The sequence below is a fragment of the Pseudomonas sp. 21615526 genome, assembly GCF_013386245.1.
GTDB lineage: Bacteria > Pseudomonadota > Gammaproteobacteria > Pseudomonadales > Pseudomonadaceae > Aquipseudomonas.
Genome location: NZ_JACAOM010000069.1, coordinates 1 through 57671, shown reverse-complemented (window position 1 = coordinate 57671; position 57671 = coordinate 1). Strand labels below are relative to the sequence as shown.

The window sequence follows — 57671 nt, the reverse complement described above, 5'->3', positions numbered from 1 at the left end:
AGGCCTGGATGTCCTTCTCATGGCAGTACGCCAGTGGGCGTATCACCACGTTGCGCCCGTCATCGGCCCGCAGCTTGGGCGGCATGGCCTTGAGGCTGCCGTTGAAGAACATGTTGAGGAAGAAGGTTTCGACGATGTCATCGCGGTGATGACCGAGGGCCATCTTGGTCGCGCCGATTTCGTCGGCAAACGTATAGAGCGTGCCACGGCGCAGGCGCGAGCACAGCGAGCAGGTGGTCTTGCCTTCCGGGACCAGCTCCTTGACCACCGAATAGGTGTCTTTCTCGACGATGTGGTACTCGATCCCCAATTCCTTGAGGTAGGCCGGCAGCACATGCTCGGGAAAACCCGGCTGCTTCTGGTCCATGTTCACGGCAACGATGTCGAACTTGATCGGCGCGACCTTTTGCAGGTGCATCAGCACGTCGAGCATGGTGTAGCTGTCCTTGCCGCCGGACAGGCAGACCATGACCTTGTCGCCCTCTTCGATCATATTGAAATCGGCGACTGCCTCGCCGACCAGGCGACGCAGGCGTTTTTGCAGTTTGTTCTGGTTGACCGTAAGAGTGCCCATGGCGCTTGGATCCGCGAAAGGTGTGTGACGAAAAGCCGGGTATTTTACCGGGATGGACGACCGAGTTCCAATGTGGGAGCGGGCTTGCTCGCGAACGCGAAGTGTCATTCGCCAGGTATTTAGCTGACCCACCGCATTCGCGAGCAAGCCCGCTCCCACAGTTGACCGCATTCCAATCAACAGACCCCGCCGCGATTAAGCCCAATGTTTACAGCGCAATTTGCTCTAAAGCCCCACACTTTTTCCGGTCATCACTTCCTATACTGCGACATAAGGTCGCACATATATCCAGACCTTTCAGGCCAATTGGCCCGTGGGCGCTCCGCTGGGGGGCGATGGTAATAACGACAGGAGTGACTGGCATGATCCATCACGTCGTGGGACTTTTCACCCACCCCGATCAGGAATGGCGGGAAATTCGTGGCGATAAAGAAGAAAGCATCGGCCACATGTACCTCACCCACACGCTGATTCTCGCGGCCATCCCCGCTGTCTCAGCCTTTATCGGTACCACTCAGGTGGGTTGGGTTATCGGCAGCCGCGCCCCGGTGATGCTGACGGTGGAAAGCGCGTTGTGGATGACCCTCATGTCCTACGCGGCGATGCTCGGCGGCGTGGCGGTGATGGGCGCGTTCATTCACTGGATGGCCCGCACCTATGACGCCAACCCCAGCATGGCGCGCTGCGTGGCGTTTGCCACCTACACCGCGACACCGCTGTTTATCGGCGGGCTGGCGGCGCTGTACCCGCATATGTGGCTGGGCATGGTGGTGGGCACGGCGGCCATTTGCTACACGGTGTATCTGCTGTACGTGGGGCTGCCGACCTTCATGAACATCCACCCGGACGAGGGCTTCCTGTTTTCCAGCTCGGTACTGGCGGTAGGCCTGGTGGTGCTGGTGGCGATCATGGCCTTTACCGTGATCGTCTGGGGGCTGGGCGTAGGCCCGATCTACACCAACTGACGCGGTTTACCCGCAGGAAAAGCCACCGCAAGGTGGCTTTGTGCGTTATGCATGACCATTCGGCGCCTGACAGATTCGGATACACCCTTGTTTGCGGCATACTGGACATCTCTGGAGATATGTACAGCATGCCCGAGCAACTCAATACCCGCGTCGAAGATTGTTTCCTGCAAGCCGAATCCTTTTTCAAACGAAGCTTCAAACGCCCCCAGGTCAGCCTCAAGCTGCGGGGCCAGAAGGCCGGTGTCGCGCATTTGCACGAGAACCTGCTGCGCTTCAACCCGCAGCTGTACCGTGAAAACAGCCAACACTTCCTTAAACAGACAGTCGCCCATGAAGTGGCGCACCTGATTGCCCACCAATTGTTCGGCGAGCGCATCCAGCCCCATGGCGAGGAATGGCAGTTGATCATGCGTGGGGTTTACGAACTGCCGCCGGACCGCTGCCACACCTATGAAATCCAGCGGCGGCGCGTCACGCGGTATATCTACCGCTGTCCGTGTGCCGACAGTGACTTCCCGTTTTCGCCCCAGCGTCACGGGTTGGTGGGCCAGGGGCGGCGGTATTTGTGCCGCAGGTGCCGGCAGACTTTGGTGTTTACCGGGGAAACCCGCGTCGAGTGAGGTTTGTGGTGCTTGTAAGGCCCTCTTCGCGAGCAAGCCCGCTCCCACATTTGATCGCATTCCAACGATGGAACTCGGTTGAATGTGGGAGCGGGCTTGCTCGCGAAGGGGCCGGCCCAGGCGCTACTGAATCACCTTGGCACGCCGCAAATCATCTATCTGCTGAGCACTGAAGCCCAACTCCGCCAACACCTCATCGCTGTGAGCGCCCACCGCCGCGCCTATGTGCCTGGCCGCCGGCAAGCCCTCGGAAAACTTCAGCGGGCAGGCCATTTGCGCCTGGCTGGAACCATCGCCCCGCGGCACCTGGCTGACCAGCTCCCGGGCTTTCAACTGCGGGTGTTCAACGGCCTCGCTCAGATTCAGCACCGGCTCGACACACGCATCAATCCCGGCAAACAGCTCACACAGCTCATCAAAGCTGCGTTTCTCGAACTCGACCTGCAGCGCCAGCTTGAGGGCTTTCTGCTGCTCGGGTTTGGGCGATAGGCCCATTGCCGCCAATTCAGGGCGGCCAAGGGCCGTACACAACTGCTGCATAAACGCCGGCTCCAGACTGCCCACCGACAACCAGCGTCCTTCCCGCGATCGGTAATAGTCATAGAAACTGCCGCCATTGAGCACTTGGTTCTCCCACGCCGGCTCCACGCCGCACGCCAGGTAACCGGCGCCGGCCATGGCATTCAGGCTGAAGGCGCAGTCGGTCATGCTCACGTCCAGGTATTGCCCCACCCCACTGTGCTGCCGGGCAATCACCGCCGCCAGCAAACCGATCACCGCGTGCAACGAGCCGCCCCCCACATCCGCCAACTGCACACCCAAGGGCAACGGCCCGCTGTCCTGGCGCCCGGTGTAGCTGGCAATGCCTGCCAGGGCCAGATAATTGATGTCATGGCCGGCGCGATCCTTGTAGGGGCCGGTCTGGCCGTAGCCGGTGATGGAGACGTAGATCAGCTTTGGGTTGATCGCCTTCAACGCCTCGTAACCCAGGCCCAGGCGCTCCATGACCCCGGGACGGAATTGCTCGAGGACGATGTCGTAGTCCGCCACCAGTTGCCGCACGATCGCCACCGCCTCGGCCTGTTTGAGGTCCAGGGCCAGGCTGCGTTTGTTGCGGTTCAGATAGGCATGGCTGGCCGACACGCCCTGGTCATGGGGCGGCAGTACTCGCAGCAGGTCCATGCGCGTGGGGGATTCGATGCGCAACACCTCGGCGCCCATGTCGGCCAGCAGCAACGAGGCGAACGGCCCCGGCAGCAAGGTGGAGAAATCCAGTACTTTGAGGGATGCCAAGGGACCTGACATGCGGACTCCGATTCCGATTCGATTGGCCACAGAGTAGGCAAACCCGGCGGTCGGCGGCAATCACATAAACCATCATCCGAAGTGACTGATGCTTCCCGAAGGCATAAAAAAACCCATCCGAAGATGGGTTTTTCACAAACGCTGCAGCCTTACTTGACGGCGGTTGGAGCCGGGCCTTCGGCCACGCCCAGGTCGTCTTCTTCACGGGTGTCGGAGATACCGCGACCACCGGAAGCCAGTTCGACTTTCAGCTTGTCTTCGTCCAGTTCCTTGACCCACTTGGCCACAACCAGGGTTGCAACAGCGTTGCCAACCAGGTTGGTCAGTGCGCGGGCTTCGGACATGAAGCGGTCGATACCCAGGATCAGCGCCAGGCCGGCAACCGGCAGGTGGCCAACAGCCGACAGGGTAGCGGCCAGTACGATGAAACCACTACCGGTCACGCCAGCAGCGCCCTTGGACGACAGCAGCAGTACCAGCAACAGGGTGATCTGGTGGGTGATGTCCATGTGGGTGTCAGTCGCCTGGGCGATGAACACGGCAGCCATGGTCAGGTAGATCGAAGTACCGTCCAGGTTGAAGGAGTAGCCAGTCGGGATAACCAGGCCGACTACCGACTTCTTGGCGCCCAGGCGTTCCATCTTGATCAGCATGCGTGGCAGTGCGGATTCGGACGAGGAAGTACCCAGTACGATCAGCAGTTCTTCACGGATGTAGCGGATCAGTTTCAGGACGCTGAAGCCGTGTGCGCGGCAGATGGCGCCCAATACCAGCACCACGAACAGGATGCAGGTGATGTAGAAGCAGATCATCAGCTGACCGAGCTGCACCAGCGAACCTACGCCGTAGGCACCGATGGTGAACGCCATGGCGCCCAGGGCACCGAGTGGCGCGAGCTTCATGATCATGTTGATGATGTTGAACATCACGTGGGCGAAACGATCGATGAAGTCCAGCACCGGCTTGCCGTAGGCACCCAGGCGGTGCAGGGCGAAACCGAAGATCACCGAGAACATCAGCACTTGCAGGATGTCACCGGTAGCGAACGCGCCAACGATAGTGTTCGGGATCACGTTCAGCAGGAAGCCAACGATGCTCTGGTCGGCACCGGCAGTCACGTAGGCCGCGACTTTGGAGGCGTCCAGGGTAGCCACGTCGATATGCATGCCGGCGCCCGGTTGCACGACGTTGACCACGACCAGGCCGATCAGCAGGGCGATGGTGGAGACGATTTCGAAGTACAGCAGCGCGTAGCCGCCGGTCTTGCCGACCGATTTCATGCTTTGCATGCCAGCGATGCCGCTGACAACGGTGCAGAAGATGATCGGGGCGATGACCATTTTGATCAGCTTGATAAAGCCGTCACCCAGTGGCTTGAGGGCCACGCCGGTCTGCGGGTAGAAGTGACCGAGCAAAATACCGATAACGATTGCAACGATCACCTGGAAATACAGGGATTTGTACAGTGGCTGACGAGTCGTCATTGCAAAGTTCCTCAATCGTCCCGTGTGGCAAATATCCGCCATTGCCCACGACACTTGAATTGCGAACCCTCCTGCACTGGAGGGATTTGTTGTTTGAGAGCCTGCTCGAGGCGGTCTCCCTGCGCTCTGTATCGCAAGCGTCGTGCCACTTCTGCTGAAACTCCCTGAAGGCCTTTAGACATCAGCGCTCGGGCGATTTCCAGCTTAAGGTTATGCCTACAGACAGTGGCGGATTTCCGCCTGCTCGCCTGATCTCGTCCTACAATTTGGCGGATATCCGCCTTGTTGCACCCGCCCGGGGTGGCTAACATCCGCCACTCAATGGACGAGGCCCCTCATGCGTGAACGAACCATCGCCAGTCACTACGCCCGAGCCGCCCTCGGCGGTGCCCGCCGGGCCGGCTACGATTATTCGGGCCTGCTGCAGCAGGTCGGCATCACTGCGGAACTGCTGAGCGAGCCCCGCGCCCGCATCGCCCCCGAGCAATTCACCCGGTTGTTGCAAATGCTGTGGCTGGCGCTGGATGACGAATACCTGGGCTTCGCCGAAGGCCCGAGCAAGCGCGGCACTTTCGCCATGATGTGCCACGCGCTGATTCACTGCCGCACCCTGGAGAAGGCTCTGGAACGCGGCTTATTATTTTATAGCCTATTCCCGCAGGGTCCGCGCTGGCGTCTGACACGTGAAGGAGAAATGGCCCGCCTGAGCCTGGACGATTCGCAGCTCTGGGACCCGGATCACTTCCTCAGCGAATGCCTGCTGGTGATCTGGCACCGCCTCGGCAGTTGGCTGATTGGCCAGCGCATCCGCCTGCACCAGGCCACCTTCAGCTACCCGACGCCGCCCCATGCCGGTGAGTACGACTTGCTGTTCCCCTGCCCGCAGGTATTCGCGGCACCCACCAGCAGCCTGGTGTTCCCCAGCCGCTACCTGAGCCTGCCGTTGTTGCAGGACGAGCGCACCCTCAAGCATTTCCTCGAACGCTCCCCGGCCGACCTGCTGTCGCGGCCGGATGAAGGCGACAGCCTGAGCAGCCAGTTGCGCCGCTTATTGAGCCGCGACCGCACGCCCTGGCCCGACCTCGAAGCCGTCGCCCAGCACCTGCATATCAGCCCGCAGACCCTGCGTCGGCATTTGCGGGAGGAAGGCACCAGCTTTCAGGCGCTCAAGGATGAGTTGCGCCGGGACATTGCGATCTATCATTTGGGGCGGGCGGATTTGTCGCTGCAGGAGATCGCCGAGCAGCTGGGGTTTTCCGAACCGTCGGCGTTTCATCGGGCGTTCAAGAAGTGGACCGGGCTGACGCCGGGGGCCTATAGAGCACAAGAAACCTAGGTGTGTATTGATGCGACTGGCCTCTTCGCGAGCAAGCCCGCTCCCACATTTGACCGAGTTCCACCTTGGGAATGCCATCGAATGTGGGAGCGGGCTTGCTCGCGAAGAGGCCGGCACAGCCAATAAAGATCAAACAGCCGGGAAGTGGATCTTGAACGCAGCCCCACCCAGCGGTGAATCCCCAAGGGTCAGCCGGGCGCCATAGCTTTCAATGATGTCCTTGACCACCGCCAGGCCAATCCCCTGCCCCGGATGCTGGCGGTCGAGCCGCTCGCCCCGCTGCAGGATGCGCGCACGCTGGTCCGGCGGCACGCCGGGGCCATCGTCTTCGATGCACAACTCGGTGCCCTCCAGGCTTTCCTGCAAGGTGATGCGCACTTCGCTCAGGCACAGGCGATAGGCGTTCTCCAGCAGGTTGCCGAGCAGTTCCAGCAAGGCGCCCTTCTCGATCGGCACGTCGCATTCGTCCGGCAATTCAAAGGCGACCTTCACGCCCTTATCGCGATAAACCTTGTCCAGCGTGTCACACAGGCTTTGCAGCACCGGCTCCAGCCGCACCTGGTGGCGCACCAGGCCGCTTTTACGCAGGCTGGCGCGCTGCAATTGGTAGCTGATCTGCTGGCTCATGCGTTCGATCTGCGATTGCAGTACCCAGGCCTGGTCCCGATCTTCGGGGCGCTGGGCCATGTCTTCACTCACGCCTTGCAACACCGCCAACGGGGTTTTCAGGCTGTGGGCCAGGTCATCCAGGGAATCGCGGTAACGGGTGCGTTGCTCCCGCTCGCTGTGGAGCAACCGGTTCAGGGAGCCGGTCAGGCGCAGCAACTCGCGCGGGTGTTGCTCGCTGAGGCTTTCCCGGGTGCCGCCTTCGATTTCATCCAGTTCCTGGCTCAGCCGGCGCAGCGCCTGCAGGCCCCAGGTCAGGCCCAGCCACAACAGGGTCAGCAGCACCAGCAAGGCGGCGCCGAAGCCCAGGTAGAGGTTTTCCCGCAGGCCTTCGAGGGTCAGTTGGTATTCACGCACCGGTTGCAGGGCGACGATACTGAACGCCGCGCTCTTGCCGCCCAGCAGCTTGACCTCGACGTCATAGACAAAAAATTCCTGGCCGTTGGCCTCGCGGATCCGCGCAAACTCGTTGCCGCGCCCGTCATAGCGCGGCTTGTAGTTGATGTTTTCTTCCTGTGTGGCGCGCGACCGCCAGACCAGATGGCCTTCGCGGTCATAGATGTAGCCCAGCAGGCGGCTGTCGGTGAGGTTGAAACGCTCGTCCGGCAGCTGCGCGGGCATCAGCAGGCGATTGTTTTCAACCCGGGCAGCCGAAATCAGCGTCGTGACATCCGACGCCAGGCGCTGCTCGATGGAGTCCTGCAGGGCCAGGCTGAAGGCGCCCTGCATGGCCGGCAACAAGGCCAGCATAAACAGCACGGCCAGGATGGTGGCCGCGAGCATCAAACGTACACGTAGCGAGCGAATCAACGGCAGCGCTCATTGAACAGGTAGCCCAGGCCACGCACCGTGTCGATCGGTTTGAAACCCGCCGGGCCTTCCAGCTTGCGGCGCAGGCGGCCCACCAGCACTTCGATCACGTTCGGATCACGCTCGTCGTCATCGGGGTAGAGCTGTTCCATCAGGCGGTCCTTGGCGACCACTTGCTGGTGATGCCGCATCAGGTATTCGAGGATGCGGTATTCGTAGGCGGTCAGCGCCAGTGGCTGTTCGTCGAGGGACGCCTGCTTGCGATTGAGGTCCAGCAGCAACGGCCCGGCGACGATGGTGGATTGGGTGAAACCGCTGGAGCGGCGCAACAGTGCGTTCATCCGCGCTTCCAGCTCTTCGAACTGGAACGGCTTGACCACGTAGTCGTCGGCACCTGCTGCCAGGCCTTCAACCTTGTCCTGCCAGTTGCCACGGGCGGTCAGGATCAGGATCGGGAACGTCTTGGCCTGGGCGCGCAATTGGCGGATCAGGTCCAGGCCGCCCATGCCGGGCAGGCCCAAATCGATGATCGCCAGGTCGTGGTTGAATTGCCCGGTCTGGTACAGCGCCTCTTCGGCATTGGCGACGGCCTCGACCACGTGACCGCTGTCGGTAAGGCGGGTCAACAGGTGATGGCGCAGCAACGCCTCATCTTCGACAACCAGCAATTTCATAAAGCTCTCCAAGGCAAATCAACTTTCCAACTGGGGTATATCATAGCGGCCCTGCAGGTCTTGCTGGCGCAATTTACTGCCGTTGAAGTGACCTGACAGGTTTTCGTTGCCCACGCGATAGTCTGACTGCGGGGTGTGCTGGCCCAGGGACTGGCCCCATGGAGCCGCCTGTTCACCGGCATCCTCGAAGCTCACCCGCTGGAGAAGGCTGTAGGGCTTTTTGCTCTTCTCCTTGGAGAAACCCGCGAAACTCGAATCAGAGGCCTGGACGCCAGCGGTGGCGCTGAGCATGGTTAAGGCCAACATCAGCTTCTTGATCGCAGTCATGGTGCTACCTCATACGCTTGGGCTTTGGGTACGGGGCCAGACTACGCAGACGCCCCTGAACTCCCCCTGAACACTCTCTGAACCTGGGCTGAACCGAGGCAGGCTACTGTGTAAAGAGTTATTTACGTATCCCCGGCTGCAGGCTATCCAGCGGCCCTGCAACTCGGCAAAATACCCGGCATGAATTCCCTACCCGCCTGCTGCACCCCACTTGACGCCCATTGGCCGTTGCCCGATGCCTTGCCCGGCACGGTCTTGCTGAGCACCCGTTTTGACCCGGCCCTGCTGGCCATCGGCGATTTCCAGCGCAGCGCCGTGCCGCCGCCCGCGAGCATCCAGCGTTCGGTGGCCAAGCGGCAGACGGAGTTCCTGGCCGGTCGCCTGTGCGCCCGCGCGGCCCTGCAACAGCTGGACGGGCTGGATTGCGTGCCGGCGATCGGCGAGGACCGCGCGCCGGTCTGGCCCGCGCACATCAGCGGTTCGATCACCCACAGCACCGGCCATGCAGCGGCCATCGTCGCCCACAAGTCACAGTGGCGCGGGCTGGGGATGGACCTGGAGAACCTGCTGACCCTGGAGCGGGCGGAACGCCTGGCCGGGGAAATTCTCACACCGGATGAATTGCTGCGCATGGCCGCCGGGCCGCGGGAGCAGGTTGCGCAAGTGGTGACGCTGACGTTTTCGGCGAAAGAGAGCCTGTTCAAGGCGCTCTACCCGATCGTGCAGAAGCGCTTTTATTTTGAGCATGCCGAGTTGCTGGAGTGGTCGGATACCGGCCATGCGCGGCTGCGGTTGCTGACGGACTTGTCCGCAGAGTGGTGCCATGGCAAGGAACTGGAGGCGCAGTTTGCGGTGGATGAGGGGCAGTTGTTGAGCCTGGTGGCCGTCCAGGCCTAGACCTTCTCCTGATCCCGTGGCCAACTCAGGCTGAAACATGCGCCACCCAAATTGTTGCTCTTGCTGATCAACGCCCGGCCGCCGTGCCAATAGATGATCCGCCGCACAATGGATAACCCCAGGCCGTGCCCACCCGACGCGCGGGTCCGGCTGTCATCCAGGCGCAGGAACGGCGTGAAAATCCGCTCCCAGGCACTTTCCGGTACGCCCGGCCCGTCGTCTTCCACGTCGATGCGGCAACGCACCTGGCCCACCTGGTAACTGATCAGCACCTGCCCCTGGGCGTGGCGCATGGCGTTGCTCACCAGGTTTTGCAGGGCACGGTGCAGGTAACGCGGCTCGGCCTCCACCCATGCATCGTCCCAATGTGCCGAGGACAGGCAGATGCCCCGCGCCACGTTGATTTCCGGGCGCAGCGGTGACAGTTCATCAATCACCTGATCCAGCAACGCATTGAGGTCGACCCGCTGGAAATTCAGTGCCGGCGCCCCCTGTTCCAGCCGCGCGTAGGTGAGCATTTCGTCCACCAGGCCATCGAGGTCCTGGATGTCGCTGTCCATGCCCTCCATATACTTGCGCCGCGCTTCAGGCGTGGCCGCGTCGCCGATCATCTCCAGGCCGAACCGCAGGCGCGCCACCGGGGTGCGCAATTCGTGGGACACCGCCCGCACCAGTTCGCGCTGAATTGCCAACAGGCGTTGCAGGTGCTCGGCCATGCCATTGAACGCTGCCGCCAGGCGCCCCACCGAATCGGCGCCGCGGGCCGGCACCCGCACTTCAAGGCTGCCTTTGGCGATGCGCGTGGCGGCGGCTTCCAGGCCACTCAGACGCCGCTCCAGCTGGCGCACCAATAGATAGACGATCAAACCGATCAAGGTCAGGCTGATCAGCGCAATCAGGATCAGCCATTGCGCCGGGTACGGATTCATCTGATACAGCGGGCCGATTTCCAGGACCCACGGCGTGCCGACCATGCCGGCAAATACCCGGATCGAATCCCCGCCCTTGCCCAGAGCCATCACGGTATCGCCTTCGGACACGCGGCGGCGCTGGTCTTCGTCCATATCAGCCTGATTGAGCATCAACAGGTGCATCTCAAAACCAAAGCCCTTGGCTTCCTTCAGGTCTGCGAGTTTCTGCGGTTGCTCCGCCACCGGGAAACGCACCAGCTCATCGGCCAGCAGGTAAATCGTCGCGCGCGCCAGTTGTTCGCTGATTTGCTGCACTTCACCGGTCAGCAACAGTTGCTCCTGGTCACTGACCAAGCGCAGCACCCTGGCCGCGTGAGGCCCGGTTTGCTCCACCAACACCTGGCCGCGTTGCAGACGGGTACGCTGGGTCAGGTCCAGGTGCGCCTCGGCCACGGTCTGCAATTGCAGCGGGATACCCAGCAAGCGCTCCCACACTGCCAGGGCGCGGCGGCGCTCGATGGCACTCATGGGTTGCAGGTTGTCGCCCATCAGCGCGAAGGTGCCGTGGGCCAGGCGTTCGCGGTACTGGCCGCTGCGCACTTCATTGAGCAGGTGCAAGGCCAGTACGCCAAGCAACGCCACCAGAATCAGCGCCGCGCACATGCCGCCGTAGATGCGCAGGAAGATTGAGTTCACGGCGTCAGGTCAGCCGCGGCTTCGGGGACGAACAGATAGCCTTTGCTGCGAATGGTCTTGATCAGGCGTGGGTGGATCGGGTCGTCGCCGATTTTCGGGCGGATGCGCGAGATGCGCACGTCGATGGAGCGGTCCTGGCCGTCATAGCCAATGCCGCGCAAGGCGGTGAAGATTTCTTCCCGGGACAGGATCCGCCCGGCATTCGCCACCAGCAGCCACAGCAGGTCGAATTCGGCGCTGGTCAGTTCGATGCCGCCCTCATGCAGCCAGGCTTCACGCAGGGCGTTGTCCACCACCAGCGGGCCGAATTGCAGGCGCCGCTGTTTTTCGGGGAGTGCCGGTTCGACGCTTTCGCTGCGCCGCAGCAGGGCCTGGATGCGTGCCAGCAACAGGCGTGGACGCACGGGTTTGCACACGTAATCGTCGGCACCCATGTCCAGGCCCAGCACCTGGTCCATGTCGTCGGTGCGCGCGGTCAGCATCAGGATCACCCCGTCGTAGTGCTCGCGCACCTTGCGGCAAATGCTCAGGCCGTCTTCGCCGGGCAACATCAGGTCGAGGATCACCAGGTCCGGCTGCTCGGCGATGATCCGCGCCGCCGCGAGGGCGCCATTGCCTTCCACCGACACCCGCAAGCCGTTGCTCTCCAGGTAGTCACGGGTCAACTCGGCCAGTCGCTCGTCGTCCTCGACAATCAATACCTGCCAGGCTTCTTGCTCCATGCGTTACCTCGGTTCTAATTATTGTAGGGGCGGGTTTGCCCGAGAAAACTCGAGGGCGCCGCGTTTTATTCAGGTTTCCAGCGTCATCGTTGACGTCCTTCGCGGGCAAGCCCGCTCCTACAGTTGTCATGTAGGCGAGGCATAAACTGTATGGATAACCGCCGATTGTAGCAACGGGCCGGCCCTCTGCCACAAGCGCGCAAATGCGTTCGGACATCGTGTTTTTTTGTGATAGGGTTCGCGCCCGCAAAAATCCAACCGGTTGTTTTTACCTCGGAATATTCGGTGACAAACGGCGCAATGCAGCAGTACTGCGGCCTACACGGCCATTCCACGTTTCATACACATTTTACCCACAGCGTTATCCACAGGTAGTCCGTTGCTAAGCCCCCCAAAACGCATTATCTTGTAGGTCGTCGCCAAAAAAACCCTACATGTAGGGTTTTCAGCGAAAAGACCAAACACAAATCAGACAAGAAACTCAAGCTCTTTCTTGCTCCTGTTTGGTGAACTTAAGCCTTTTTCAGAAGACCAAACCGCGCACGCGGATGGCAGCCGCTTTCTGCCCCGATCAGGCGAAAACGGTACGGGTGTTGCAGTACGAAACTGTCACCCACCAGGAATACGGTAAAGAGCCCCAAGGCTTGTAACCGAAGACTTCGGCATGGAAGCGGCGCGAACAGCTCCCTTCCTCCTGTCCCGAAGTTGTTATGCCAGGCCCCTGGCCTGTTGTAAGTGCTTCAGGACGGAACGGTGGGCACCGTGATGGTGCCCAAATAAATATAGAATGTGGAGACAACCCCCCATGCAAACCGACACAACTCGCGAGAACCCGCAGGGCTCCGTGCCGCAGGCCGCTGATTCGAACCTGGATCTGTCCGCCACCGCGCCCGGCCAATTGCGCGTGATCAAGCGTAACGGCACTGTCGTTCCTTACACCGATGACAAAATCACCGTCGCGATCACCAAAGCGTTTCTTGCAGTTGAAGGCGGCACCGCTGCTGCCTCGTCGCGCATCCACGACACCGTTGCCCGCCTGACCGAACAGGTCACCGCAACCTTCAAGCGTCGCATGCCATCGGGCGGCACCATTCACATCGAAGAAATCCAGGACCAGGTCGAACTGGCCCTGATGCGTGCCGGCGAGCAGAAAGTCGCCCGCGACTACGTGATCTACCGTGACTCGCGCGCCAAGGAACGTGCCGTACGTTCCCCGGCCGAAGAAGCTGCCGTACAAGCTCACCCGTCGATCCGCATCACCCTGGCCGACGGTACGTTTGCACCGCTGGACCTGGGCCGCCTGAACACCATCATCACCGAGGCCTGCGAAGGCCTGGAAGAAGTCGATGGCGACCTGATCCAGCGCGAAACCCTGAAAAACCTGTACGACGGCGTGGCCCTGACCGACGTCAACACCGCACTGGTGATGACCGCCCGTACCCTGGTCGAGCGTGAGCCGAACTACTCGTTCGTCACCGCGCGCCTGCTGATGGACACCCTGCGTGCCGAAGGCCTGGGCTTCCTGAAAGTCGCCGACAGCGCCACCCACCACGAGATGGCCGACCTGTACGCCAAGGCCCTGCCGGCCTACATCGCCAAGGGTATCGAATTCGAATTGCTGAACCCGATCCTGGCCACCTTCGACCTGGAAAAACTCGGCAAGGCGATCAACCACGAGCGCGACCAGCAGTTCACTTACCTGGGCCTGCAAACCCTGTACGACCGTTACTTCATCCACAAGGACGGGATCCGCTTCGAACTGCCGCAAGTGTTCTTCATGCGCGTGGCCATGGGCCTGGCGATCGAAGAGAAGCAGAAAGAAGACCGTGCCATCGAGTTCTACAACCTGTTGTCGTCCTTCGACTACATGTCGTCGACCCCGACCCTGTTCAACGCCGGTACCCTGCGTCCACAACTGTCCAGCTGCTACCTGACCACCGTGCCGGATGACCTGTCGGGCATCTACCACGCGATCCACGACAACGCCATGCTGTCCAAATTCGCCGGCGGCCTGGGTAACGACTGGACCCCGGTGCGTGCACTGGGTTCGTACATCAAGGGCACCAACGGCAAGTCCCAGGGCGTTGTACCGTTCCTCAAAGTAGTGAACGACACCGCCGTAGCCGTGAACCAGGGTGGCAAGCGCAAGGGCGCTGTATGTGCCTACCTGGAAACCTGGCACATGGACATCGAAGAGTTCATCGAGCTGCGCAAGAACACCGGTGATGACCGTCGTCGTACCCACGACATGAACACCGCCAACTGGATCCCTGACCTGTTCATGAAGCGCGTCTTCGATGACGGCAAGTGGACCCTGTTCTCGCCATCCGAAGTACCGGACCTGCACGACCTGACCGGCAAGGCTTTCGAAGAGCGCTACGAGTACTACGAAGCCCTCACCGAATACCCGGGCAAGGTCAAGCTGTTCAAGACCATCCAGGCCAAAGACCTGTGGCGCAAAATGCTCTCCATGCTGTTTGAAACCGGCCACCCATGGCTGACCTTCAAAGACCCGTGCAACCTGCGCAGCCCGCAGCAGCACGTGGGCGTGGTCCACAGCTCGAACCTGTGCACCGAGATCACCTTGAACACCAACAAGGACGAGATCGCCGTTTGCAACCTGGGCTCGATCAACCTGCCGAACCACATCGTCAACGGCAAGCTGGACACCGCCAAGCTGGAACGCACCGTGAACACCGCCGTTCGCATGCTCGATAACGTTATCGACATCAACTACTACTCGGTACCCCAGGCGCAGAACTCCAACTTCAAGCACCGTCCGGTCGGCCTGGGCATCATGGGCTTCCAGGACGCGCTGTACCTGCAGCACATTCCTTACGGTTCGGACGCTGCAGTCGAGTTCGCCGACAAGTCCATGGAAGCGGTCAGCTACTACGCGATCCAGGCTTCCTGCGACCTGGCCGACGAGCGTGGCGCCTACGAGACGTTCCAGGGTTCGCTGTGGTCCAAAGGCATCCTGCCGCTGGATTCGCAACAGATCCTGATCGAGCAACGTGGCCAGAAGTACATCGACGTTGACCTGAACGAATCCCTGGACTGGGCGCCGGTACGTGCCCGTGTGCAGAAAGGCATTCGTAACTCCAACATCATGGCCATCGCACCGACCGCCACCATCGCCAACATCACTGGCGTGTCGCAGTCGATCGAACCGACCTACCAGAACCTGTATGTGAAATCGAACCTGTCGGGCGAATTCACCGTGATCAACCCGTACCTGGTTCGCGACCTGAAAGCCCGCGGCCTGTGGGACTCGGTCATGATCAACGACCTGAAGTACTACGACGGTTCGGTGCAGCAGATCGAGCGCATCCCGCAAGAACTCAAAGAGCTCTACGCGACTGCCTTCGAAGTGGACACCAAGTGGATCGTCGACGCCGCCAGCCGTCGCCAGAAGTGGATCGACCAGGCTCAGTCGCTGAACCTGTACATCGCCGGCGCATCGGGCAAGAAGCTCGACGTGACCTACCGCATGGCCTGGTACCGTGGCCTGAAAACCACTTACTACCTCCGTGCCCTGGCTGCCACCAGCACCGAGAAGTCGACCATCAACACCGGCAAGCTGAACGCTGTTTCCAGCGGCGGCAACCACGGTGATGATTCGGTTCTCGCCGCACCTGCCGGCCCGGCGCCAGTGCCTAAAGCCTGCGCGATCGACGAGCCGGATTGCGAAGCTTGCCAATAAGCTGAGCACACCCTGGGTCTAACCACCCAAGGTTGAAAAACCCCCGATAGGCCTACGGCGTATCGGGGGTTTTCTTTTGCCTGGAACAACACCGTCGCGATTCGCGCAGGTATTTCACCTCCTTGAAAACATCGGTGGGCTTCTGGCCGACGTGCATCATGGCGACTTTTATCGCTGAAACAGTGATGCAGTTGCCGCCAGGGCCCTGACTGAATCCGCTCCAGATATCGCCCGGCTGGCCTTGTACCGTTCCGACAGCCGTGTATCCGCCTGTGACGCCCCACCTATAGGCGTTATCTGAACATCCAAAAAAAAGCCCCTCACGCGAGGGGCTTTTCGGTAAAGCGAGTTAAAGCGACAACATCAGGTCATCTGAATGATGGTCTGCATGATGGTGCTTTGGGTGGAGATGGTCTTGGCGTTCGCCTGATAGTTGCTCTGGGCCTTGATCAGGTCCACCAGCTCGTTGGTCAGGTTGACGTTGGAGTTCTCCAGGGAGTTGGCCACGATCGAACCCAGGGTGCCGACTTGCGGGGTATCAAAACCCGGCTGGCCCGACGCGAAGGTTTCTTTCCAGGTGGTGCCGCCGGCTGGCTGCAGGCCCTGCTCGTTGTTGAAGCTGGCCAGGGAGATCTGGCCGATGGCCTTGCTCTGCTGGTTGCTGAACGTGGCGAACAGTACGCCGCTGCCGTCGATTTTCAGCCCGGTGATTTGCCCGGTGGCGTAGCCATCGGTGGTCGGCGGGTTGCGGTAGGTGGCGGAGTTGTACTGGGTGATGTTCCCCATGTTGACGGCCACGCCGTCTGCGTTGGCGGCCGCACCGTTAGGCGTCCAGACACCATTGACCAGGCCGCCCGGCTTCCAGTCGGAAATGGTCAGGGTGGTATTGGAAGCGGTGGCTGGCGGGGTAACGATCCCGGTCAGCTTGCCGGAGGTGTCAAACGACAGCGTCGAGGCGACTGGCGCCTTCACGTCAGTACCGGTGCCGCTGATCGGCGAGCCGTCAGGGTTGCGCCCATCGATCAGGGTGTAGGACTTCCAGGTGTTGGAGTCGGTCTTCACCAGGTACTGCACCATCGGATGCGCGTTGCCCTGCGTATCGTAGAGCGTGGTGGAATATTGAGTGGTGAAGCTGTCCGATTTGGTCGGATCAAACGGGTGCGCCGTCTGGTCGATCGCCGTCTCGGAGGAGTTCAGGTTACTGGTGGAATCCACCTTGCTCGAAGCCTTCGGCGGCAGGTACGACAGGTTGAGCTGCAGGTCGGTCAAGCCGCCCTTCTGGATGTTGCCATCGGCATCCGCTGCGTAGCCTTGCAGCCGCGAGGTGCCGGTGTTGTTGGTGATGTAGCCGTCCTTGTCGGCCCGGAACGCACCGTTGCGGGTGTATTCCAGCGAACCGTCGCTGCCCTTCTGCACGAAGAAGCCGCCGCCCTGGATCGCCATGTCGAGCGTGCCGCCGCTGTTGTTGACGTCACCCTGGGTGAACTGCTGGGACACGGCCGCCAGGTTCACGCCATTGCCGATGCTGTTCTGGCCGGTACCCAGCTTGGAAGCCGCGTAGATATCCGCGAATTCCGCACGGGACGACTTGAAGCCGGTGGTCGCGACGTTGGCGATGTTGTTGCCCGTCACGTCCAGTTGTTTGTTGGCCGCATAGAGGCCGCTAAGGCCGATGTTAAAAGACATTGCTCTCTCCTTTTGCCGTATTTAGCCGGCTCTATGTACCGATAGTCTGAATTTGCGACAGCTTGATACTGCCCAGGCCGCCCGCCAGGTTTAGCACCATTTCAGCGCCGTTCGTGCCCAGGGTTACGCTGGTCACCGTTGCCGGCAGCGAGGTGGCGAGGGCCACCGAGTCACCCTTGTCATTCTTGGTGGTGGCATTGAAGGTGTAGGTGCCGGGTGGCGCCGTCTCACCCGCATCGGTCTTGCCGTCCCAGACGAAGCTGGAGTTGCCGGCGCTCTGGGCGCCCATGTCGATGGTGCGAACGACGTTGCCATCCTTGTCGGTGATCTTGACGGAGACGTTGCCCGTCGCCGCCGTCACCGCCACGGAACCGGTCATGCTCTTGCTGGTATCCACCATCGCCTTGTCGGTCTGGGTGATGACCGAACGCCCCACCAGCGACGAAGCCTGCAGCGCCTGGGAGGAGCTGAAGTTGCTGGAAATCGCATTCACCGAGTCATTCAGGTTGTTGATGCCTTCCAGACTGCTGAACTGCGCCAACTGTGCGACGAACGCGCCATTGTCCTGGGGCGACAGCGGGTCCTGGTTTTTCAGCTGGGTCACCAGCAATTGCAGGAACGCGTCCTTGCCCATCGCCTGGTTGCCCGTCGCCGACTTGGCGGCGTCACCGACGCTGGTGTTATCTGTCGCCGTCTTGACCTTGGAATTAAAAAGGTCCTGGACTGCCGTGTTCGTCGAACTGTTATCAACAATGGCCATTATTTGGCGCCCCTTATCACTGACCCAGGGTCAGGACCTTCTGCATCATGGTTTTGGCGGTGTTCATCATTTCCGCGTTGGTCTGGAACGAGCGGCTGGCGGAAATCATGTCGGCCATTTCCTCGACCACGTTGACGTTGGGGTAGTACACGTACCCTTTTTCGTTCGCGGCAGGGTGGTTCGGCTCGTAGCGGGCTTCGAGGTTGCTCTGGTCTTCGACCACACCGAGCACCTGCACGCCCTGGCCTGCGGCATCCTGGTTCTGGAACAGCGAATCGCCGCTGCCACTCTGGCCGCCCTGGCCGCCCTGGCCGCCCTGGAACATGGTGGCGAACACCGGGTGCCGGGCGCGGTAGGTCTGGTCAATGCTCGAAGACACGGTCTCGGCGTTGGCGATGTTACTGGCGACGGTGTTGAGGCGCGTGGTCTGCGCACTCATGCCACTACCGGCAATATTGAAAACACTGGCGAGGGACATGGCTTATTCTCCACGCAAGGCTGACATCAGCCCTTTGAATTTGCTGTTGAGCAGGGTGAAGCTGGCCTGGAAGTTCACTGAGTTCTCGGCGTAGGCCGATTGCTCCAACTGGGCGTCCACGGTGTTCTGGTCGATCGACGGTTGCATCGGCGTGCGATACAGCAGCGACTCGTCACCATTGCCCAGGCCTTGCGCCTCGATATGACGGCTGTTGGTCATGTTCAGGGCGAAGGTGCCGTTCTTGGTCTTGTCTTGCTGGGCGGCGAGCACGGCAGAGAAGTCCAGGTCCCGAGCCTTGTAGTTCGGGGTGTCGGCGTTGGCGATGTTGTTGGCCAGGACTTCGGCACGCTGGGCGCGAAAGCCCAGTGCTTGTTCGTGGATACCGAGCGCTTTATCGAAGCTGATGCTCATGGCGGAAACCTTTAGGGGCTGACCTGCTTTTCGTAACAAGGATTTAGCAAGGGCCATGCCAAGTTGCTTGAGCCCCGTAAATCAAGGGTTTTCGAGGGAATTGCCGGCGGCAATGCCAGAAAAGCGGCAAAGGGTTTCCGCGAAACGCCAGTAAAGCGGCAATGAGGGCTTGCCGCTTTGCGGCCATAAAAAAGGGAGGCCTGTGCAGGCCTCCCTTTTTGTTCAAGCACTCATCACTTGGCCTGGTAAATGATTCCAGGACTGCACTGCACCATCTGGTAATGATCCGGCAAACCGTTCAGCGCCTCGGAAGCCCCCAGGAACAGATAACCGCCACGCTTGAGGGTGCCGTGGATGCGCAACAGAATGTCTTTCTTCACCTCGGCCGAGAAGTAGATCAGCACGTTGCGGCAAAACACCATGTCGAACTTGCCCAGGCTGGCATAACTGTCCAGCAGGTTGAACGAGCGAAACTCCACCCGGCTCTTGATCGGCGCCTTGACCGCCCAACGCCCTGCTCCCTTGGGATCGAAGAAACGCTGCAAGCGCTCCTGGGACAACCCGCGCCCCAGCGCCAGGCTGTCGTACTCGCCGGTCTTGCAGTTGGTGAGCATGGTGCCGGACAAATCCGTGGCCACGATTTGCGCCCCGGCTTTCAACTGGCCCATGTTGGTCCGCTCGAACTCGTCGATGGACATCGAAATCGAATACGGTTCCTGTCCCGACGAACAGGCCGCCGACCAGATGCGCAGACGCTGGCCGGGAGCGGCCTTGATCGCCTCGGGCAGCACCTTGTTCTTGAGCACTTCAAACGGATAGGTATCGCGAAACCACAAGGTTTCGTTGGTGGTCATGGCGTCGACCACCATCTCCTTGAGCCCGCTGCGTGGCTGGCCCTGGATCCGTTGCACCAACTCCCCGAGGGACCTGATGCCTTGCTGCTCCATCAGTTTGTTGAGACGGCTGGATACCAGGTACTGCTTGTTTTCACCGAGCAATATGCCACAGGCCTTTTCCAGGAAGACCCGGAACTGTTCGAAATCCAAATTACCCGTAGACAATGATACCGCCTCTTAAATCGTGTGACCGCCAGGGAAAAGGCCCCTAGCCGTGATCTGCTGCCTTGATCCGGTCGACTACCCGGGATGCCAGGTCATCAGGGCGGAATTTGGCCAGGAAGTCATCGGCACCGACCTTCTTGACCATCGCCTGATTGAATACACCCGACAACGAAGTATGCAGGATGATATGTAGTTTTTGCATGCGTGGGTCGTTGCGTATCTCGGCCGTGAGGGTGTAGCCGTCCATTTCAGGCATCTCGATGTCGGAGATCATCATCAGGAATTCTTCTTCCGGCTTCTTGCCCTCATCCACCAGCTTGCGCAGGTAATCCAGGGCCTGGCGACCGTCATTGAGCGCGACCACTTCGACCCCAACGGTCTGCAGGCAACGGGACACCTGCTTGCGCGCAACCGAAGAGTCGTCCACCGTCAGCACCCGCAGCGAGATCGCCTTGTGCGCGGTTTCGGCGTCTACCACACCCACCGATATGGCCTCGGAGGTCGGGGCCACTTCGGCGAGGATTTTCTCCACGTCGATGATTTCCACCAACTGGTTGTCGACCCGCGTCACCGCCGTGAGGTAGTGATCGCGACCGGTGCCCTTGGGCGGCGGATGGATCTCTTCCCAGTTCATGTTGACGATGCGCTCCACCGAGCGCACCAGGAAACCCTGGGTCTTGGTGTTGTACTCGGTAATGATCACGAACGGGCTCTCGCGGTCCTGCAACCCCGCCGAACCGGTGGCCATTGCCAGGTCAAGAATCGGGATGGTCGCGCCACGGATATTGGCCACACCGCAAACCACCGGGCTGGACTTGGGCATTATTGTCAGCTTGGGACACTGCAGCACTTCGCGAACCTTGAAGACATTAATCCCGTACAGCTGCTTGCCGTCCAGACGGAACAACAGCAACTCCAGGCGATTCTGCCCCACCAGCTGTGTGCGCTGGTTCACTGAATCCATTACACCGGCCATGCCCAGACTCCTACGCTAAAACTTAGGGGTACGACGCGTACCCAACACTAAACGGCACGAGCTTTGCTTTTTTATTGGCCATGGACATCAAAACGACAGTTTCCCGACGCCTCCGATCCCCACAGTACCGCAGATTGCTCTGCGTCTCGATGGCGTTGCTTGCCTTGGCTACGGGCCAGCCGGCCCGCGCCGATAACATCACCTTGCCTGATCTGCTTATCGGCGTCACTCAAGGCTTTCTTGAGTTCACTGTAGAAGATTATCTGGCCACGACGCAGACACCGGGCCGCTACGAAATCCAGGTCAACCAGCTGGATCCGCGCCTGCGCATGCCCATGTGCGACAGAGAATTGACAGCTTCCCTGGAAAGCCCCGCCCAGCCCATCGGGCGCGTGACCGTGAAAGTGCGCTGCGAAGGCGCCTCGCCCTGGACGGTGTTCGTGCCCGCCCAGGTCAAACTGTTTCGCGAAGTGGTGGTGGTGACGCGCCCGCTGAAACGTACCGGAATCATTGGTTATGATGACGTCGCGATGCGCGAGCGCGACATCAGCATGATCACCCAGAGCTACCTCACGTCCCTTGACCAGGCACTCGGGCAGAAACTTACCCGACCAATGGTTGCTGACCAGGTGATTACCCTGGTCCATCTCGAGCAGGCTGAAGTCGTGCGCAAAGGTGACCAGGTGGTGATTTCCGCCAGCAGCGGTGGCCTGAATGTAAAAATGCCGGGGGAAGCCCTGTCCAACGGCGGCATGAGTGAACAGATTCGCGTCAAGAACCTGAATTCCAACCGCGTGATCAAGGCCCGGGTGACTGCGCCGGGGCAGGTTGAGGTGGCTTTATAGATCACTGGCATCGGACGCCAGCTTTTCCTACACTGTGCGCAAAGCGGCATCGCGCATAGGTTTATTGTCAATCGAGCCTAAAGTTTGTCCGGGTATGGCCGAAAACATGGCAAGCGTCCAAATACCCAGAGGTTTTTTTAACATGGTCATCGATTTCAGTCGTTTGAATAACGCCCTGCCAACGCCCGGTTCTTCGCGCACCAACGGTGCCAAAGACAGCGTTGAAGCCAAGTCCCAGCCTCTGCCTGCCAAGACAGAACAGGCCGGTGCGAGCCAAAGCGGGGAATCGGTACACCTGAGCAATGAGGCTCAACAGTTGCAGAAGGTCACTGACTCGCTGAGCGATCAGCCAGTTGTCAATAAAGCCCGTGTGGCCGAATTGAAACAGGCGATTGCCGATGGCAGCTATAAGGTCGACAGCAACCGTGTAGCCAGCAAACTGCTTAACTTCGAAGCCGAGCGCTAGGCAAAGGCCTGCGCCAGGCTTTTGGACGCTTAAACCCCAAGGCCAGCCATGCACGACGAAAACTTGCTACAACTGATCATTGAAGACCTGCCTCCCGCACAGCAGCTGCTGGAGCTCCTTCGAGAAGAATCACTGGCCCTATACGGCCGGGACATGCGCATGCTGGAAGAAATCCTGGCGCGCAAGCAATCGCTGATCGTCCTGCTGGAACAGCACGGCAAGAAGCGCAGCCAGATTCTGATCAGCCTGGGCCTCACGGCCGACCACAAGGGCCTGGAACAACTCGCCAGCCACTCCACGGTGGGCGACCAGTTGCTGGCCCAGAGCAAAGAACTCAACCAGTTGCTGACCCTGTGCCAGGAAACCAACCTCCTCAACGGCCAGGCCATCCAGCTTCAGCAAGCCACGACCGCCAATCAGTTGCGTATCCTCCACGGCGGCGAGCCTCCGGCTCTCTACAACGCTCAAGGCTCCACCTCACGCCTGGCCAAGCCAAGCACCCGCAGCCAAGCCTGAAACCAGTTTGAGCGCGCCCTATCCAAGTCGCGCCACATACTGGCAAAATGACAGCACTTGCGTGTAGTCGTATTTTGTCTGGAGATGGAAGAACCGTGTTCAACGCCCTTAACGCGGAAGATGCTCCGCAGCCACCCAAGGTACTCACCACGCCGCTGGAAATCGCTGGCACCTTGCGGATGCTGCAAGAAAGCCATGATCCGCTGATCATCACCTTCCATGAACGCAACCAGCGGTTTCAAAGCTACTTGGTGGAAATCGACCGGGACAGCAAGACACTGGCCCTGGACGAAATGGTCCCGCGCGACGGCGAACGCTACCTCGAGAATGGCGAAGCTTTCCGGATCGAAGGTTTTCACGAGGGGGTGCGGGTAGCCTGGGAAAGCAACGGCACCCTGACCCTCGATGAAGCCGGCGGCCACCGTATTTACCGCGGCAGCATGCCTGGCGAGGTGATTTACCATCAGCGTCGCAACGCCTTCCGCGCGGCGCTGAAGCTGGCGCAACTGGTGAGCGTCGAACTGGGCGGCGACAAACTCAAGGCCCCCATCAGCGGCAAGTTGCTGGATATTTCCGCCACCGGCTGCAAATTGCGCTTCGAAGGGGATATTTCCGAGCGCCTGCAACTGGGCCAGGTCTACGACCGATTTATCGCCGCGCTACCCTTTGGCAGCATGACCACCTCGGTAGAACTGCGTTACCTGCACTTCGAAGAAAGGATCAACACCACCTTCGCCGGCCTACGTTTTCATAACATGAGCGGGCTGGTGCAGCGCCAGGTCGAGCGGTTTGTGTATCAACTGCAGCGTGAAGCGCGCCGGTTTGACAAGGACGACGACCTTTAAACAATAAAGGTCGCGACAAAAAAACGGGCAGTCCCTCAAGGGGGCTGCCCGTTTTTGCTTTCAGGGGCGCGCCCTGCTCAAGTCGTGGGGGTGATCATCCGGGTCCGGATGCTCTGGTGGCTCGGTGACAGGCTCCGGCTGATCCAGCTCGGGATCGACTACTGGCTCGGGATCCACAACGGCGGTCTGCATCTGGTCCTGCACCACCTGTTCGTCCACTCGCGGATCGAGGCACGCTACCAGGGGCGAGCTGGACATGCTGTCGGGCATCGCCACGTGATGCAGCGGTGCGTCGTCCACCTGATGCAGGTTGGTGACCGCCTTGGGCCGGATGCGCCACACCAGGATCAATGCGCACACGCTGAAAAACGCATACAGCATATGGCTGCCGAACAGCTTCATCACCACACCGGCCAACAGCGGGCCGACACTGGCGCCGATGCCGTAGGTCACCAGCAACATCGCAGTGAGCGACACCCGGCGATCACCCTCGACGTGGTCGTTGGAAAACGCCACAGCCAGCGGGTACAGGCAGAACTGCACCAGGGAACAGAGAAAGCCCGCGACGAACAGCACTTCCAGTGGTACCTGGGTCATGATCGCCAACGGCAACGCGGCCACCGCCAGGCACAAGGCGAAACAGCGAATCAACAGCGCGCGGTCATATCGATCGGACAGCCAGCCCAATGGCCACTGCACCAGCAGCCCGGCGAAAATGCAACTACCCATGAACAGGCCGACCTGCTCGGTGGTCAGCCCTTGCTGAGACGCGTACAGCGGCGCCAAACCGTAGAACGAGCCGACGATCAGCCCGGCCCCCAACACCGTACTGAGGGACTGCGGCACCCGCTTGATAAAGAAGCGCGGCTCCATCGGCGCCGGATGCAGCGGCGCCGGGTGAATGCGGCGAGTCATGGCCACCGGCACCAGGCACAGCGCAAAACACAGCGCGACCAGCATCAGCAACTCAAGCCCCAACTGTGGGTGCATCACAAGGATCAACTGGCCCAGCACCAGGCCCAGGTACGAGGCGATCATATAGCCGCTGAACACCGCACCGCGTTGCTTGGCCTCAGCTTGTTCGTTAAGCCAGCTCTCGATGACCATGTACTGGCACATCATGCCCAGGCCGACAATCATCCGCAGCACAATCCAGGCTGGCAGCCAGTTGATCAGCCCGTGGCCCAACACCGCCGCGCCGACGATCCCGGCACAGGTGGCGTAGGCCCGGATATGCCCGACGCGGCCAATCAGGCGGTGACCGATCTTGCCCCCCAACACCAGGCCAAAATAATTGGCGGCCATCAACGCACCGACCCACAGGCTGTCGACATGATCTGCCGCCAGGCGCAAGGCCAGGTAAGTACTGAGCAGGCCAGAGCCGATCAGCATCATCAGGGAAGCAAAATAAAGGGCTCGAAAAGGTTTCCAGATCTGGCGCATCGGCGTTCCGAGCGGCTCCTTGCTGTGGGTGTCAGGACTACCGGAATGATAGTCCCGCGTCGTCGGGTCCGGACAGCCAAAACACGCGGTTGCCGGGGAATATTTTGCTCATGCCAATTGGCTACGTGTCAGACGCTCGCCAGTCACCCGCGAGGTACAGGATGCAGACGAATACTTGCGCCGCCCCGCTCTTGCCTCCCGTGTGAACCTCAAACGCGGGCAAGGTTCGGTTGGTGTTTGAAAAGACTGCCGCACTCAAACGCCCGGCCACAAAAAAGCCCCGCCAGATAAATCTGATCGGGGCTTGCGGACGTCGAGGCCGCTTGGGCAGCAACGGTGAAGTGGTGTCCCAGGGCCGGTTCGAACGGCCAACCTTCCCCTTAGGAGGGGGATGCTCTATCCAATTGAGCTACTGGGACTAATGACAGCCAACCGGCGATGGGCACGGCGACGGACGGCGTGCATGTTAACGGCGCAGGTGAATTTTGTCATGTCGTCCGTTGGCTTTTTGAGTGTAGGCCCATGCCAGTGACAGCCGGTGGTATTCCGCTCAACGATTACGGACGGTTCGGACCATCGTGCAAAATGCACTCCCCCAAAATGCCATCATTGCAAATTGCAACAGCATGGCAATCTGGACGCTATATAAATGTCTGATTTTAAAGGATTTATTGTCAATTAAAGACTGGCACGACACCTGCAATCCTTTATCCTACAAATACAGTCCGGCCCAGCCATCTGCGGAGAACATGCACATGAACAGCGCACTTCTACTAGCCCTCAATACCGTTGCACTGGCTGCGCTGGTGATGTTCCATTTTCAGTCCACCACTTCCGACGACGCCGCGCAGGTCAGCCAGGCGATTCCCCATCACCTGCAGCAGCGCCCGCAACTGGCTGTCATGAAGCCGAACATGCAATCCCCACTGCAACTGACCCAGGGCACTCAAGCTGCTCCTGCCGCTGAACACTGGGTTTTCTGAACCGCTTACCGGAGCATTCCATGAACAAGTCCGCCTGGCTGTTTCTGACCCTGGCACTGGCCGCCGCCGGCCTCGGCCTGAACGTATTGTCGCAAGACGTACAGACAGTCTCCTTCGTCGCCGCCGGCGTGTTTGGCAGCCTGTGGGTATTGGCAGTCTTCATTGGTCGGCGCATCAAATTCGATCCCGTACTGCGCTGAATCCCTCCGCTCGTCGCCCTCGCTAAAATCGCTGCCACGCCTCGGCTCGTCCGTCCGGACAGCCGACCATATGTCGCTCCGCATTCGTAAATTGGCAATTTGCCACTAATCTTAAAGTTAAGGGCAAAAGGCCATATTGCTATAGGATGTGCGCCCGAAAAGCCTTTTGCGCCCAGGGTCTGCGGGCTCAACACTCATTTGGGTGCGTCCGCGGAAAGTTTTCCAACCAGTCCGCAAATTTTGAAATGAGTACTGGCATAAAGCCGGTAGCCGGTTCAATATTTGTCACAGAATTGACGCCAAGGAACTGGCAAATCTGAGGCATGATGCGGCCTCTTTGCAATTCAGGTTGAACATTTGGCAGCAAACCTTGTCCTAACATGCATCTTGCGGCCAATTCCAAAAACCGCTCCCCTGAACTAACCGGTTAAATATATGCGCCCATTGAAACAGGCAATTTATTCCAGCCGTACGGCTGACAAGTTCGTCGTACGTCTGCCAGACGGAATGCGGGAACGCATTGCCGAGGTGGCTCGCAATCATCACCGCAGCATGAACTCCGAAATCATCGCACGCCTGGAACAAAGCCTGATTCAGGAAGGTGCGCTGGGCGACGAGCTGAGCATGCGCCTGGACAGCCCCGAGCTGTCACTGCACGAACGCGAACTGCTGCAGCGTTTTCGTCAGCTCTCCCACCGCCAGCAAAATGCTCTCGTCTCGCTGATCGCCCACGACGTTGAGGCAGCTGCAGAAGCCAACTGATTGGCAACTGAAAGCTGAAAGCCAGCCATGCGCTGGCTTTTTTTTGCCCGGGATTTGGTCAGGAAAGGATCAAGGGGCAAATGCCCCCGATCCATGGAAAGGATCAAAGCAGGAAGATGGTTGCCAGGCCCAGGAAGATGAAGAAGCCGCCACTGTCGGTCATGGCCGTGATCATCACACTGGCGCCCATCGCCGGGTCTCGTCCAAGGCGCACCAGGGTCATTGGAATCAGAACCCCCATCAACGCTGCCAGCAGCAGGTTAAGCGTCATGGCCGCCGTCATGACCACGCCGAGCGACCAGCTGCCATACAGCAGGTACGCCACGATACCGATGACACCGCCCCACACCAGGCCGTTGATCAGCGCGACCGCAAGCTCCTTGCGCATCAAACGCTTGCCATGCCCGGTCCCCACCTGATCCAGCGCCATGGCGCGGACGATCATGGTGATGGTCTGGTTACCCGAGTTACCGCCAATACCCGCCACAATCGGCATCAGTGCAGCCAGGGCCACGAGCTTCTCGATGGAGCCTTCAAACAGGCCGATCACTCGTGAAGCAATAAACGCGGTAATCAAATTCACCGCCAGCCAGGCCCAGCGGTTACGCAGGGACTTCCAGACCGACGCAAAAATATCCTCTTCTTCCCGCAGACCGGCCATGTTGAGGACTTCGCTTTCGCTCTCCTCACGAATCAGGTCGACCATTTCATCGATGGTCAGACGGCCGATCAGCTTGCCGTTCTTGTCGACCACCGGGGCCGAGATCAAGTCATAACGCTCAAACGCCTGGGCCGCGTCGTAAGCGTCTTCGTCCGGATGGAAACTCACCGGGTCACTGGCCATGACGTCCGCGACTTTTTTGTCCGGATCATTGACCAGCAGGCGCTTGATCGGCAGTACGCCCTTGAGGATCCCTTCGTAGTCGACCACGAACAGCTTGTCGGTGTGGCCTGGCAGCTCTTTCAACCGGCGCAGGTAGCGCAGAACCACTTCCAGGCTGACGTCTTCGCGGATGGTGACCATCTCGAAGTCCATCAACGCACCGACCTGCTCCTCGTCGTAGGACAACGCCGAGCGCACACGCTCGCGCTGCTGGCCATCGAGGGTTTCCATCAGCTCATGGACGACGTCACGCGGCAGCTCGGAAGCCAAGTCAGCGAGTTCGTCGGCATCCATGTCCTTGGCGGCCGCCAGGAGCTCGTGATCGTCCATGTCGGCGATCAGGGTTTCACGGACCGAGTCGGATACTTCGAGGAGGATGTCGCCGTCGCGGTCAGCCTTGACCAACTGCCAAAGGGTCAGGCGGTCATTCAGCGGCAAGGCTTCGAGGATGTAGGCAACGTCGGCGGAGTGCAGGTCATCGAGCTTGCGTTGCAGCTCGACAAGGTTTTGCCGGTGGACCAGGTTCTCGACCCGGTCATTGTTCGCGCCTTCCTGGCGATGCGTCAGGTCTTCGACCACGCGCTGGCGCTGCAGCAGCTCGACGACTTGAGCCAGGCGATCCTGCAGGCTTTCTTGTGTTTTCTTTACTTCAACTTCGGTCATAGGCGAACTCCACTCCCAGCAGCGGGGCACGCCGGAAGGATCAATCAGTCAATTCATGATTGGTAAAACGGGGTACTGAGTAACTACTGGGTAAGTCCATGGAGGTGTTCCACAAGCCCCGGCGGGGCTGACGGGCGCAATGATACACCGGGCGGCCGCGTTTAACGTCAAAAAACTGGAAAGAACAAGCGCTTGCGACACAAAGCTGAGCATTGGCCACACATATGAACTGCGACGACGCAGCTTGAGAGGAAAACACATGGGCGGGAGAAAAAGGCGCCCCGGGAAATAAAAACCCCAGACGGCAAAAAGCCCGCACTAGGCGGGCTTTTTGTTGTTTGGTGCACTCGACAGGATTCGAACCTGTGACCGCTCGGTTCGTAGCCGAGTACTCTATCCAGCTGAGCTACGAGTGCAGATTGTGTTTTTAGACCAGATCACAACTGGTTGAAGCCAAGCTACCTGCATTGCTGCAACTAACTCTTAAATGGTGCACTCGACAGGATTCGAACCTGTGACCGCTCGGTTCGTAGCCGAGTACTCTATCCAGCTGAGCTACGAGTGCATTTGTTGCCGCGCATTATAGGCCGTTCAATCTCTATGTAAAGCTATTTTTTCGTTTAGTTTCAACAACTTAGCGAAAAAACCAGATTGCAACGTACTAAGCAAATAATGGCGGAGAACGGGGGATTCGAACCCCCGACACCCTTTTGAGGTGTACTCCCTTAGCAGGGGAGCGCCTTCGGCCACTCGGCCAGCTCTCCGCAACACGGGGCGTATATTAACCAGCTTCATCCCCGTTTGCAAACATAAAAAACGATAAAAATTAATGGCTTGGTTCTTCGTCCTTCTCTTTCTTGATCCGCAGGTAGATTTCCTCGCGGTGGACAGCCACCTCTTTCGGAGCGTTAACCCCGATACGCACTTGATTGCCTTTGACGCCGAGCACGGTCACGGTGATTTCGCCATCACCAATAATCAGGCTTTCTGCGCATCGACGAGTCAGAATCAGCATACCTTTCTCCTCACGCATTTCATTTCGGGAACAACAGTCTGCAAAAAAAAGGCATTCGACCTACAACCAAATGGCCATAGCCCTACACGCCTAAGTATTGTCGAGCGCAGGTAAAAGAACAGGTCTTAACCACACACCCGACAAAAAAATGAAAGGCGCGGATAACCGCGCCTTCCTGGCAACGCATCACTCGCCCTGTCGGGCCGGAGCGTCCAGCTCAAAAGCGGTATGCAGTGCGCGTACAGCCAGTTCCAGGTACTTCTCTTCGATCACCACCGACACCTTGATTTCCGATGTGGAGATCATCTGGATGTTGATGCTTTCCTTGGCCAGGGCTTCGAACATGCGGCTGGCAACGCCCGCATGGGAACGCATGCCCACACCCACGATCGACACCTTGGCAATCTTCGTATCGCCGACCACTTCACGGGCGCCGATTTCCTTCGCAGTGTTCTGCAGGATCCGCTCCGCCGCATCGTACTCGTTGCGGTGCACGGTGAAGGTGAAATCGGTGGTGTTATCGTGCGAGACGTTCTGCACGATCATGTCGACTTCGATGTTCGCGCCACTGATAGGGCCCAGGATCTTGAAAGCCACGCCCGGGGTGTCTGGCACGCCACGGATAGTCAGCTTGGCTTCATCACGGTTGAAAGCGATACCGGAAATGATCGGCTGTTCCATGGATTCCTCTTCATCAATAGTAATGAGGGTGCCCGGACCCTCCTTGAAGCTGTGCAGTACGCGCAGCGGAACGTTGTACTTGCCGGCAAACTCAACGGCACGGATCTGCAACACCTTGGAACCGAGGCTGGCCATTTCCAGCATCTCTTCGAAGGTGATCTTGTCCAGGCGCTGGGCCACGGACACGACCCGCGGGTCGGTGGTGTAGACGCCATCCACATCGGTGTAGATCTGGCATTCGTCAGCCTTCAGGGCTGCCGCCAGGGCCACGCCAGTGGTGTCGGAACCGCCACGACCGAGGGTGGTGATGTTGCCGTGCTCGTCGACGCCCTGGAAACCGGCGACAACTACCACACGACCGGCTTTCAGGTCAGCGCGAATCTTCTGGTCATCAATCTGCAGGATGCGGGCTTTAGTGTGCGCGCTATCCGTAAGAATGCGGACCTGGTTGCCAGTGTAGGACACCGCCGGCACACCACGCTTGTTCAGCGCCATGGCCAGCAATGCGATGGTCACCTGCTCACCGGTGGAAATGATCACGTCCAGTTCACGGGGAACCGGTTGCTGATCGCCACTGATTTGCTTGGCCAGATCGATCAGGCGATTGGTCTCGCCGCTCATGGCCGACAGCACCACCACCAGGTCATCGCCGGCATCGCGGAATTTCTTAACCTTGTCGGCGACCTGCTCGATTCTTTCGACAGAGCCGACCGAGGTGCCTCCAAATTTCTGTACGATCAAAGCCATTTCTAAGCCGCCTCAGCCCGTAAAGGGGCGCCTGTTATTCAATCAACCAGCACTGACTGAGCCCGCGACTAGACCACGGGCTCATTAACAGCGTCTTAAATACCTGCCTCGACAAACGGCACGGTCAGGGCCAGGGCCGCGTCCAGGGCGCCGGCGTCAACACCACCGCCTTGCGCCATGTCCGGACGACCACCGCCCTTCCCGCCCACTGCCGCAGCGGCTTGCTTCATCAAATCACCGGCCTTGAGTTGGCCAGTCAGGTCTTTGGTTACACCGGCAACCAGAACGACCTTTTCCTCATGGACACTGCCGAGCAGGATCACTGCGCGGCCGAGCTTGTTCTTCAACTGATCGACCAAGGCCAACAGCGCCTTGCCGTCCTGACCGTCCAGGCGTACGGCCAGCACTTTCACACCCTTGACGTCCAGGGCGGAAGCCGACAGATCGTCGCCCGCCGCGCTGGCCGCCTTGGCCTGCAACTGCTCCAGCTGTTTCTCCAGCTGACGGTTGCGCTCCAGTACGCCGGAGAGCTTGTCGATCAGGTTGTCGCGGCTGCCCTTGACCAGGCCGGCCGCTTCCTTGAGTTGTTCTTCTGCCGCATTGAGGTAGGCCAGGGCCGCAGCACCGGTGATCGCTTCAATACGACGTACGCCGGAAGCCACGCCGCCTTCGCTGATGATTTTCAGCAGGCCGATGTCGCCGGTACGGCTGGCGTGAATACCACCACACAGCTCCACCGAGAAGCTGCCGCCCATGCTCAATACGCGCACTTCGTCGCCGTACTTCTCGCCAAACAGCGCCATGGCGCCTTTTTGCTTGGCGGTCTCGATATCGGTTTCTTCGGTTTCCACCGGGGTGTTCTTGCGAATCTCGGCGTTGACGATGTCTTCCAGGGCCTTCAACTGCTCAGGCTTGATCGCCTCGAAATGACTGAAGTCAAAACGCAGGCGCTGGCTATCGACCAACGAACCCTTCTGTTGCACATGCTCACCCAGCACCTGACGCAACGCAGCGTGCAGCAAGTGAGTGGCAGAATGGTTCAAGGCAGTTGCATGCCGTACGTCGGCATCTACCTGAGTGTCCACCGGCGCGCCGACGGTCAGGTTGCCCAGCACCAGCACGCCGTGATGCAGGAACGCACCGCCGGTCTTGGTGGTGTCGCGCACTTCAAAACGACCGGAGGTGGAGCTCAGGAAACCACAGTCGCCAACCTGGCCACCGGATTCAGCGTAGAACGGGGTCTGGTCGAGGACCACAACACCCTCGTCACCTTCGTTCAGCACGTCAACCGACTTGCCGTCCTTATAGATAGCCACGATCTTGGCCGAGCCAACGGTGGCTTCGTAACCAATGAACGAAGTCGCCACATCAACCTTTACCAGGGTGTTGTAGTCCAGGCCAAAGGAGCTGGCGGAACGGGCACGGACGCGCTGGGCTTCCATCTCACGCTCAAACCCGGCCTCGTCGATGGTCAGCTCGCGTTCGCGGGCGATGTCGGCGGTCAGGTCCATCGGGAAACCGTAGGTGTCGTACAGCTTGAACACGACGTCGCCCGGCACCACGGTGCCCTTGAGCTCCGCCAGGTCCTGCTCGAGGATCTTCAGGCCGTGCTCCAGGGTCTTGGAGAACTGCTCTTCTTCAGCCTTGAGCACGCGCTCGATGTTGGCTTGCTGCTGCTTGAGTTCCGGGAAGGCATCGCCCATCTCGGCCACCAGCGCGGCAACGATCTTGTAGAAGAAGCTGCCGGTGGCGCCCAGCTTGTTACCGTGACGGCAGGCACGACGGATGATGCGGCGCAGCACATAGCCACGGCCTTCGTTCGACGGCAGCACGCCATCGGCGATCAGGAAGCCGCAGGAACGGATGTGATCCGACACCACCTTGAGCGACGACTGGTTGTCGTTGGCACAGCCAATGGCCGCCGCCGAAGCGCTCAGCAGGTTGGTGAACAGGTCGATCTCGTAGTTGGAGTGAACGTGCTGCATCACCGCACTGATCCGCTCCAGGCCCATGCCGGTGTCCACCGACGGCGCTGGCAACGGATGCAACACGCCATCGGCGGTGCGGTTGAACTGCATGAACACGTTGTTCCAGATTTCAATGTAGCGGTCGCCGTCTTCTTCCGGCGAGCCCGGTGGGCCACCCCAGATGTCGGCGCCGTGATCGTAGAAAATCTCGGTGCACGGGCCGCACGGGCCGGTATCGCCCATGGTCCAGAAGTTGTCGGACGCGTAAGGCGCGCCCTTGTTGTCGCCGATGCGAATCATGCGCTCGACTGGCACCCCGATTTGCTGGGTCCAGATGTCGTAGGCTTCGTCATCGGTGGCGTAGACGGTCACCCAGAGTTTTTCCTTCGGCAGCTTCAGCACGCCGGTCAGGAAGGTCCAGGCAAAGGTGATCGCGTCTTTCTTGAAATAGTCGCCGAAGCTGAAGTTACCCAGCATCTCGAAGAATGTGTGGTGGCGGGCGGTGTAGCCCACGTTTTCCAGGTCGCTGTTCTTGCCGCCGGCGCGTACGCACTTCTGGCTGCTGGTGGCGCGGGTGTAGGCGCGCTTTTCCTGGCCCAGGAAGCAGTCCTTGAACTGGTTCATCCCCGCGTTGGTGAACAGCAGGGTTGGGTCATTGCCTGGGATCAAGGAGCTGGAGGCGACACGGGTGTGACCTTGCTCTTCGAAGAAGCGAAGGAAGGCTTCACGGATTTCTGCGCTTTTCATTAGGTTCTTCCACGGAGGCTGCGGCCAAAGGCCAGTGCTAAACGTCATCAGACGGAGCGACGGCAAAGGGCCGCATTATATCGGCCCTTTGCCCGTGGTACAGCGTGTTTATGTGATAGAAACAGTCAATTAGACGGTCTGCACTGTCATTTCCGGGAAAACTCGACAAATGTCGCGAGCACTTGCTCGATCTGCGCCCGGCTGACGTCCAGGTGCGTGACCATGCGCAGGCGCGGCGCCGCGCTCAACTTGATCCCGCGTTCGGCAGCAAACGCCTTCAAGGCCTGGGCTCGATCACCGATGTCGACGTAGACCATATTGGTCTGCACCGGCTCCACCGTATAACCCGCCTTGCGCAGTTCATCCCCCAGCCATTGGGCATTGGCGTGGTCGTCGGCCAGGCGCTGCACCTGGTGATCCAGGGCGTACAGCCCCGCCGCCGCCAGCGAACCGGCCTGGCGCATGCCGCCACCGACCATCTTGCGCAAACGACGGGCCTTGGCGATCAACGCGGTGGAGCCGCACAGCACCGAGCCGATCGGCGCGCCCAGGCCCTTGGACAGGCACACCGACACCGAATCGAAGTGCTGGGCAATTTCCCGCGCATCCACACCCAGCTTGACCGCCGCGTTGTAGAGCCGCGCGCCGTCCAGGTGCAAGGCCAGGCCGTGTTCCCGGGTAAAGGCTCGCGCGGCCGCCAGGTATTCCAGCGGCAGGACCTTGCCCTGCATGGTGTTTTCCAGCGCCAACAAGCGGGTACGGGCGAAGTGGAAGTCGTCCGGCTTGATCGCGGCCAGCACGTGCTCCAGGTTCAGGGAACCGTCGGCCTGCACTTCCAGGGGTTGTGGCTGGATCGAGCCGAGAACCGCCGCGCCGCCGCCTTCGTATTTGTAGGTGTGGGCCTGCTGACCGACGATGTATTCCTCGCCACGCTCACAGTGCGCCATCAACGCCAGCAGGTTGCTCATGGTGCCGGTGGGCACGAACAACGCGGCGGCAAAACCCAGGCGCCTGGCCAGTTCGGCTTCCAGGCGATTGACGCTCGGGTCCTCGCCGTAGACGTCGTCGCCGCTGGCGGCAGTGGCCATCGCCTCGAGCATGCCAGGGGTCGGTTGGGTCACTGTGTCGCTGCGCAGGTCAATCACGTTCATCAAACTAGCCTCTAGCGGATTGGAGCGTTTCTTGTGTTAACGATTACTGCGGGCAAACCCGCGGAATATCAAGCCCCGTGCTTGCACAATCGAATACCAACCAAACAAACCGATATAGGTTATCGATAAACCAACCGTGCAGTTTCTGAAAAACCATGATAAAAACTCTCCGCCGCCAGGGTTCTGGCGGCAACGTTCTCAGGGCGGGGTGTAATTCCCCACCGGCGGTAATTGCACGCAACGTGCATAGCCCGCGAGCGCTTGGCGCCTCGAACTGCCTCGGCAGGACGGCGACAAGGTCAGCAGACCCGGTGTGATCCCGGGGCCGACGGTCATAGTCCGGATGAAGAGAGAACGGGATTGGCACCTAAGGGCCGCGCTGACGTCATGTTCACATGAGCCAGCTGTGCGTACCCTTAAATCCCATTCGATTCATAACGCCCTGTTTTTTTCTTAAACAGGAGTCAGAACATGCAACCCACCGCAATCGACAGCAAAAGCAAAAACCATCACGGCGAGCGCGTCGCGTTTATCCAGGCCTGCTGGCACAAGGATATTGTCGACCAATCCCGTAAAGGTTTCCTCGCCGAAATGATCGCCCAGGGCTACCAGGAATCGGACATCGATTTCTTCGAAGTCGGCGGCGCCTTTGAAATGCCCCTGCACGCCAAGCTGCTGGCCAAGTCCGGCCGTTATGCCGGTATCGTCGCGGCCGCCCTGGTGGTGGACGGCGGGATCTACCGTCACGAGTTCGTGGCCCAGTCCGTGGTCAGCGGCCTGATGCAGGTCCAGCTGGAAACCGAAGTGCCGGTGTTCTCGGTATCCCTGACCCCGCACCACTTCCACGCGGGCAGCGAGCACCATACGTTCTTCTATGAGCACTTCGTGCACAAGGGCCAGGAAGCGGCACGCACCTGCGCCGACACCCTGCACAAGGTTCGCGCACTGCGTCGCAATGAGCCACGGGCTCTCGCGGTTTAAGCAACACTGCAAAGCAAATGTGGGAGCGGGCTTGCTCGCGAAAGCGGAGTGTCAGTCAATACATGTCTGACTGATACACCGCCTTCGCGAGCAAGCCCGCTCCCACATTTGACCGAGTCAGTCTCGGGATTCAGGCCAGGCCGGCATCCGTGGTCGGCACAATCAATATCCCTGCTCGCAAGCCATTCTTGACCTTCGGGTTCGGGAAGATGATGCGTGCGCCCTCCTCCTCGATCACCCAGCGGGTCTTGGCAATGTCCTCGGCCAGCAGATAACCCTTCTCCAACTCCGAAAAGTTTTCCACGTCCGCCGGCAAATGCAGGACGAAGGTATCGCTGTGCTTGATCACTTCCCGGGAGACGCTGAACAGCTGCAGGCCATCCAGGCTCTCGGTGGCCGGCTCGTTGCCTTCGATGATCTGCGTGAGGCGGGTTTCCAGGCGCGATACGTCCACGCCCTGGTTCTGCCCGAACGGCCGGGCCTTGCCCAACTCCAGGGTGAAGGACTCGGCCTCCAGCTGCTCATAGGTAAACGCCGTGAAGGTGATCGACGTCTTGTTCTGCAACAGCACCGCCTCCAGGCCGGCGGCTCGCAGGCGCGCCAGTTCACGACGTGAATGCTGGCGACCGTCCTTCCACGGGTACAGTGCGAACTGCTCGATCTTCGAGCCACGGATGGCGGTGTGCAGGTCGTAGTGCAAACGGCTACGCCCAGGCACGCTGAAGAAGGTGCGGGCCAACTGCTCAAGCTCGGCGGCGCGCATGGCTTCGGGGCCGATGTTTTGTTCGTGACGGCCGTTGAACAGCCGGTTGACGTCCAGTTCGAGGTAACGCTCGCCGCGGCGCATGGCCTCAGGGTTGCCGAACAGGAACAGGATACGGGTGCGGGGCTTGATCTCCCCACGGGCAATGCCCTGCAGCAAGCGGTCGGCCAATTCGATTGGCGCGGTTTCGTTGCCATGGATGCCGGACGACAGCAGCACGTCGCCGCCGTTGTCCCGCGCCTCAGGAGGCCGCACTTCCAGCGCGCCCTCACTGAGCCAGCGCAGTTGCACGCCGTCGACAGTCAGTTGAATTTTTTGCGCCGGTTCGCGACCGGCGAGGGTCAGTTCAAGCAGTTTGCCGAGGGCGAGCATACGCAGCTTCCTTAGTGGTTGCAGCCAGGACCGTGGACGTGATCGTCGTCATCACCTTCAACGTCGGCCGGTTCCATTTCCAGTTGCAGGCTCATCAGGTTGGTGGCCAATGGGCGCATCAGCAGGTTGGCGTATTCCGCGTCGCCTTCTTCCACGTCCACGCCGATCAGCAGTTGGCCACGGCCGTCGTGCTGGATCCAGATCTCCTTGCCCTGCCACACCACGGCGACGCGGGTGCAGGAGGTTTCCAGCTGGGTGCCGTCGGTATCTTCAAGGATCAGTTTCAGGGTGTCGGTGGTCATAAATAGTTCTCAGCCGTGCGGCGTTAATTGATCTGGAAAGGATAAACCGAGCCCAGTTTAAGGATTTGCGTCAGTTCATCCAGTGCCGTCCGGCACTCAAGCAGCAATTGCGGGTCAGCCAGGTCGGTTTCCCGCAGGCTGTCGCGGTAGTGCTTGTCGACCCATTGGGTCAGCGTGTCGTACAACGGCGCCGTCATGATAACCCCTGGGTTGACCGCCGCCAGTTCGGTTTCATTCAAGGCTACACGCAAGCGCAGGCACGCCGGGCCACCGCCGTTCTGCATGCTTTGCTTGAGGTCGAAGACTTTGACTTCACGGATCAGCCCGCCGGAGGACGTCAGGCCTTGCAGGTACTGCCAGACACGCTCGTTGGCGCGGCATTCTTCCGGCACGATCAGCAGCATCGAACCGTCGGCGCGGGTCAGCAGCTGGCTGTTGAACAGGTAGGAACGCACCGCGTCTTCAACACCCACCTGGGCCCGTGGCACGCAGATCGACTGGAAATTGCCACCGAGCTTGCCGAGCTTGCCCTGCAATTCACCGAGCATCTGATCGGTATTGAGGAACGCATCCTCGTGATAGAACAGCACCTCGCCATTGCCCACCGCGATCACATCGTTGTGGAACACACCGGCATCGATCACCGCCGGGTTCTGCTGGGCGTAGACCACGCCGTCATCCCGCAGGCCGTGCAGGCGCGCGACCGCCTGGGAAGCTTCAAGGGTCTGGCGTGCCGGGTACTTTTGCGGCGCCGGGTAGCGGGTGTCGAACGCGCTGCGGCCGAACACGAAAAACTCTACGCCCGCCTCGCCATAGTCCCGGCAGAAACGCGTGTGGTTGGCCGCGCCTTCGTCACCGAACTGCGCCACCGCCGGTAATGCGGCGTGGTGGGCGAAGTGCTTCTGGTCAGCGAACATCGCCCCCAGCACGCGGCTGGTGGTCGGGTGTTCGATGCTGCGGTGGTATTTGCAGTTGAGGTTGGCGGCGGTGAAATGCACGCGGCCGTCAAAGGTGTCGGCGCTCGGGCTGACGGTCGCGGCATTGGCCACCCACATGCTCGACGCCGAGCAACTGGCAACCAGCAGCGGCATGGCTTGCTTGGCGGCCTGCTGGATGACTTGTGCGTCGGTGCCGGCAAAACCGAGGTTGCGCAAGGCGGCCACATCCGGACGTTCCTGGGGCGCCAGCACACCTTGCACAAAGCCCATTTCCATCAGGGCCTTCATCTTCGCCAAGCCTTGCAGCGCCGCTTCCTTCGGGTTGGAGGACTGCTGGCTGTTGCTTTGGGACGCGACGTTGCCGTAGGACAAGCCGCCGTAGTTATGGGTCGGCCCCACTAGACCGTCAAAATTGACTTCACAGGATTTCATCGGCGAGGCTCCACGAACATCTGTATTTTTATAGGCATCAAATTACTTGAACACACCACAAATCAAGTGTGGGAGCGGGCTTGCTCGCGAAAGCGGTGGTTCAGTCGCCTGAAATGTTGAATGACACACCGCCTTCGCGAGCAAGCCCGCTCCCACATTTAGATCAGCGTCACACCCGGGGTTAACGTCGCCGGTAGCACCAGGCTCGGGGTCTCAAGGGAGGCCACCGGGTACGCGCAATAGTCCGCCGCGTAATAGGCGCTGGCGCGATGATTGCCCGAAGCCCCTACCCCGCCAAATGGCGCGCTGCTCGCAGCACCCGTCAGCTGTTTGTTCCAGTTGACGATCCCGGCACGGCTTTCCAGCCAGAACTGCTGGTAACGCGCCTCGGAATCCGACAGCAACCCGGCCGCCAAGCCGTATTGAGTGTTGTTGGCCTCGGCAATCGCCGCCTCGAAATCAGCGTAGCGGATCACTTGCAGCAGTGGGCCGAACAGCTCTTCGTCAGCGCGTTCCGTAACCTCGGTCACATCGATAATCCCCGGCGTCAGCAACGCAGCCTGGGCCTGGGGTTGAGTCATTTCCAACAGCGCCACGGCGCCATTGGCCAACAGCAATTCCTGGGCATCCATCAACGCCTTGGCAGCACCGAGGGAAATCACCGAGCCCATGAACGGCGCCGGCGTTTGGTCAAATGCGCCGACTTCGATGGTCGAGCTCACCGCCACCAGGCGTGCGAGCAACGCATCGCCCCAGGCGCCTTCCGGCACCAGCAGGCGACGGGCACAGGTGCAACGCTGGCCAGCGGAGATAAACGCCGACTGGATAATGGTGTACACGGCCGCATCCACATCGGCCACTTCGTCCACCACCAGCGGGTTGTTGCCGCCCATTTCCAGCGCGAGGATCTTGTCCGGGCGCCCGGCGAATTGCTGGTGCAGATGGTTGCCGGTGCGGCTGGAGCCGGTGAAGAACAGACCGTCGATGCCCGGATTCGCCGCCAGGGCGATCCCGGTTTCCCGTGCGCCTTGCAGCAGGTTCAACACGCCCGCCGGCAGGCCGGCGTCGATCCAGCATTGCACGGTCAGTTCGGCGACTTTCGGGGTCAGCTCACTCGGTTTGAACAGCACGGTGTTACCCGCCAGCAAGGCCGGCACGATATGCCCGTTAGGCAAGTGACCCGGGAAGTTGTAGGGGCCAAACACCGCCACTACACCGTGGGGCTTGTGGCGCAACACGGCAGTGGCGTCGCCCAATGGGCCGCTCTTCTCGCCGGTACGCTCGCGGTAGCTTTGCACCGAGATCGCGACCTTGTTGACCATGCTGGTGACTTCAGTCGCCGATTCCCACAGAGGCTTGCCGGTTTCCTCACCGATGCAGCGGGCGAGTTCGTCAGCACGACTCTTCAAATTGGCGGCGAAGGCTTCCAGCACGCTCAGGCGCTCTTCCAAGGAACGCTTGGCCCAAGCCGGAAACGCCTGGCGGGCAGCCTGGACGGCGGACTCGACCTGCTCGGCGGTGGCGCCATTACCCGACCACACCACCTGCTGGGTCACCGGGTTCAGCGACTCAAACACTTCACCCTGGCCAGCCAGCCATTCACCTGCGATGTATAGCGAATTCATTATTTCGACTCCCGGGCAGCGGACAACGGTACGGCACGCACTTGATCACCGGCGATCAGTTGCAGGCGCTTGGCGGTCTGTTGATCGACCACCAGGGTGCCCGCAGCCAACCGCGCCGGCGCGGCGGTGATGCGGCAATCTTCACGTTTGCGGTTATGGATCAGGAACGGCGTGGCGTCGTCGCCCGGCGTACCAATCGCCAGCACCAGCGCCTCGCTGTCGCGCACGGCGCGGATCTTGGTGGTTTCACACTCCACCGCCGGGCCCGCGTCGAAGATGTCGACGTAGCCCTGGTAGCTGAAACCTTCGCTCTTAAGCATGCTCAGGGCCGGCTCGGTGTCGGTGTGGACCTTGCCGATCACATTGCGCGCGTCTTCAGACAGGAAGCAGGTGTACAGCGGAAACTTCGGCATCAGCTCGGCGATAAACGCCTTGTTGCCCACGCCGGTGAGGTAGTCGGCCTGGCTGAATTCCATCTTGAAGAAGTGCCGGCCCAGGCTTTCCCAGAACGGCGAGCGCCCGGCTTCGTCGGACATGCCGCGCATCTCGGCGATGATCTTGTTGCCGAACAGCTGCGGGAATTCCGCGATAAACAGCATGCGCGCCTTGGCCAGCATGCGGCCGTTAAGGCCGTTGCGGTAATCGGCGTGCAGGAACAACGAGCACAGCTCGGAGTTGCCGGTCAGGTCGTTGGCCAGAAACAGCGTCGGGATTTCACGGTAGATGTTCAGCTCCTGGGAGGCGCTGACCGTCAGGCCGACCCGGAAGTTGTACCAGGGCTCACGCAGGCCGACGGCACCGGCGATGGCGGAAATCCCCACCACGCGACCCTCGTCGTTTTCCAGCACGAACAGGTAGTCTGCATCACCACGCCCGGCTTCGCCGCGAAAGGTCTTTTCAGCCCAGCCGACCCGATGGGTCAGGCGCTCTTCGTTGGCCGGCAAGGTGGTGAGGCCGGTGCCGGTGCTGCGCGCCAGATCAATCAGGGCCGGTAAATCGCTGCTGCGTACGGGACGAACGATCATGCTATCTCCTCAAACGGGCCGCCTTGCAAGCCACCCGCGAAACTCATTCTTAAACCGCTACCAGTCGAACGCTGGCACCTTCGCCGACGCCCAGGGCTTCGGCGGTTTCCAGGTCCAGGGTCACTGGCTTGCCCGGCGCGTAGTCCAGCTCCAGCATCACCGCGCGGTAATCCTGCAACTGGCCGTTGCTCACCAGGTACTGGCGGCCGACACCCTTGACCATCTCACCGATCTTCACCGGCACCACACGGCTCTGGGCGATCGAGCGAATGCCCGAGACGCGCGCATGCAGGGTTGGGCCGCCGTCGAAGATGTCGATGTAATGGTCGGTCTCGAAGCCTTCGCGCATCAGGATGTCGAAGGTGATCTGCGCCCGCGGGTGCACCTGGCCCATGGCTTCCTGGGCTTCGTCGGGCAACAGCGGCACATAGATCGGATAGTGCGGCATCAGCTCGGCGAGGAAGGTCCGGCTCTTCAACCCGCACAGGCGCTCGGCAGCGGCGTAGTTGAGGTCGAAGAAGTTGCGGCCGATGGCGTCCCAGAACGGCGAATCACCGTTCTCGTCGCTGTAGCCCACAATCTCGGTGACCACCGAATCGGCGAAGCGCTCCGGGTGGCCGGCCACGAACAGCAGGCGGCCACGGGAGTTGAGCTCCGACCACGGCGAACCCACCAGCTCCGGCACCACGTAGAAGCTGGTCAGCAGGCTGTTGCCGGTGAGGTCATGGCACTGCGAGAGCACGTGGATCTTGTTGTGGATCTTCAGCTCGCGGGAAGCGTGCACGAAGGTCTCGTTACGGAAGCTGTAGAACGGTTCCGAGTAGCCGGCCGAGGCAACGATGGCCGAACAGCCCACCAGCTTGCCGGCGTCGGTGTCTTCCAGGACGAAGAAATAGCTTTCTTCACCGTTGAAGCTGACCTCGGCGGCGAAGGACGCTTCGCTCGCAGCGATCTTGTCGCTCAGGCGTTCGACATCATCCGGCAAGGAGGTGACACCAATCGGGCTGTCCGCAGCCAGACGCTGTACCTCGCCCAGATCAGCCATTTGCGCGGGGCGCATCACCAGCATGGTGTCACTCCTTAACTCGAAAAACTCACAGGAAAAAATGCCGGACACGATCTTGAAATCAGTGAGGTCAAGTGTGGGAGCGGGCTTGCTCGCGAAAGCGGTGTGTCATTCAACATTTCAGGTGACTGAGCCACTGCATTCGCGAGCAAGCCCGCTCCCACATTTGATCTTCACAGCTTCAACTAAAGAGTCCGGCATACAAAATTTGTGTTGGGCGCCCGACTCGCCGGGCACCCAACGGTCCATCAGGCTTGCGTCAGCTTTTTCACCGCACGTTCGAAGCGGTCCAGGCCTTCCTGAATATCGGCATCTTCCACCACCAGGCTCGGGGCGAAGCGCACCACATCCGGGCCGGCTTGCAGGATCATCAAGCCTTCGCGCTCGGCGGCGTTGAAGATGTCCTTGGCCTTGCCTTTCCAGGCATCGCTCAGCACGCAACCGAGCAGCAGGCCCAGGCCACGCACTTCGGTGAAGATGCCGTATTGCTGGCCAATCTTCTCCAGACGGGAAACGAACAGGTCGTGCTTGGCGTTAACGCCGGCCAGCACTTCTGGCGTATTGATCACGTCGATCACCGCTTCCGCCACCGCGCACGCCAGCGGGTTGCCGCCGTAGGTGGTGCCGTGGGTGCCGACCACCAGGTGCTTGGCCAGGTCTTCGCGAGTCAGCATGGCCGCGATCGGGAAACCGCCGCCCAGGCTCTTGGCGCTGGTGAGGATGTCCGGCACGACGCCGTAATGCTGGTAGGCGAACAGCTCGCCGCTGCGGCCCATGCCGGTTTGCACTTCGTCGAACACCAGCAGCGCGTTGTTCGCGTCGCACAGGTCGCGGGCACCTTGCAGGTACGACAGTTCTGCCGGCAGCACGCCGCCTTCGCCCTGGATCGGCTCCAGCACCACGGCGCAGGTCTTGTCCGAGACGGCGGCTTTCAGCGCCTCCAGATCGTTGTAAGGCACGTGGGTGATGCCGACAATCTTCGGACCGAAGCCGTCGGAGTACTTCGACTGGCCACCCACGTTCACGGTGAACAGGGTACGGCCGTGGAAGCTGTTCAGCGCGGCGATGATTTCGTATTTCTCGGTGCCGAAGCGGTCGAACGCGACACGACGGGCCAACTTGAAGGCGGCCTCGTTGGCTTCGGCGCCGGAGTTGCAGAAGAACACACGCTCGGCAAACGTGGCGTCGATCAGCTTATGGGCCAGGCGCAGGGCCGGCTCATTGGTGAAGACGTTGGACACGTGCCACAGCTTGTTGGCCTGTTCGGTCAGTGCACCGACCAGCGCCGGGTGGGCGTGGCCCAATACGTTGACCGCGATGCCGCCGGCAAAGTCGATCAGCTCTCGGCCCGCCTGGTCCCATACGCGCGAACCTGCGCCACGCACGGGGATGAAAGCGGCAGGTGCGTAGTTGGGAACCATGACCTGGTCGAAATCGGCACGTTGCACCGGGGCTTGCTCAACGGACATCGGAGTCTCCTGAAGAGGAACGCCTGCCTGAAACTGGCGGGCGATGCAGGGATTGTAAGGACAGTTTTCAGCGCGGCCTTGCCGCCAAGCGACAACTTCTTATAGCGCCAACCCGCGATTTTCGCGGGTTTACGCCAATGCGACAAATAGCATCGCAATGGCGCAGTTTAAACCGCCCGGGCCGGTTTTGGGCGGTCGGTGAGGCACAACTATCCAATGCCGTCGCCGATGGCCGTTTTGGTCTGCTGTTGATCTCATCCGCGCACAGGAACAGCGCCATGTCTGGAGATGCCGGCCGAGCATTGATGCCTAGCCGCGCTCGGACGGCACCGACGACAATTCGAACGGGCTGCTGCTGCGGCGCTGATTGCGGTCTTCACGAGGGGTGGCGCCGAAGAAGTTGCGGTAGGCGCTGGAGAAGTGCGGCCCCGAGGAGAAGCCGCAGGACAGGCCGATCTGGATGATCGACTTGCTGGTTTGCATGAGCATCTGGCGGGCCTTGTTCAGGCGCAGTTCCAGGTAGTACTGGCTGGGGACGCGATTGAGGTATTGCTTGAAGATCCGCTCGAGCTGTCGTCGGGATACGCACACGTGCTGGGCGATTTCGTCGGTGGTCAGCGGTTCTTCAATGTTGGCTTCCATCAGCAACACGGCCTGGGTCAGCTTTGGATGGCTGGAGCCCAGGCGGTTTTGCAGCGGGATGCGCTGGCGCTCGCCGCCTTCGCGGATGCGCTCTACGACCAGTTCTTCCGAGACGGCACCGGCCAGTTCGGCGCCGTGGTCACGGGCCAGCACCGCCAGCAGCAGGTCGAGTACCGACATGCCACCGCAGGCGGTCAGGCGGTCACGGTCCCAGTCGAACAGATGGCTGGTGGCGATGACCTTGGGGAAACGCTCGGCGAAATCGTCCTGCCAGCGCCAGTGCACAGCGGCGCGATAGCCGTCGAGCAGACCGAGTTGGGCCAACGGATACACACCGGCCGACAGGCCGCCGATCACACACCCGGCACGCACCAGTTGCTTGAGGGCGGTGCTGAGCTGGGAGGCGATGACGGTCGGTGGCTCATCGGCCAGCAGGAACAGCTTTTGGAAACCTTCCAGCTTGCCAGCCCAGGGCTCACCCGGCAGTTGCCAGGCGCCGTCGATTGGCGGTTCGGCCTGCAAAAACGAGAGTTCGTACACCACGTCCGGATGCACCCGCTGAGCAACGCGCAAGGCCTCCTCAGCCAGCGCAAGCGTCAGTGCTTTAGTGCTGGGCCAAATCAGGAAACCAATTCGATGGGCAGTCATGGAGTGCTATCCGAAGCGAGTAACAGTAATGAAGACAAAGGCCAATGCTAGCCGGTAAACCAACACAAATCTCTAAAGCTGGTGAAGATCCAAATGTGGGAGCGGGCTTGCTCGCGAATGCGGTGGATCAGTCACCGGATGTATCAACTGATACACCGCTTTCGCGAGCAAGCCCGCTCCCACAGGGGATTGGGGCAACCTCAGGATTGTGAAGCTTGCACTAATTCAGTGCATAAAAGCAGTTCTGTTTACTTCAAGCTGCCGGAAAGAAACTGCTGCAAACGCTCGGACTGTGGGTTGACCAGCACTTCGCGCGGGTTGCCACGCTCTTCGACGATGCCTTTGTGCAGGAACACCAGTTGGTTGGAGACTTCACGGGCAAAGCCCATTTCGTGGGTCACCACCACCATGGTCCGGCCTTCCTGGGCCAGGTCCTGCATCACCTTGAGCACTTCGCCCACCAGCTCCGGGTCAAGGGCCGAGGTGGGTTCGTCGAACAGCATCACCTCAGGCTCCATCGCCAGGGCACGGGCAATCGCCACGCGTTGCTGTTCACCGCCGGACATGTGGCCAGGGAACGCATCCTTGCGATGGCCCACGCCGACTTTGGCCAGGTAGTGCTCGGCCTTTTCCCGGGCGTCTTTTTTCGACATGCCCAGAACGTGCACCGGTGCTTCCATGACGTTTTCCAGCGCGGTCATATGGGACCACAGGTTGAAATGCTGGAACACCATCGACAGTCGCGAACGCATGCGTTGCAGCTGTTTCGGGTCTGCAGCCTTCATGGCGCCGTCTTTGTTGGCCACCAGTTTCAGCTCTTCGTTATTGAGCAGAATCTTGCCGGCGTGGGGCTGCTCCAGCAGGTTGATGCAGCGCAAAAAGGTACTTTTGCCCGAGCCACTGGACCCGATGATGCTGATCACATCACCGGCCGCGGCGGCCAGGGACACACCTTTGAGCACTTCATGACTGCCATAGCGTTTATGCAGGTCTTGGACTTCAAGTTTGTACATGCGGTCGGTTCTCACAAAAACAGTTGGTCAGTCGTTGAGCAAGCGCCCGTGCCGCAGCGCTTCGCGCCCCGCCACCTTGGCCAGCCAGAAACCCGCTTGGGCATAACGTAGCCGTTCAACGGCAAACAGCACCCCAGGCGTGCCCGCGCAAACAATGCTCACGCGGTCGGACAAGGGATCGATCACTTCAAATATCGGGTCGCCGGCTTCGACTACGTCACCGGCTTTACGCAGGTAGCTGATCACGCCGGCGTGGGGCGCGAACAACAACTCGGTGCCTTCGAAAGGCAGGCCTTCACAGGGTTCGTGCTGCGGCGCGGGCCATTCACCACGGATCAGGCCTTGCTCGGCGAGGAACGCCAGGATGCCTTCGGCGTGAAGAATCGCTTCGTCACGGCCAGTATCGGCCTGGCCACCCAGCTCCAGAGTCGTCGCCAGGCACGCCAGGGGAATCTGCGCCTCGGGGAACGCCCGGGCCAGGCGCAGCCACGGTAGCGAGCAGGCTTCGTCAAACGAACTGCCGCCGGAATCTTCCGCCAGCAGGCCGACCTTCACATTCAGGTGCGCCGACAGCGAACGCCACTGCGGCCAGTGTTGCGGCAGCGCGTACATGTGCAACGCGGCTTCGGCGTCGCAATGCAGGTCGAGGACCACGTCGGCGGTGCAGGCATGGCTCAGCAACACCCGCTGCATGCCTTGCAACTGGCTGCTCGGCGCCGGCAACGCATTGAGCGCATCGCTCATGGCCTGGCGGATCAAGCGCACATTGGCGTGAGGATCATCCCCCAGCTTGCCGTTGAGCAACTCGGTAACCGGCTCGCTCAACTCAACGAAGTCGCGGTTGAAGTTCTTGCCGCTGCCGATCTCGAAACGGCCCTGGTGACTGCCTTGCAGCAGTTGCCCCAAGCCCATCGGATTGGCGACGGGAACCAGCTCGATCACGCCGTTGAGGGCGCCTTGCTGTTCCAGTTCCGTCAGGCGCTTTTTCAGCTCCCAGGCGGCGCGCATGCCGGGCAACTCATCCGCGTGCAGGCTGGCCTGGATATAAGCCTTGCGCTCGCCGCTACCGAAACGAAACACCGTCAGCTGGCGTTCGCAGCCCAGGTGACCCCAGGGCAACAGGTGATCGATACGTTCCATATCAATGCTTCCGTGGAGCCAGGTAGCTCAGCCAGCGGCCTTCGGCCAACTTGAACAGGCGCACCAGGATGAAGGTCAGGCACAGGTAGAACGCACCCGCCGTGATATAGGCTTCGAACGGCAAGTAGTACTGGGCGTTCACCGTGCGTGCGGCACCGGTGATGTCGATCAGGGTGACGATGGACGCAAGACTGGTGGTCTGGAGCATCATGATCACTTCGTTGCTGTATTGCGGCAGCGCCCGGCGCAGGGCCGATGGCAGCAGGATCCGGCGGTACAGCTTGTAGCGCGACATGCCCATGGCCTTGGCTGCCTCGATCTCGCCGTGGGGCGTGGCCTTGAGGCTGCCGGCGATGATCTCGGCGGTGTAGGCGCTGGTGTTCACGGCAAACGCCAGGCACGCGCAGAAGGTCGCGCTGGACAGCAGTGGCCACATGAAGCTTTCGCGCACCGCTTCGAACTGGGCCAGGCCGTAGTAGATCAAGAACAGCTGCACCAGCATCGGCGTGCCGCGAATCACATAGGTGTAGAGCCAGGCAACACCGTTGACGATCGGCTGCTTGGACACGCGCATCAGGCCCAGGGGCAAGGCCGCGAGCAAACCGAAGAACAGCGAAATGGCCAGCAGTTTCAGGGTGGTCAGCAAGCCGCCGAGGTACAGCGGCATGGCCTCCCAGATGACGTTGTAGTCGAAGATCATAGATCAGCCGCCTTTACGCCTACCGAGTAGCGCTTCTCAAGATGACGCAGGGCCAGCAACGACACGCTGGTGATCACCAGGTACATCGCCGCCACTGCGAGGAAGAAGGTAAAAGGTTCGCGGGTGGCGTCTGCCGCCTGCTTGGCCTTGAACATCATGTCTTGCAGGCCCACCACCGAAATCAATGCGGTGGCCTTGGTCAGTACCAGCCAGTTGTTGGTAAACCCGGGGATCGCCAGCCGAATCATCTGCGGCACCATCACCCGGAAAAACACCTGGAACGGGCTCATGCCATAAGCCAGGCCGGCTTCGGCCTGGCCCTTGGGAATGGCCATGAAGGCGCCACGGAAGGTTTCCGAAAGGTAGGCGCCAAAGATGAAACCCAGGGTGCCGATACCGGCGGCCAAGGGGTTCAAGTCAATGTAGTCGTTGTAGCCGAGCAACGGCGCAACGCGGTTAAGCAGGTCCTGACCGCCGTAGAAAATCAGCAGGATCAGCACCAGGTCGGGGATCCCGCGGATCACCGTGGAGTACAGGTCGCCCAGCCAGGCCAACCAGCGCACCGGCGAGAGGCGCAACGCGACCCCGATCAGACCCAGAACAATGGCCAAGGCCATGGACGACAAGGCGAGCTGAAGCGTCAACCATGCGCCATCGAGGATGACAGCCCCGTAGCCTTTCAACATGATTCAGGTCCTCGAAAAGGGGGATGAAAAAATGGCGCAAACTTCAGAGATCCTGGTGCTTGCGCCATTCTGGACAGACAGCTGCGACGGTTTACTTGGCTTCTGGGCCGTAAATGTCGAAGTTGAAGTACTTGTCCTGGATTGCCTTGTATTTGCCGTTGGCACGGATCGCAGCGATTGCAGCGTTGATGCGGTCCAGGTTTTCCTTGTCGCCTTTACGTACCGCGATGCCGATACCGTCGCCGAAGTACTTGGCGTCGGTGAAGGCCGGGCCGGTGAACGCGTAGCCTTTACCGGCTGGCGTGTCGAGGAAGCCTTCCTGCAACAGGGTGGCGTCGGCCACGGTGCCATCAAGGCGACCGGCTTCTACGTCCAGGTAGATTTCGTTCTGCGAGCTGTAAGGAACAATGGTGGCGCCTTTGGGAGCCAGCACTTCCTTGGCGAAACGGTCGTGGATCGAACCGCGCTGCACGCCGATTTTCTTGCCTTTCAATTCATCCAGGCTGTCGCTGACGGCAGTGCCTTCCTTCAATACCAGGCGAGCTGGGGTCAGGTAGTAGCGGTTGGTGAAGTCCACGGACTTCTTGCGATCGTCGGTGATGGACATCGAGGACAGGATGGCGTCGATCTTGCGCACTTTCAGCGCCGGGATCAGGCCGTCGAATTCCTGCTCGACCCAGGTGCACTTGACCTGCATCTGCTCACACAGGGCGTTGCCGATGTCGTAGTCAAAACCGACGATGCTGCCGTCCGGTGCCTTGGAGGCAAACGGAGGGTAAGCCGCTTCAATACCAATCTTCAGTGGCTTGCCTTCGGCGAAAGCCTGCATGGACAGCACGGACAGCGCCAGGGCGCCCAACAGCACGAGTTTCTTCATCTTGGGACTCCATCGGTATAGGGCAAAACAGCAGTATGAGCCAGGGCCCACGATGCGAATGAGTGAAACCGAATAGCGGTGCTGCGTCCTGCGCCAGTTCAGCATCGGCGACGACGAGCGAGTGATCGGCATTCTAACGACAGGCCGGAAGCCGATATTTCCTCAATGCGACAACAATTTACAGAAGCACCGAGAAAGCGGTTCCAGCACATTGACAGCCTCTTGATTTTATGCAGAGGCAAAAGATATTAAACCTGTTAACGCTGCAAGTTGCGGGCCTATTATTCGCAAACCCTTCTAGCACGGCAAGTGTAGCGTTGGATCTAATTTTTCAGGGCGTCTAAGACGCGGGTTTTCGGGGCAAAGGCGTAGCACTTTGCCTCATGTTTTGGCATGAGGTTACACATTTGCCGGGCTCGGTAACATTCAGAAACTTCCTACAACACAATCCGATATTTATTGGCCTTGTGTAAGTCGCGCCACTGAATGACCAATCTTGGAATGCAATCAAAATGTGGGAGCGGGCTTGCTCGCGAAGGCGGTGTGTCAGCCAGCACACCACTAACTGATACACCGCCTTCGCGAGCAAGCCCGCTCCCACAGGGGTTATAGGTCGCCTGTCCGATCGCACAAAAAAGCCCCACCCGGCCTACGCCGAATGGGGCTTCGTCCCACAAACCCGCCTTACGCGACGTTCATGGTCTTGTGCGTTTCGATCAGATGCGCCACCACACTCGGATCCGCCAGGGTGGAGATATCGCCCAACCCGTCGTATTCAGCGGTGGCAATCTTGCGCAGGATCCGGCGCATGATTTTCCCCGAACGGGTTTTCGGCAAGCCCGGTGCCCACTGGATCACATCCGGTGAAGCAATCGGCCCGATCTCTTTACGCACCCAGTTTTTCAACTCCAGGCGCAACGCTTCATTCGGCTCTTCGCCGTTTTTCAGCGTGACATACACATAGATGCCCTGGCCCTTGATGTCATGAGGCACCCCCACCACCGCCGCTTCCGCAACTTTCGGGTGCGCAACCATGGCGCTCTCAATTTCGGCGGTGCCCATGCGGTGGCCGGACACGTTCAGCACGTCATCCACCCGCCCGGTGATCCAGTAGTAGCCATCCTCGTCACGGCGCGCACCATCACCGGTGAAGTACATGCCACGGAAGGTCTTGAAGTAGGTGTCCACAAACCGGTCATGGTCGCCATACAGCGTACGTGCCTGGCCCGGCCACGAATCCAGGATCACCAGGTTACCCTCGGCCACGCCTTCAATCAGGTTGCCGAGGTTATCCACCAGCGCCGGTACCACCCCAAAGAATGGACGTGCCGCCGAACCCGGCTTGAGCGCATGGGCGCCCGGCAGCGGGCTCATCATGTTGCCGCCGGTCTCGGTCTGCCACCAGGTATCGACGATCGGGCAACGGGATTGGCCGACGTTCTTGTAGTACCAGTCCCACGCTTCCGGGTTAATCGGCTCACCCACCGAACCCAGCAGGCGCAAGCTGCTGCCATCGGCGCCTTCGCAGGCGGCGGTGCCGGAAGCCATCATGGCGCGGATCGCGGTCGGTGCGGTGTAGAGGATGTTCACTTTGTGCTTGTCGACGATCTTCGCCACCCGGGTGATGTCCGGATAGTTCGGCACGCCTTCGAACATCAGCGTGGTCGCGCCGTTGGCCAGTGGGCCATAGACGATATAGGTGTGGCCGGTGACCCAGCCGACGTCGGCGGTGCACCAGTAGATTTCGCCCGGGCGGTAGTCAAACACGCGCTCGTGGGTCAGGGCTGCGTACAACAGGTAGCCGCCGGTGGTGTGCTGCACGCCCTTCGGCTTGCCGGTGGAGCCGGAGGTGTAAAGGATGAACAGCGCTTCTTCGGCGCCCATCTCTTTCGGCGCACACACGGTGCCCGCCACTTTCATCAGGTCTTCGTACCAGATGTCGCGATGCTGGTTCCACTTGATGTTGCCACCGGTGCGCTTGCACACGATGACTTTCTGGATGCTGCTGGTTTCCGGGTTGGTCAGGGCGTCGTCGACGTTGGCCTTCAGGGAAATTTTCTTGCCGGCACGAATGCCTTCGTCGGCGGTGATCACCACCTTGGATTTGCAGTCGATGATCCGACCGGCCAGGGCCTCTGGCGAGAACCCGCCAAACACCACCGAGTGAATCGCACCGATCCGGGCACAGGCCAGCATGGCGACCGCAGCTTCGGGAATCATCGGCATATAGATAGTCACCACGTCGCCGCGGTGCACATCCTGGCCGCGCAGGGCGTTGGCGAACTTGCAGACTTCTTCATGCAGCTCGCGGTAGGTGATGGTGCGGCTTTCGGCAGGGTCGTCGCCCTCCCAGATGATTGCTGGCTGGTCGCCACGCTCGGCGAGGTGGCGGTCCAGGCAGTTGTAGGAAACGTTGAGGGTGCCGTCGGCAAACCATTTGATGTCGACATGGTGATCGTCGAAGGAGGTCTGCTTCACCGTGGTGAAAGGCTTGATCCAGTCAAGGCGCTTGGCTTGCTCGCGCCAGAAACCGTCGGGGTTGACCACCGACTGCTGGTACATGGCCTTGTAGGTCGCCTCATCGGTCAGCGTATTGGCTGCTACTTCGGGGCGAACGGGGTACAGAGAAGCCGCACTCATCTTTCTTACCTCGGTGACATAGTTGTTGTTGTATGGCCCTGTTGTAGCCGGGCCGGACCTATAGAACCATTCGACGATGGTAGTAACAAGCCCCTACAAATTGCCCACCTATCCCCCGACAGCGCTCTGGCCCGCGGCCCGTGGCGCTTTGCAGGTTTCTGAAAAAACCTTCATTTCGCGATTGTTACAAAAACCACCAATAGTGTTTATCAAAAGCACGGGTATATGAATATAACTCGGACGCCTAAAATCAACCTCGCCATCAAGGCACTGTGATTAACAACGTAACAGCCCCCACGAAGGCAACGTTAATCCGAACTTCCCAATCAAGTTACACACGTGGCCTCACAAGGGCCCCGTGACCCCTTTCGACCGCCAAAAGGTAAATAGTCAAATGAAAGCGTTATTAGTTATGGCCCTTAGCAGCTTGTGCGCCACCGCCGCCCTGGCCGACGAAGCCCCGACTGACGTAGCCAGCCAGAGCACCCCGATTGTTGAGGATTACACTTACAGCACCCATCTGGACGTCGCCAAAGTAGTGTCCATGAGTGAAGTCCCGGATGTATGCAAAGTTGTACCGGTAAAAATGGAATATGAAGACTCACAAGGTCAGCGTCATATTCTTCAATATCAGGTCATGGGTAACGGTTGCTCTAACGGATAATAACTTCGTTAGTTTGAACTGAACCTGATCTTATTCGCCGCAAGAAATCGTTCTTGCGGCAAAGAGCCAGCTTATCCCCTACCGCTTGAATCGAATGCTACGATTGTGGCGCCGCCACCTCACCTGCAAGGCAGGATGCATTCATGCGAGCCAGTTTCGAAAAAATCCCCACCGAGGCGAACACCTCCTGGACCCTGCTGAACAGGCGTCTACCGGAGGCGATTCCGTTTGAATGGCATCACCATCCCGAATACGAACTGACCCTCACCCTCAACAGCCGCGGGCACCGCTATATCAGCAACGATGTGGCGCTGTACGATGACGGCGACCTGGTGCTGGTGGGCCCGAACGTGCCCCATAGCTGGTCTTCCGCCGAGCTGATCGACCCCGCCAAACCGCACATTGCCCTGGTCATCTGGTTTTCCGAGGCCTGGGCGGACTCGCTGGTGCAACTGTTTCCGGAGATGGGGTCGACGCGTGCGCTATTGGCTGCTGCGCGACAGGCGTTGAGTTTCAGTGATGCTACGTCCCGGGCGCTGCGCCCGGTGATCGAAGCCATGGTCGAGCAAGACGCTTCCCAGCGACTGATCTCGTTGCTTACCGTGCTCAACACATTGTCCCGGGATATCGCCGCGCAGCGCATCGCGACGGAAAACGCCGCCCCTCACATCGTTGAAGACGCGCGCATCCGCCGCGTCCTGGACTACCTGCACGGCCACTATGCGCAACCTGTCGGCATTCCCGAGCTGGCGCAAATGGCCTGTGTCAGCGTTTCAGCCTTCCATCGCATGTTCCGCAAACATACACGCTGCACGGCGCTGGACTACATCGTCCGGCTACGCATCGGACATGCCTGCGCTTTATTGATGCAGGGCAACCTGGCGGTCAGCGCGATTTCCGAACAGGTCGGCTATGCCTCCCAGGCGTTGTTCAATCGGCAGTTCAAGGCGCACAAGGGCATGACGCCGTCACAGTTTCGGCTTCAACACGGGCATCACTTTCAATAAGCCGATTCTTCTATACGCCTTACAACAAACGCCACAATCGTACTGCTCAACGCGCCAAATCAGGCTGCCGCCCAGGCGGGCCGGGGTGATTCCATACCGGTATGCACACAACAACAAGACAGGTCACCCCATGAGCAACTACCACGCCTTCGAATGCGCCGAGCTGCCGGACGACTACAAGCGCAGCATCGTCGCGATGAAAAAGGCCCTGCGCGCGCAGATCGGCGATGTGCCTACGCTGTTCGCCGAGGTCAGCGAGTTCATCAGTACTGAAATCGCCTCGATCAAGGCACAGCAGTCCGCCTGGCCCGAGCTTGACTTTGAAACCATCGCCAACGGCCAGGTCACCGAAGCACAACGGGCAATCATCAAGCGCAGGGGCTGCCTGGTGATCCGCAACCACTTCCCCAGGGAACAGGTGCTCGCGTGGGACAAGAGCCTGCTGGACTACCTCGACCACAACCATTTCGACGAGGTGTATCGCGGCCCGGCCGACAATTTCTTCGGTAACCTCGAAGCCTCGCGCCCGGAGATATTCCCGATCTATTGGTCCGACGCCCAGATGCAACTGCGCCAACACGAGCGCATGGGCGCCGCGCAGTCGTTCCTGAATCGCCTGTGGACCTACGATTCCCAAGGCCGGCAATGGTTCGACCCAGACATCAATGCGCTATACCCCGACCGCGTCCGCCGCCGCCCACCGGGCACCAGCTCCAAAGGGCTTGGCCCGCACACCGACTCGGGCGCCCTGGAACGCTGGCTGCACCCCGCCTACCTCAAGGTGTTCGACAAGATCTACCGCAACGACTTCAAGTCCTACGACCCCTGGGACGCCGCCCATCGCACCGAAGTCGATGAATACGCCTACAAGGACACGGTGAAATGCTCGGCCTTCCGCACCTTCCAGGGCTGGACCGCACTGTGCGACATGCAGGCCGACCAGGGCGTGCTGCATACCTTGCCGATCCCCAAGGCCATGGCCTACATGCTGCTGCGCCCGCTGCTGGACGATGTCCCCGAAGATGAGCTGTGCGGCGTTGCGCCGGGCAAGGTGCTGCCAGTTTCAGAGAAATGGCACCCGCTGCTGGTCCAGGGCATGACCCCGATTCCGGACGTGCAGGCCGGCGATTCGGTGTGGTGGCACTGCGACGTGATCCACAGCGTCGCCCCCGTCGAAAATCAACAGGGCTGGGGCAACGTGATGTACGTGCCCGCCGCGCCCATGTGCCCGAAAAACCTGCGGTACGCCAAGGATGTGCTCAGGGCGTTCGAGCAAGGGGCCTCACCGGATGATTTCGCCCGGGAGGACTACGAGAAAGAGTGGAAAGACCGCTTCATGACGCCGCAACTGAACACCCTCGGCCGCAAAGGGCTGGGGCTGGAATAAGCACCGCTCCCCAAAACAACAAAAAGGGTTATCCCACATGAAAATCCCCCATCGCCTTGCCGTTGCCATCTCCCTCGCCAGCCTTTGCACGTTCGCCGCTCACGCAGCCGACAGCAAAGGCACTGTTGAAGTCGTCCACTACTGGACCTCGGGCGGGGAAGCCAAGTCTGTACAGGTGCTGCAACAACTGATCGAGAAAGACGGCTTCATCTGGCAAAACAGTGCCGTGGCCGGCGGCGGTGGCGCTGCTGCCATGACCGTCCTCAAGAGCCGCGCCGTCTCCGGCAACCCGCCCTCTGCCGCGCAGATCAAAGCTCCGGACATTCAGGAGTGGGGCAAGCTGGGCCTGCTGACCAGCGTCGACAACGTCGCCAAGGCCAATCACTGGGACAGCCTGCTGCCCGAAAGCATTGCGCAACTGATGAAGTTCGACGACCACTACGTCGCCGTACCGCTCAACATCCACCGCATCAACTGGTTATGGATCAACCCCGAGGTGCTCAAGAAAGCCGGCGTGTCCAAAGCCCCGGCCACCCTGGAAGAACTCTACGCCGCCGGCGACAAACTCAAGGCCGCCGGCTTCATCGCCATCGCCCACGGCGGCCAACCCTGGCAGGACACCACCGTATTTGAAGGCCTGGTGCTCAGCATCCTGGGCGCCGATGGCTTCCAGAAAGCCTTTATCGACAACGACGAAGCCACCTTCACCGGCCCCAAAATGACCGAAGTCTTCGTCGCGCTGCGCAAGCTGAAGACCTACATGGACCCCAACGGCGCAGGCCAGGACTGGAACATGGAAACCGCCAAAGTCATCAATGGCCAGGCCGGCATGCAAATCATGGGGGACTGGGCCAAGAGTGAGTGGACCGCGGCGGGTAAAAAAGCCGGGGCCGATTATGAATGCGTGCCCTTCCCCGGCTCACAAGGCATTTATAGCTACACCATCGACTCACTGGCCATGTTCAAACCGTCCAGTAAAAATGATACGCCGGGCAACAACGCGGCTCGCGACGACCTGGCCAAGATCGCCCTGGAGCCGCAATTCCAGAGCGTGTTCAACCAGAACAAAGGCTCCATCCCGGTGATCAAGGGCCTGGACATGAGCCAGTTCGACAGCTGTGCCCAAGCTTCCGCCAAGGACTTCGCCGAAGCCGAGAACGCCGGCACGCTGGAGCCGAGCATGGCTTTCAACATGTCCACGTCCCAGGCGGTGCAAGGGGCGGTGTTTGATGTGGTCAGCAACTTCATGAGCAATAAAGACGCGGACCCCGCCAAGGCTGGCAAGCAGATGTTTGCCAGCATCAAAGCCGCAGCCCAGTAACCCCCCGCGACCCGTTCTTGCGCCAAACGGCGCAAGAATTTCCAGACCGAATCTGCCCCAGTTCGGCGCGCTGAAACAAACGCCTACCGCCCGTCAAAAAAATCCAAGCCAGGCAAAGCCTTGTAAACCCGGACCTTGGCTGCAAACACCACCATTTTGGCCGCTCACCGAGACCATCCGCCGCAACACAAAGTCGAATTTTTCCCTATAATGCGCGGGTAAATCGGGCCTGCAATATCCCTTTACATGGGGACGAAGAGCCAGACCTGAGGCCCCCGCTGGAGCCAGTAAGCATTGCTCCGCCCCTCAAGCCTCAAGCAGAACACCCGTAACCCTGATTCCGTTTAATGCGTGCGCTAGCTGCAACAAACGATTCCTTAAGATCCACCGCGGCCTTTGGGCCGTGTGAACACCCCACCATCCGGTTTCACACGGGCACCTTAGAGCCCTCACGCAGGAGACGACACGTCATGCTGAGCTGGGACGAGTTCGACAAAGAAGAAGACGGCGAAGTAGTTGCCAAAGGCGCCAACGCCGGCCACGCCACCGAAGCCAACATGGACCGCCTCGACGGTGCCGGCGCTGCTGCCGCCATCGAAGCCCGCGCCGTCACCGCCAATGACTCCGCCGCCATCGTGCGCGCCAAGGCCGCCCTCGACAAACTCGACGTCGCCGAAGGCCTAGCCGAACTCGAAGGCTCCGCCGCCCGCGTCGCCGTTGACGAAAAGCGCATGATCAACTGCCGCGCCGACCTCAACCAACTCGTACCTTTCAAGTACGACTGGGCCTGGCAGAAGTACCTCGACGGCTGCGCCAACCACTGGATGCCGCAAGAGGTCAACATGACCGCCGACATCGCCCTGTGGAAAAACCCGGAAGGCCTGACCGACGACGAGCGTCGCATCGTGATGCGCAACCTCGGCTTCTTCTCCACTGCGGATTCGTTGGTCGCGAACAACCTGGTACTGGCCGTCTACCGCCTGATCACCAACCC

52 protein-coding genes, 4 tRNA genes and 1 riboswitch (1 of these 57 running past the window's edge) are annotated in these 57671 nt (G+C 60.3%); of the genes, 18 read left to right on the top strand and 38 right to left on the bottom strand.

Features of this window, described 5'->3' with window-relative positions; translation table 11 throughout:
* A protein-coding gene (ttcA, locus tag HX786_RS19780) for a tRNA 2-thiocytidine(32) synthetase TtcA (RefSeq protein WP_178912496.1) crosses the window boundary here: on the bottom strand, positions 1–574 show its 5' portion. It extends 251 nt beyond the left edge of the window; the window shows 574 of its 825 coding nt (coding positions 1–574); the start codon lies at positions 572–574; its stop codon lies beyond the left edge, outside the window.
* A 362-nt stretch (positions 575–936) separates the two neighbouring features.
* On the opposite strand from ttcA, the gene HX786_RS19775 reads away from it, so the two are divergent.
* Together HX786_RS19775 and HX786_RS19770 are read left to right on the top strand one after the other, a co-directional pair.
* A complete protein-coding gene (locus tag HX786_RS19775) occupies positions 937–1539 on the top strand; it encodes a Yip1 family protein (protein WP_004371402.1) in 603 nt (200 codons plus the stop codon).
* A 128-nt stretch (positions 1540–1667) separates the two neighbouring features.
* On the top strand, positions 1668–2162 hold the full coding sequence (locus tag HX786_RS19770; protein WP_004371405.1) for a SprT family zinc-dependent metalloprotease: 495 nt from the start codon (positions 1668–1670) through the stop codon (positions 2160–2162).
* A 123-nt stretch (positions 2163–2285) separates the two neighbouring features.
* On the opposite strand, the gene HX786_RS19765 is transcribed toward HX786_RS19770, so the two are convergent.
* Both HX786_RS19765 and HX786_RS19760 read right to left on the bottom strand, forming a co-directional pair.
* Positions 2286–3467 carry a CaiB/BaiF CoA-transferase family protein gene (locus HX786_RS19765; protein WP_177019555.1) on the bottom strand — a complete coding sequence of 394 codons (1182 nt, stop codon included), beginning with the start codon at positions 3465–3467 and terminating at the stop codon, positions 2286–2288.
* A 149-nt stretch (positions 3468–3616) separates the two neighbouring features.
* Positions 3617–4951 (bottom strand): dicarboxylate/amino acid:cation symporter, encoded by a 1335-nt coding sequence (locus HX786_RS19760; protein ID WP_008435307.1) that lies wholly within the window; start codon positions 4949–4951, stop codon positions 3617–3619.
* A gap of 337 nt (positions 4952–5288) precedes the next feature.
* On the opposite strand from HX786_RS19760, the gene HX786_RS19755 reads away from it, so the two are divergent.
* Entirely contained in the window at positions 5289–6287 is a 999-nt protein-coding gene (locus HX786_RS19755) for an AraC family transcriptional regulator (protein WP_178912495.1), read from the top strand.
* A gap of 129 nt (positions 6288–6416) precedes the next feature.
* Here HX786_RS19755 and HX786_RS19750 read toward each other — a convergent pair whose 3' ends face one another.
* Genes HX786_RS19750 through HX786_RS19740 form a run of 3 tightly spaced genes read right to left on the bottom strand, consistent with a single transcriptional unit; the run spans position 6417 to position 8764 of the window.
* Positions 6417–7763, bottom strand: coding sequence for an ATP-binding protein (locus tag HX786_RS19750; protein ID WP_023659245.1), 1347 nt, complete (start codon positions 7761–7763; stop codon positions 6417–6419).
* Entirely contained in the window at positions 7760–8437 is a 678-nt protein-coding gene (locus HX786_RS19745) for a response regulator transcription factor (protein ID WP_003214228.1), read from the bottom strand. The genes HX786_RS19750 and HX786_RS19745 overlap by 4 nt, the downstream gene beginning before the upstream one ends.
* Before the next feature lie 18 nt (positions 8438–8455).
* Entirely contained in the window at positions 8456–8764 is a 309-nt protein-coding gene (locus HX786_RS19740; protein WP_003214230.1) for a hypothetical protein, read from the bottom strand.
* Positions 8765–8944: 180 nt separating this feature from the next.
* Here HX786_RS19740 and HX786_RS19735 point away from each other — a divergent pair, with 180 nt between their 5' ends.
* Positions 8945–9661: a 4'-phosphopantetheinyl transferase gene (locus HX786_RS19735; RefSeq protein WP_178912494.1), complete on the top strand. Its 717-nt coding sequence runs from the start codon at positions 8945–8947 to the stop codon at positions 9659–9661.
* On the opposite strand, the gene HX786_RS19730 is transcribed toward HX786_RS19735, so the two are convergent.
* Both HX786_RS19730 and HX786_RS19725 read right to left on the bottom strand, forming a co-directional pair.
* Positions 9658–11268: an ATP-binding protein gene (locus tag HX786_RS19730; RefSeq protein ID WP_178912493.1), complete on the bottom strand. Its 1611-nt coding sequence runs from the start codon at positions 11266–11268 to the stop codon at positions 9658–9660. The two genes, HX786_RS19735 and HX786_RS19730, sit on opposite strands and share 4 nt — an antisense overlap.
* Complete coding sequence (locus HX786_RS19725) at positions 11265–11990, bottom strand: response regulator (protein ID WP_177022205.1); 726 nt, start codon at positions 11988–11990, stop codon at positions 11265–11267. Before HX786_RS19725 ends, HX786_RS19730 begins: the two co-directional genes overlap by 4 nt.
* Positions 11991–12795: 805 nt before the next feature.
* Here HX786_RS19725 and HX786_RS19720 point away from each other — a divergent pair.
* Positions 12796–15693: a ribonucleoside-diphosphate reductase subunit alpha gene (locus HX786_RS19720; RefSeq protein ID WP_008435294.1), complete on the top strand. Its 2898-nt coding sequence runs from the start codon at positions 12796–12798 to the stop codon at positions 15691–15693.
* Positions 15694–16056: 363 nt separating this feature from the next.
* Here HX786_RS19720 and flgE read toward each other — a convergent pair whose 3' ends face one another.
* From flgE to HX786_RS19690, 6 genes are all read right to left on the bottom strand, one after another.
* Positions 16057–17379: a flagellar hook protein FlgE gene (flgE, locus tag HX786_RS19715; protein WP_003214240.1), complete on the bottom strand. Its 1323-nt coding sequence runs from the start codon at positions 17377–17379 to the stop codon at positions 16057–16059.
* A gap of 31 nt (positions 17380–17410) precedes the next feature.
* Positions 17411–18139, bottom strand: coding sequence for a flagellar hook assembly protein FlgD (flgD, locus tag HX786_RS19710; RefSeq protein ID WP_003214242.1), 729 nt, complete (start codon positions 18137–18139; stop codon positions 17411–17413).
* Positions 18140–18155: 16 nt separating this feature from the next.
* The gene (gene flgC / locus HX786_RS19705) at positions 18156–18617 is read right to left on the bottom strand and encodes a flagellar basal body rod protein FlgC (RefSeq protein ID WP_177046722.1); all 462 of its coding nucleotides are present in this window, start codon (positions 18615–18617) and stop codon (positions 18156–18158) included.
* Between the two features lie 3 nt (positions 18618–18620).
* On the bottom strand, positions 18621–19028 hold the full coding sequence (gene flgB / locus HX786_RS19700; RefSeq protein WP_003214246.1) for a flagellar basal body rod protein FlgB: 408 nt from the start codon (positions 19026–19028) through the stop codon (positions 18621–18623).
* 233 nt (positions 19029–19261) lie between these two features.
* Positions 19262–20089 carry a protein-glutamate O-methyltransferase CheR gene (gene cheR, locus HX786_RS19695; RefSeq protein ID WP_178912492.1) on the bottom strand — a complete coding sequence of 276 codons (828 nt, stop codon included), beginning with the start codon at positions 20087–20089 and terminating at the stop codon, positions 19262–19264.
* 43 nt (positions 20090–20132) lie between these two features.
* Entirely contained in the window at positions 20133–21065 is a 933-nt protein-coding gene (locus HX786_RS19690) for a chemotaxis protein CheV (protein WP_003214250.1), read from the bottom strand.
* A gap of 80 nt (positions 21066–21145) precedes the next feature.
* Here HX786_RS19690 and flgA point away from each other — a divergent pair, with 80 nt between their 5' ends.
* The 4 genes from flgA to HX786_RS19670 all read left to right on the top strand — a co-directional run bounded on the left by flgA (position 21146) and on the right by HX786_RS19670 (position 23737).
* Entirely contained in the window at positions 21146–21910 is a 765-nt protein-coding gene (gene flgA / locus HX786_RS19685) for a flagellar basal body P-ring formation chaperone FlgA (RefSeq protein ID WP_178912491.1), read from the top strand.
* A 142-nt stretch (positions 21911–22052) separates the two neighbouring features.
* The gene (flgM, locus tag HX786_RS19680) at positions 22053–22376 is read left to right on the top strand and encodes a flagellar biosynthesis anti-sigma factor FlgM (protein ID WP_003214254.1); all 324 of its coding nucleotides are present in this window, start codon (positions 22053–22055) and stop codon (positions 22374–22376) included.
* A gap of 48 nt (positions 22377–22424) precedes the next feature.
* Positions 22425–22892: a flagellar protein FlgN gene (gene flgN, locus HX786_RS19675; protein ID WP_003214256.1), complete on the top strand. Its 468-nt coding sequence runs from the start codon at positions 22425–22427 to the stop codon at positions 22890–22892.
* A 95-nt stretch (positions 22893–22987) separates the two neighbouring features.
* On the top strand, positions 22988–23737 hold the full coding sequence (locus HX786_RS19670; protein WP_087694479.1) for a flagellar brake protein: 750 nt from the start codon (positions 22988–22990) through the stop codon (positions 23735–23737).
* A gap of 60 nt (positions 23738–23797) precedes the next feature.
* On the opposite strand, the gene HX786_RS19665 is transcribed toward HX786_RS19670, so the two are convergent.
* Positions 23798–25180, bottom strand: a complete 1383-nt coding sequence (locus tag HX786_RS19665; protein ID WP_102369716.1) for an MFS transporter — start codon at positions 25178–25180, stop codon at positions 23798–23800.
* Between the two features lie 342 nt (positions 25181–25522).
* Positions 25523–25599 (bottom strand) — tRNA-Arg (locus HX786_RS19660).
* Between the two features lie 336 nt (positions 25600–25935).
* Here HX786_RS19660 and HX786_RS19655 point away from each other — a divergent pair.
* From HX786_RS19655 to HX786_RS19645, 3 genes are all read left to right on the top strand, one after another.
* Complete coding sequence (locus tag HX786_RS19655) at positions 25936–26163, top strand: hypothetical protein (protein WP_102604982.1); 228 nt, start codon at positions 25936–25938, stop codon at positions 26161–26163.
* A gap of 20 nt (positions 26164–26183) precedes the next feature.
* On the top strand, positions 26184–26363 hold the full coding sequence (locus HX786_RS19650) for a PA3371 family protein (RefSeq protein ID WP_003214263.1): 180 nt from the start codon (positions 26184–26186) through the stop codon (positions 26361–26363).
* 435 nt (positions 26364–26798) lie between these two features.
* Entirely contained in the window at positions 26799–27125 is a 327-nt protein-coding gene (locus HX786_RS19645) for an Arc family DNA-binding protein (protein ID WP_003175643.1), read from the top strand.
* 103 nt (positions 27126–27228) lie between these two features.
* On the opposite strand, the gene mgtE is transcribed toward HX786_RS19645, so the two are convergent.
* From mgtE to ltaE, 8 genes are all read right to left on the bottom strand, one after another.
* Positions 27229–28671: a magnesium transporter gene (mgtE, locus tag HX786_RS19640; RefSeq protein WP_003214265.1), complete on the bottom strand. Its 1443-nt coding sequence runs from the start codon at positions 28669–28671 to the stop codon at positions 27229–27231.
* A 339-nt stretch (positions 28672–29010) separates the two neighbouring features.
* Positions 29011–29087, bottom strand: a tRNA-Arg gene (locus HX786_RS19635).
* 72 nt (positions 29088–29159) lie between these two features.
* Positions 29160–29236: transfer RNA gene (locus HX786_RS19630), tRNA-Arg, on the bottom strand.
* Positions 29237–29344: 108 nt separating this feature from the next.
* Positions 29345–29435: transfer RNA gene (locus HX786_RS19625), tRNA-Ser, on the bottom strand.
* A gap of 62 nt (positions 29436–29497) precedes the next feature.
* On the bottom strand, positions 29498–29686 hold the full coding sequence (gene csrA, locus HX786_RS19620) for a carbon storage regulator CsrA (protein WP_002554426.1): 189 nt from the start codon (positions 29684–29686) through the stop codon (positions 29498–29500).
* Positions 29687–29872: 186 nt separating this feature from the next.
* Positions 29873–31114 carry an aspartate kinase gene (locus HX786_RS19615; protein WP_003214308.1) on the bottom strand — a complete coding sequence of 414 codons (1242 nt, stop codon included), beginning with the start codon at positions 31112–31114 and terminating at the stop codon, positions 29873–29875.
* Positions 31115–31209: 95 nt separating this feature from the next.
* The gene (gene alaS, locus HX786_RS19610) at positions 31210–33828 is read right to left on the bottom strand and encodes an alanine--tRNA ligase (RefSeq protein WP_063027864.1); all 2619 of its coding nucleotides are present in this window, start codon (positions 33826–33828) and stop codon (positions 31210–31212) included.
* 146 nt (positions 33829–33974) lie between these two features.
* A complete protein-coding gene (gene ltaE / locus HX786_RS19605; RefSeq protein WP_102606409.1) occupies positions 33975–34979 on the bottom strand; it encodes a low-specificity L-threonine aldolase in 1005 nt (334 codons plus the stop codon).
* Positions 34980–35169: 190 nt separating this feature from the next.
* Positions 35170–35339: riboswitch (FMN riboswitch) on the top strand.
* 111 nt (positions 35340–35450) lie between these two features.
* Here ltaE and HX786_RS19600 point away from each other — a divergent pair.
* Positions 35451–35960 (top strand): 6,7-dimethyl-8-ribityllumazine synthase, encoded by a 510-nt coding sequence (locus HX786_RS19600; protein WP_003214313.1) that lies wholly within the window; start codon positions 35451–35453, stop codon positions 35958–35960.
* Between the two features lie 130 nt (positions 35961–36090).
* On the opposite strand, the gene astE is transcribed toward HX786_RS19600, so the two are convergent.
* The 14 genes from astE to acs form a co-directional block, all read right to left on the bottom strand.
* Positions 36091–37095 (bottom strand): succinylglutamate desuccinylase, encoded by a 1005-nt coding sequence (astE, locus tag HX786_RS19595; protein WP_178912490.1) that lies wholly within the window; start codon positions 37093–37095, stop codon positions 36091–36093.
* An 11-nt stretch (positions 37096–37106) separates the two neighbouring features.
* Positions 37107–37397, bottom strand: coding sequence for a hypothetical protein (locus HX786_RS19590; protein ID WP_003214319.1), 291 nt, complete (start codon positions 37395–37397; stop codon positions 37107–37109).
* Between the two features lie 23 nt (positions 37398–37420).
* Positions 37421–38767, bottom strand: coding sequence for an N-succinylarginine dihydrolase (astB, locus tag HX786_RS19585; RefSeq protein WP_102369720.1), 1347 nt, complete (start codon positions 38765–38767; stop codon positions 37421–37423).
* Positions 38768–38925: 158 nt separating this feature from the next.
* On the bottom strand, positions 38926–40395 hold the full coding sequence (gene astD / locus HX786_RS19580; RefSeq protein WP_168197533.1) for a succinylglutamate-semialdehyde dehydrogenase: 1470 nt from the start codon (positions 40393–40395) through the stop codon (positions 38926–38928).
* Positions 40392–41417 carry an arginine N-succinyltransferase gene (gene astA / locus HX786_RS19575; RefSeq protein WP_003214325.1) on the bottom strand — a complete coding sequence of 342 codons (1026 nt, stop codon included), beginning with the start codon at positions 41415–41417 and terminating at the stop codon, positions 40392–40394. The genes astD and astA overlap by 4 nt, the downstream gene beginning before the upstream one ends.
* Before the next feature lie 49 nt (positions 41418–41466).
* Entirely contained in the window at positions 41467–42486 is a 1020-nt protein-coding gene (aruF, locus tag HX786_RS19570; RefSeq protein ID WP_003214328.1) for an arginine/ornithine succinyltransferase subunit alpha, read from the bottom strand.
* 245 nt (positions 42487–42731) lie between these two features.
* Complete coding sequence (locus tag HX786_RS19565) at positions 42732–43952, bottom strand: aspartate aminotransferase family protein (RefSeq protein ID WP_003214332.1); 1221 nt, start codon at positions 43950–43952, stop codon at positions 42732–42734.
* Positions 43953–44261: 309 nt separating this feature from the next.
* A complete protein-coding gene (locus HX786_RS19560) occupies positions 44262–45242 on the bottom strand; it encodes a GlxA family transcriptional regulator (RefSeq protein ID WP_003214334.1) in 981 nt (326 codons plus the stop codon).
* A 248-nt stretch (positions 45243–45490) separates the two neighbouring features.
* Positions 45491–46255, bottom strand: a complete 765-nt coding sequence (locus HX786_RS19555; RefSeq protein WP_003214336.1) for an ABC transporter ATP-binding protein — start codon at positions 46253–46255, stop codon at positions 45491–45493.
* A gap of 27 nt (positions 46256–46282) precedes the next feature.
* Positions 46283–47395 carry a succinylglutamate desuccinylase/aspartoacylase family protein gene (locus HX786_RS19550; protein ID WP_178912489.1) on the bottom strand — a complete coding sequence of 371 codons (1113 nt, stop codon included), beginning with the start codon at positions 47393–47395 and terminating at the stop codon, positions 46283–46285.
* Between the two features lies 1 nt (position 47396).
* A complete protein-coding gene (locus HX786_RS19545; protein ID WP_008435252.1) occupies positions 47397–48095 on the bottom strand; it encodes an ABC transporter permease in 699 nt (232 codons plus the stop codon).
* Positions 48092–48781, bottom strand: coding sequence for an ABC transporter permease (locus tag HX786_RS19540; RefSeq protein ID WP_003214341.1), 690 nt, complete (start codon positions 48779–48781; stop codon positions 48092–48094). Before HX786_RS19540 ends, HX786_RS19545 begins: the two co-directional genes overlap by 4 nt.
* A gap of 91 nt (positions 48782–48872) precedes the next feature.
* On the bottom strand, positions 48873–49658 hold the full coding sequence (locus tag HX786_RS19535; protein WP_003214343.1) for an ABC transporter substrate-binding protein: 786 nt from the start codon (positions 49656–49658) through the stop codon (positions 48873–48875).
* Between the two features lie 684 nt (positions 49659–50342).
* Positions 50343–52298: an acetate--CoA ligase gene (acs, locus tag HX786_RS19530; RefSeq protein WP_003214346.1), complete on the bottom strand. Its 1956-nt coding sequence runs from the start codon at positions 52296–52298 to the stop codon at positions 50343–50345.
* A 394-nt stretch (positions 52299–52692) separates the two neighbouring features.
* Here acs and HX786_RS19525 point away from each other — a divergent pair, with 394 nt between their 5' ends.
* The 5 genes from HX786_RS19525 to HX786_RS19505 form a co-directional block, all read left to right on the top strand.
* On the top strand, positions 52693–52962 hold the full coding sequence (locus HX786_RS19525; protein ID WP_008435250.1) for a DUF2790 domain-containing protein: 270 nt from the start codon (positions 52693–52695) through the stop codon (positions 52960–52962).
* A gap of 143 nt (positions 52963–53105) precedes the next feature.
* Complete coding sequence (locus tag HX786_RS19520; protein WP_003214350.1) at positions 53106–53969, top strand: AraC family transcriptional regulator; 864 nt, start codon at positions 53106–53108, stop codon at positions 53967–53969.
* A gap of 130 nt (positions 53970–54099) precedes the next feature.
* Positions 54100–55356, top strand: coding sequence for a DUF1479 domain-containing protein (locus tag HX786_RS19515; protein WP_177027676.1), 1257 nt, complete (start codon positions 54100–54102; stop codon positions 55354–55356).
* 37 nt (positions 55357–55393) lie between these two features.
* Complete coding sequence (locus tag HX786_RS19510) at positions 55394–56677, top strand: ABC transporter substrate-binding protein (protein WP_003214355.1); 1284 nt, start codon at positions 55394–55396, stop codon at positions 56675–56677.
* A gap of 470 nt (positions 56678–57147) precedes the next feature.
* On the top strand, positions 57148–57671 hold a 524-nt coding region (locus HX786_RS19505; RefSeq protein ID WP_178912488.1), incomplete at its 3' end, for a ribonucleotide-diphosphate reductase subunit beta.

What these genes read in the sequence shown, in the direction of transcription:
- HX786_RS19555 (WP_003214336.1), bottom strand. Translation starts at nt 46,255, where the DNA reads ATGTACAAACTTGAAGTCCAAGACCTGCATAAACGCTATGGCAGTCAT.
- flgA (WP_178912491.1), top strand. Translation starts at nt 21,146, where the DNA reads ATGGACATCAAAACGACAGTTTCCCGACGCCTCCGATCCCCACAGTAC.
- HX786_RS19740 (WP_003214230.1), bottom strand. Translation starts at nt 8,764, where the DNA reads ATGACTGCGATCAAGAAGCTGATGTTGGCCTTAACCATGCTCAGCGCC.
- HX786_RS19720 (WP_008435294.1), top strand. Translation starts at nt 12,796, where the DNA reads ATGCAAACCGACACAACTCGCGAGAACCCGCAGGGCTCCGTGCCGCAG.
- astB (WP_102369720.1), bottom strand. Translation starts at nt 38,767, where the DNA reads ATGAAATCCTGTGAAGTCAATTTTGACGGTCTAGTGGGGCCGACCCAT.
- mgtE (WP_003214265.1), bottom strand. Translation starts at nt 28,671, where the DNA reads ATGACCGAAGTTGAAGTAAAGAAAACACAAGAAAGCCTGCAGGATCGC.
- HX786_RS19775 (WP_004371402.1), top strand. Translation starts at nt 937, where the DNA reads ATGATCCATCACGTCGTGGGACTTTTCACCCACCCCGATCAGGAATGG.
- HX786_RS19545 (WP_008435252.1), bottom strand. Translation starts at nt 48,095, where the DNA reads ATGATCTTCGACTACAACGTCATCTGGGAGGCCATGCCGCTGTACCTC.
- HX786_RS19725 (WP_177022205.1), bottom strand. Translation starts at nt 11,990, where the DNA reads ATGGAGCAAGAAGCCTGGCAGGTATTGATTGTCGAGGACGACGAGCGA.
- HX786_RS19645 (WP_003175643.1), top strand. Translation starts at nt 26,799, where the DNA reads ATGCGCCCATTGAAACAGGCAATTTATTCCAGCCGTACGGCTGACAAG.
- HX786_RS19745 (WP_003214228.1), bottom strand. Translation starts at nt 8,437, where the DNA reads ATGAAATTGCTGGTTGTCGAAGATGAGGCGTTGCTGCGCCATCACCTG.
- HX786_RS19655 (WP_102604982.1), top strand. Translation starts at nt 25,936, where the DNA reads ATGAACAGCGCACTTCTACTAGCCCTCAATACCGTTGCACTGGCTGCG.
- HX786_RS19540 (WP_003214341.1), bottom strand. Translation starts at nt 48,781, where the DNA reads ATGTTGAAAGGCTACGGGGCTGTCATCCTCGATGGCGCATGGTTGACG.
- HX786_RS19690 (WP_003214250.1), bottom strand. Translation starts at nt 21,065, where the DNA reads ATGGCCGGTGTAATGGATTCAGTGAACCAGCGCACACAGCTGGTGGGG.
- HX786_RS19760 (WP_008435307.1), bottom strand. Translation starts at nt 4,951, where the DNA reads ATGACGACTCGTCAGCCACTGTACAAATCCCTGTATTTCCAGGTGATC.
- flgM (WP_003214254.1), top strand. Translation starts at nt 22,053, where the DNA reads ATGGTCATCGATTTCAGTCGTTTGAATAACGCCCTGCCAACGCCCGGT.
- HX786_RS19755 (WP_178912495.1), top strand. Translation starts at nt 5,289, where the DNA reads ATGCGTGAACGAACCATCGCCAGTCACTACGCCCGAGCCGCCCTCGGC.
- aruF (WP_003214328.1), bottom strand. Translation starts at nt 42,486, where the DNA reads ATGCTGGTGATGCGCCCCGCGCAAATGGCTGATCTGGGCGAGGTACAG.
- HX786_RS19770 (WP_004371405.1), top strand. Translation starts at nt 1,668, where the DNA reads ATGCCCGAGCAACTCAATACCCGCGTCGAAGATTGTTTCCTGCAAGCC.
- astE (WP_178912490.1), bottom strand. Translation starts at nt 37,095, where the DNA reads ATGCTCGCCCTCGGCAAACTGCTTGAACTGACCCTCGCCGGTCGCGAA.
- HX786_RS19665 (WP_102369716.1), bottom strand. Translation starts at nt 25,180, where the DNA reads ATGCGCCAGATCTGGAAACCTTTTCGAGCCCTTTATTTTGCTTCCCTG.
- HX786_RS19650 (WP_003214263.1), top strand. Translation starts at nt 26,184, where the DNA reads ATGAACAAGTCCGCCTGGCTGTTTCTGACCCTGGCACTGGCCGCCGCC.
- ltaE (WP_102606409.1), bottom strand. Translation starts at nt 34,979, where the DNA reads ATGAACGTGATTGACCTGCGCAGCGACACAGTGACCCAACCGACCCCT.
- HX786_RS19525 (WP_008435250.1), top strand. Translation starts at nt 52,693, where the DNA reads ATGAAAGCGTTATTAGTTATGGCCCTTAGCAGCTTGTGCGCCACCGCC.
- astA (WP_003214325.1), bottom strand. Translation starts at nt 41,417, where the DNA reads ATGATCGTTCGTCCCGTACGCAGCAGCGATTTACCGGCCCTGATTGAT.
- flgC (WP_177046722.1), bottom strand. Translation starts at nt 18,617, where the DNA reads ATGTCCCTCGCCAGTGTTTTCAATATTGCCGGTAGTGGCATGAGTGCG.
- HX786_RS19590 (WP_003214319.1), bottom strand. Translation starts at nt 37,397, where the DNA reads ATGACCACCGACACCCTGAAACTGATCCTTGAAGATACCGACGGCACC.
- flgE (WP_003214240.1), bottom strand. Translation starts at nt 17,379, where the DNA reads ATGTCTTTTAACATCGGCCTTAGCGGCCTCTATGCGGCCAACAAACAA.
- flgN (WP_003214256.1), top strand. Translation starts at nt 22,425, where the DNA reads ATGCACGACGAAAACTTGCTACAACTGATCATTGAAGACCTGCCTCCC.
- HX786_RS19600 (WP_003214313.1), top strand. Translation starts at nt 35,451, where the DNA reads ATGCAACCCACCGCAATCGACAGCAAAAGCAAAAACCATCACGGCGAG.
- csrA (WP_002554426.1), bottom strand. Translation starts at nt 29,686, where the DNA reads ATGCTGATTCTGACTCGTCGATGCGCAGAAAGCCTGATTATTGGTGAT.
- HX786_RS19735 (WP_178912494.1), top strand. Translation starts at nt 8,945, where the DNA reads ATGAATTCCCTACCCGCCTGCTGCACCCCACTTGACGCCCATTGGCCG.
- HX786_RS19615 (WP_003214308.1), bottom strand. Translation starts at nt 31,114, where the DNA reads ATGGCTTTGATCGTACAGAAATTTGGAGGCACCTCGGTCGGCTCTGTC.
- HX786_RS19560 (WP_003214334.1), bottom strand. Translation starts at nt 45,242, where the DNA reads ATGACTGCCCATCGAATTGGTTTCCTGATTTGGCCCAGCACTAAAGCA.
- HX786_RS19520 (WP_003214350.1), top strand. Translation starts at nt 53,106, where the DNA reads ATGCGAGCCAGTTTCGAAAAAATCCCCACCGAGGCGAACACCTCCTGG.
- HX786_RS19765 (WP_177019555.1), bottom strand. Translation starts at nt 3,467, where the DNA reads ATGTCAGGTCCCTTGGCATCCCTCAAAGTACTGGATTTCTCCACCTTG.
- HX786_RS19565 (WP_003214332.1), bottom strand. Translation starts at nt 43,952, where the DNA reads ATGTCCGTTGAGCAAGCCCCGGTGCAACGTGCCGATTTCGACCAGGTC.
- acs (WP_003214346.1), bottom strand. Translation starts at nt 52,298, where the DNA reads ATGAGTGCGGCTTCTCTGTACCCCGTTCGCCCCGAAGTAGCAGCCAAT.
- flgB (WP_003214246.1), bottom strand. Translation starts at nt 19,028, where the DNA reads ATGAGCATCAGCTTCGATAAAGCGCTCGGTATCCACGAACAAGCACTG.
- flgD (WP_003214242.1), bottom strand. Translation starts at nt 18,139, where the DNA reads ATGGCCATTGTTGATAACAGTTCGACGAACACGGCAGTCCAGGACCTT.
- HX786_RS19515 (WP_177027676.1), top strand. Translation starts at nt 54,100, where the DNA reads ATGAGCAACTACCACGCCTTCGAATGCGCCGAGCTGCCGGACGACTAC.
- alaS (WP_063027864.1), bottom strand. Translation starts at nt 33,828, where the DNA reads ATGAAAAGCGCAGAAATCCGTGAAGCCTTCCTTCGCTTCTTCGAAGAG.
- HX786_RS19535 (WP_003214343.1), bottom strand. Translation starts at nt 49,658, where the DNA reads ATGAAGAAACTCGTGCTGTTGGGCGCCCTGGCGCTGTCCGTGCTGTCC.
- HX786_RS19510 (WP_003214355.1), top strand. Translation starts at nt 55,394, where the DNA reads ATGAAAATCCCCCATCGCCTTGCCGTTGCCATCTCCCTCGCCAGCCTT.
- HX786_RS19550 (WP_178912489.1), bottom strand. Translation starts at nt 47,395, where the DNA reads ATGGAACGTATCGATCACCTGTTGCCCTGGGGTCACCTGGGCTGCGAA.